Genomic DNA, 44,716 nt, shown 5'->3' with positions numbered 1-44,716 from the left:
AAATACATCGAGAAGGATGCGGCGCTGGCCCGCCGCTTCCAGCCGGTGACGGTGGACGAACCGTCGGCAGACGACGCGGTGTCGATCCTGCGCGGCATCAAGAGCAAATACGAGGTCCATCACGGCGTGCGCATCGCCGACGCGGCGGTGGTCGCGGCGGTGAGCCTGTCGGCGCGCTACATCGGCGACCGCCGGCTGCCCGACAAGGCCATCGNCGAGCCGCCTGCGCATGGCGATCGACAGCAAGCCGGAGGCGCTCGACGCCGTCGACCGCCGCGTCGCCCAGCTGAAGATCGAGCGCGAGGCGCTGAAGGCCGAACCGGATGCCGCCTCGCAGGAGCGCCTGCATGTGCTTGAGGGCGAGCTGGCCGAGGCGGAAGCCCGTCAGTCCTCGATGGAGGAGGAGTGGCGGGCCTCGCAGTCCCGCCGCACCGAGGGCCGCCGCCTGAAGGAGGAGCTGGACCAGGCCCGCACCAGGCTGGAGCGCGCCCAGCGCGACGGCGACTGGGCCAAGGCCGGCGAGCTGGCCTATGGCGTGGTGCCCGACCTGGAGAAGCGTCTGGCCGAGGCCGAATCGCGCGCCAGTGCCGAGCGGGACGAGGTGACGGCCAAGGACATCGGCGCCGTCGTCACCCGCTGGACCGGCATCCCGGTCGAACGGATGCTGGAGGGCGAGCGCCAGCGGCTGAAGGGCATGGAGGACAAGCTGGCGGAGCGTGTCGTCGGCCAGAAGGAGGCGGTGCGCGCGGTGTCCAAGGCGGTGCGGCGCGCCCGCGCCGGGCTGAAGGATCCCAGCCGCCCGACCGGTTCCTTCCTGTTCCTCGGCCCCACCGGCGNGATGATGCGGCGCGCCGCTCCCTATCAGGTCGTGCTGCTGGACGAGGTGGAGAAGGCGCATCCCGACGTGCTGAACGTCCTCTTGCAGGCGCTCGACGACGGGCGGCTGACCGACGGGCAGGGCCGCACCGCCGACTTCCGCCACGCCATCCTCATCATGACCTCCAATCTGGGGGCGGAGGCGCTGAGCGCGCTTGGCGACGACGAGGACATGGCCGGCGTGACGGTGGAGGTGATGGACGCGGTGCGCAAGGCGTTCCGGCCGGAATTCCTCAACCGGCTGGACGATGTGCTGATCTTCCGCCGGCTGGGCAGGGACCAGATGGCGCGGATCGTCGACATCCAGCTGGCCCGTGTCAACGAGCGGCTGGCCGAGCGCGGCGTCACCCTGGCGGCGGACGCGGCGGCCAAGCGGCGGTTGGGCGATCTGGGCTGGGATCCGGCCTTCGGCGCCCGTCCGTTGAAGCGCGCCATCCAGGGCCTTGTCGAGGACCCCATCGCCGAGCGCCTGCTCGACGAGGAGGTGGAGGGCAAGACCACGATGACCCTGTCGCTGGTCGACGGACGGCTGGCGCTGGACGGCGTGGTGGTCGAGGAGGACCGGCCGCACGGCTTCAAGGCCCCGGAACGCCCGCCCTTGGGCTTCGCCCTGCCGCCGGTGGCGAGTTCCGCCAACGCACGCGAGGCGTCGGTTCACTGACCGGTGGGTCACTGATGGTTCCGCGATGATGGAGAAGGCTTCGGGCGCACGGCGTCCGAAGCCTTTTTCACCTCCGGGCCGCCGGTGGCCGCAGATGGTGGATCACCATTTGGTCTTCAGCTGTTTGTGGCCATCGCTCGACCAGATGTTGGCGACGGCATCCACCCCGAAACGACCGTATCGGCCGTGCCAATTGCCCGTGGGTCTGCTACATCTTTGCACCGCAACATGGGGGGCAGAGATGGCCGCGACGATCCCACCGTACCTGACGACCTTCTCGCTGACCGGACAGGTGGCCCTGGTCACCGGGGCAGGCCGCGGCCTGGGGCTGGAGATCGCGCGGGCACTGGCCGGGTCGGGTGCCCATGTGCTGCTGAACGGCCGCGACGCCGCCGTTCTGGAAGCCCGTGTCGCCGAGATCGAAGCCGTCGGCGGAGCGGCGTCGGCGTTGGCCTTCGACGTGTCGGACCGGGCGGCGGTGCGCGACGCCTTCGCGCGGATCGAGCGGGAGCATGGGCGGCTCGACGTGCTGGTCCAGAATGTCGGCCAGCGCAACCGCAAGCCGCTCGCCGACCTGACCGACGACGAGATCCTCACCCTTCTGGATGTCGATCTGGCCTCCAGCCTGATCCTGGCAAGAGAGGCGGCGCGGTTGATGCTGCCGCGCGGCCGGGGCCGGATGATCGCCGTCACCTCCGTCGCCGGCCAGATCTCGCGCGCCAACGACAGCGTCTATGCCGCGGCGAAGGCGGGGCTGAACGGCATGGTGCGGGCGCTGGCCGCCGAATACGGTCCGCATGGCCTGACCAGCAACGCCATCGCACCCGGCTTTTTCGCGACCGAAACGAATGCCGCCATCGTCGCCGATCCCGAACGCGGGGCCTATTTCGCCAACCGCACGCCGATGCGCCGCTGGGGCCGTCCGGAGGAGATCGCCGGGGCGGCGGTGTTCCTGGCGTCCGCCGCGGCGTCCTATGTCAACGGCCATGTCCTGGTCGTGGACGGCGGCGCCACCATCTTGATGTGAGCCGCCGGCCGATTGACACCGCGATGCTGACCATACCGATCTCCTGCGGCGACCCCGCCGCCCTGTTCCGCCCCTGGAGCGCCGAACCCTGGGCCATGCTGCTCGACAGCGCGGCGCCCCATCCACAGAATGGACGCCATTCCTATATCGTTGCAGAACCGTTCCAAACGGTCGAAGCGATTGACGGACTGACGCTGGTCGATGGGGCGCCGGTGCCCGGCAGTCCCTTCGACGCGCTGGAACGGGCGCTGACAGCATGTCCCCTGCCCTCCGCCGGCCCGGTTCCCTTCACCGGAGGGGCGGTGGGCTTTGTCGGTTACGAAGCCGGAATGGCTTTGGAAGGGCTGCGCTCCCGCCATGGCAATCCGGGCGGACAGCCCGACATGGCCTTCGGCCTCTACGATGTCGTCGCCGCTTTCGACCGGGAAACCCGGAGCGCCTGGGTCGTCGCCGCCCGGCCGGAGGCGGAGGACCGCGCCCGCCGCATGGCCGCGCGGCTGTCCGTACCGCCACCGGAACAATCGGCCGGACCGGCTCCGCTGCGCTGGCGGTCGGAACTGTCGCGTCCCGACTATCTCGACCGGGTCGGCCGTGTGCTGGAGTATATCCGGGCCGGCGACATCTATCAGGCGAACTTCACCCAGCGCTTCCTGGCCGATGTGGACCGGTCCATCGACGCCTATGCGCTGTACGAGCGTCTGCGCCGTCTCAGCCCGGCGCCCTTCGCCGCTTTTCTCAATTGCGGTCACCGGCTGCGGCTGGCCGGCGCCTCGCCCGAACGCTTCATCCGGCTCCGCGCCGACCGGACCACCGAGACGAGACCGATCAAGGGCACCCGCCCGCGCCATGCCGATCCCGAGGCCGACGCGGCGGCGGCGGCGGAACTGTCGGCCAGCATCAAGGACCGGGCGGAAAACCTGATGATCACCGACCTGCTGCGCAACGATCTGGCGCGCGTGTCGGAGGTCGGCAGCGTCAAGGTGCCGGTGCTGTTCGGGCTGGAGAGCTTCGCCAGCGTCCATCATCTGGTGTCGGTCGTCACTTCCCGGCTGGTGCCGGGGCTGGGGCCGGTCGATCTGCTGCGCGCCGCCTGCCCCGGCGGTTCGATCACCGGCGCGCCGAAGATCCGCGCCATGCAGATCATCGACGAGCTGGAGGTCGCCCGCCGCGGCGCCTATTGCGGGTCGGTCGCCTGGATCGGCTTCGACGGCGCCATGGACAGCAACATCGTCATCCGCACCCTGTCGGTGACGCAGAACCACGTCATCGCCCAGGCCGGCGGCGGCATCGTCGCCGATTCCGACCCGGCGGCGGAACATGAGGAGATGCTGGTCAAGGCCCGCGCCCAGCTGCGCGCCGCCGGCGATCCAGTGGTGGAGGGACTGCAATGACCATCTGGCTGAACGGCCGAATGCTGCCGGCCACAGAGGCGCGGATCGACCCGGCAGATCGCGGATTCACCCTGGGCGACGGCCTGTTCGAGACGATCCGCATCAAGGACGGCGCACCGCGCCACCTGCCCCGCCATCTCGCCCGGCTCACCGCCGGCGCCGACCTGCTGCGCCTGCCGCTGCCCTACGACATCGCGGCGCTGTCGGAGGCGATGGCGGCGCTGGTCGCGGCGACCGGCCTCAAGGATGGCGTGCTGCGCCTGACCCTGTCGCGCGGCACCGGCGCCCGCGGGGTTCTGCCGCCGGCCGATGCCCGCCCGACGGCGATGATGACGGTCGCTCCCGCCGCCCACATGACCGCACCGGTCGCCGCCGTGATCGCCCGCAGCACCCGCCGCAACGAGCATTCGCCGCTGTCGCGGCTGAAGTCGCTGAATTACCTGGATTCCATCCTGGCCCGGCAGGAGGCGGCGGAGCGCGGCGCCGACGAAGCGCTGCTGCTGAATTGCGCCGGACGGTTGGCCGAATCCAGCATCGCCAGCCTGTTCCTGTCGGTCGGCGGCCGGCTGCTGACGCCGCCCACCGCCGACGGCGCACTGCCCGGCATCCGCCGCGCCCTGATCCTGGAGCGCCATGGCGCGGAGGAAGCGCCGCTCACCCCCGACGATTTCGCCCGCGCCGACGAGGCGATCCTGACCAACAGCCTGGGCCTGCGCCCGCTGCTGTCGGTGGACGGCAATCCGGTCGGAAACGGCACCGCCGGCCCGGTCCTGGCCCGGCTGCTGGCCGACCCGGACCTTTAAGCAATCGAGGGACAGTCATGATCGAAACGGTGAACTATCCCGAACTGACCGCCATCGGCTTCATGGTCGAGGCGAGCCGGGAGGATCTGCCGGCGGCGGTATCGGCGGCATGGGAGCGCCTGTTCGCCGCCGACAGCGGGGCGACCTCCTTCGCGGCGGTGTCGCTGCCGGAGGAGAACGGGCTGCAGCGCGAACTGGTCGGATTCCTGGCAGCCAAGGCCACGGAGATTCCGCCGGGCATGGTCCGCGTCGATCTCGATGCCGGCCGCTATCTGCGCCTCATCCAGGACGGCCCGGTCTCCGCCATCCCGGACGGCTTTGCCCAACTGCATGCCCATGCGGCGGACAGCGGCCTGAAGCTGAGCGGCATCGCGCTCGACTTCGGCCACCGTCCGGGCCTGCCCGCCGGCCGCCACGAACTGCATCTGGCGCTGGCACCGCAGTTGCCGGCGCTGGGCTGACGGTGGATCCCCTCTCCCCGTGGGGGGAGAGAGGGAATCACGCCCCCCTTACTTCAAGAACGGCAGGTTCAGCCCCTGCTCCTTGGCGCAAGCAATGGCGATGTCATAGCCGGCGTCGGCATGGCGCATCACGCCGGTGGCCGGGTCGTTCCACAGCACGCGCTCGACCCGCTTGGCCGCCGCGTCGCTGCCGTCGCAGACGATGACCATGCCCGAATGCTGGGAGAAGCCCATGCCGACACCGCCGCCATGGTGCAGGCTGACCCAGGTCGCCCCGCTGGCGGTGTTCAGCAGCGCGTTCAGCAGCGGCCAGTCCGACACGGCGTCGGTACCGTCCTTCATCGCTTCGGTCTCGCGGTTCGGGCTGGCGACCGAGCCGCTGTCGAGGTGGTCGCGGCCGATGACGATGGGGGCCTTCAGCTCGCCCGACTTCACCATCTCGTTGAAGGCGAGGCCCAGCCGGTGGCGCTGCCCCAAGCCCACCCAGCAGATGCGCGCCGGCAGTCCCTGGAACTGGATGCGCTTGGCCGCCATGTCGAGCCAGTTGTGCAGGTGCGGATCGTCGGGGATCAGCTCCTTCACCTTGGCGTCGGTCTTGCGGATGTCCTCCGGATCACCGGACAGGGCGGCCCAACGGAACGGGCCGATGCCGCGGCAGAACAGCGGGCGGATGTAGGCGGGGACGAAGCCGGGGAAGTCGAAGGCGTTCTCCAGCCCCTCCTCCTTCGCCATCTGGCGGATGTTGTTGCCGTAATCGACGGTCGGAATGCCCATGCCGTGGAAGGCCAGCATGGCTTCCACCTGCACCCGCATCGACTTGCGCGATGCTGCGGCCACCGCGGCCGGCTGGCTTTCGCGGGCGCTCTCCCACTCCTCCAGCGTCCAGCCCTGCGGCAGATAGCCGTTCACCGGATCGTGGGCGGAGGTCTGGTCGGTGACGATGTGCGGCCGGGCCTTGATGTCGGTCTCGGCGCGGCGCGCCAGTTCCGGGAACACGTCGGCGGCGTTGCCGAGCAGGCCGACCGAGATCGCCTCGCCCTTGGCGCAGGCCTCGTCGATCCAGGCCAGCGCCTCGTCCAGATCGGCGGTGTGACGGTCGAGATAGCCGGTGCGGATGCGCATCTCGATGCTGCTGGGACGGCATTCCACCGCCAGCATGCAGGCGCCGGCCATGGTGGCGGCCAGCGGCTGCGCCCCGCCCATGCCGCCGAGGCCGCCGGTCAGGATCCACTTGCCCTTCAGGTCGCCGTTGTAGTGCTGGCGCCCGGCCTCGACGAAGGTCTCGTAGGTGCCCTGCACGATGCCCTGGCTACCGATGTAGATCCAGCTGCCGGCGGTCATCTGGCCGTACATCGCCAGACCCTTGCGGTCCAGCTCGTTGAAATGCTCCCAGGTCGCCCAGCGCGGCACGAGGTTGGAATTGGCGATCAGCACGCGCGGCGCGTCGGCATGGGTGCGGAAGACGCCGACCGGCTTGCCCGACTGGACCAGCAGGGTCTCGTCGTCGTTCAGCGTCTTCAGCGCCGAGACGATGCGGTCGAAGCTCTCCCAGTCGCGGGCGGCGCGGCCGATGCCGCCATAGACGACCAGCTCCTGCGGCCGTTCGGCGACATCGGGGTCGAGGTTGTTCATCAGCATGCGCAACGGCGCCTCGGCGAGCCAGCTCTTGCAGCTCAGTTCGGGGCCGTGCGGGGCACGGATGACGCGCTGGTTGTCGAGGCGGGATGACATCTGGTGATGACTCCTGGTGGGAGGGATGTGCGTTTCGGGGATCGGTTTTCGCTAATGGGGCGGCAACTGGAACCGCGCGCCCAACCGGTAGCGGCTGCCGGGATGCACCAGCATCGCGACCGTCACCACCCGCCCCTGGACCCAGGTGCGGCGGGTCACGCGCAGGCAGGGCTCGGTGACGGGGATGTCCAGCAGCCGCGCGATTTCCGGCGTCGGCGACACCGCTTCGATGACATGCTCGACCTGCGGCGAGGCCTCCAACCGGATCAGATACTCGCCCGGCGTCTGGCGGGTGAAGTCCTGATCCAGATAGTCGGGCGCGACCGACGGATTGACCCAGCGTTCCTCAAGCTGTACTGGCACGTCGCTTTCGCTGTGGACGACGATGGAATGGAACAACTTCGCCCCGACCGGCAGGTTGAAGCGGCGGGCCAGCCCGGCATCGGCGGCAACCGCGAGCAATTGCTCCACCCGGCAGGAATGGACGTTGCCGCGCTCGGCGATCTCGTCGGCGATGCTGCGCAGTTCCACCACGTCGGTGCTGGGCGGCCGTTCGGCGACGAAGGTGCCCAGCCCCTGCACGCGGGTCAGCAGCCCCTCGTCGGTCAGGTCGCGCAAGGCGCGGTGGACGGTCATGCGGCTGACCGAGAATTCCTCCAGCAGCTTGTGCTCCGACGGGATCTGGAAGCCTTCCGGCCAGTCGCCGGAGCTGATCCGGCGGCGGATGGCCTCCTTGATCTGGGCGTAACGCGGCTGGGCGGTGGAGATGGTGTCGCTCATGCGGCCCCCGCTTCGACGCGCGGCTTGCGGACCACCCCGCCGTTCACCACCGCCATGCAGGGGTTGAGGCCGATGGCGTAGGCCAGTTCCGCCGGATGCTCGATGCGCCAGACCGCCAGATCGGCGCGTTTGCCCGGCGCGATCACCCCACGGTCGTCCAGCCCCAGCGCCTTCGCCGCATGGCGGGTGATGCCGGCCAGCGCCTCCGCCGGCGTCAGGCGGAAGAAGGTGCAGCCCATCGACAGCATCAGCAGCAGCGATGTCACCGGCGAGGTGCCGGGGTTGTTGTCGGTGGACAGCGCCATCGGCACGCCATGGCGGCGCAGCAGCTCGATGGGGGGCAGCTTGGTCTCGCGCAGGGCATAGAAGGCGCCGGGCAGCAGCACCGCCACCGTGCCGGCCTTGGCCATGGCGACGACACCCTCCTCGTCCAGATGCTCGATATGGTCGGCCGACAGGCCGCCGAACTCCGCCACCAGCCGGGCGCCGCCGAGATTGCTCAGCTGCTCCGCATGCAGCTTCACCGGCAGGCCGAGCCGCTTCGCCACCTCGAACACCCGGCGGGTCTGGGCGACTGAGAAGCCGATCCCCTCGCAGAAGGCGTCCACCGCATCGGCCAGCCCGGCTTCGGCGATGGCCGGCAGCGTCTCGGCACAGATGCGGTCGATGTAGCCGTCCGGGTCGCCCTTGAACTCCGGCGGCAGGGCGTGGGCGCCGAGGTAGGTGGTGCGCACCTCCACCGGGCGGACCTGGGCCAACCGGCGGGCGACGCACAGCATCCGCGTCTCGGTCTCGCTGTCGAGGCCGTAGCCGGACTTCACCTCCACCGTCGTCACGCCCTCGGCCAGCAGGCTGTCCAGCCGGGGCAGCGTGGCGGCCAGAAGCTGGTCCTCGCTGGCGGCACGGGTGGCGGTGACGGTCGACAGGATGCCGCCGCCGGCCCGCGCGATCTCCTCATAGCTGGCGCCGTTCAGCCGCATCTCGAACTCGCGGGCGCGGTTGCCGCCATAAACGAGATGGGTGTGGCAGTCGATGAGGCCGGGGGTCATCCAGCCGCCCTGCCCCGAATGCACTTCGGTCGCCAGATCCTCCGGTGCGCCGGTCAGCTCGGTGCGCGGCCCGACATAAGCGATGCGGCCGTCCTTGATGCCCACCGCCGCGTCGGCGATGGCGCCGTAGCCGTCGGCATCACCCATCGTGGCCCCGTCCATCGTGGCAACAGACAGGTCGATCCACAGGGAATCCCACGGCGCGCTGGTCGGCATCGGTTCGGCTCCTTCCTACAAGTTCGTGCAGCAACCCTCTTGGCATCAGGTTGCCTATACTTGTATAGTGTTGTCTATAATAACGAGGGCGCCCTCATGAGCAACCTGTTTTTTGCCTCGGCGCTGCTGCCGGACGGCTGGGCGGAAGATGTGCTGGTCACGGTGGACGGCCGGGGCCGGATCGTCTCGGCAACGCCCGGCGCCGCCTGCCCGGCCGATGCGGAGCGCTTTGCCGGGGCGGCGGTCGCCGGCATCGCCAATTTGCACTCCCACGCCCACCAGCGCGCCATCGCCGGGATGGGTGAGTCCTCCGGCGAGGGGTCGGACAGCTTCTGGAGCTGGCGCGATGTGATGTACCGGGCGCTCGACCGCATGGACCCGGAGGATTTCGAGGCGGTCGCCGCCCAGCTCTATGTCGAAACGCTGAAGGCCGGCTTCACCGCCATCGCCGAATTCCATTACCTGCACCATGACCGCGACGGCGGCGCCTATGCCGACCCGGCGGAGATGAGCCACCGCGCCATCGCCGCCGCGCGGACTGCCGGTCTGCCGATCGCGCTGCTGCCGGTGCTCTACAACGCGTCGGGCTTCGGCGGCACGCCGCCGACCGCCGGGCAGCGCCGCTTCATCCATGACGGGGCAGGGTTCGCGCGGCTGACCGGTGCCCTGCGCGATGCCTATGGCAAGGCCGACGACGTGCGGCTCGGCATCGCCCCGCATTCCCTGCGCGCCGTTCCCGATGCCTTGCTTACTGAGATCGTCGCCGCCAACCCGCAAGGCCCGATCCACATCCACATCGCCGAGCAGCGCAAGGAGGTCGAGGACTGCCTCGCCTTCCGCAACCGTCGCCCGGTGGAACATCTGCTGGAGACCCAACCGGTCGATGACCGCTGGTGCCTGATCCACGCCACCCACATGACCGAGACCGAAGTGATGGGCGTCGCTGCCAGTGGCGCCGTTGCCGGCCTGTGCCCGACCACCGAGGCCAATCTCGGCGACGGCTTCTTCGCCGCCGAGTCCTACATGGGCCAGGGCGGGCGCTGGGGCATCGGCTCCGACAGCCACATCTCCGTCAGCCCGGTGGAGGAACTGCGCTGGCTGGAATACGGCGCGCGGCTGACCAGCGAACGGCGCACCGTGCTGGCCGGCGGCCCCCGCCGCTCCACCGCCCGCCGGCTGGTGGAGGACGCCCAGGCTGGCGGGGCCCAGGCGACCGGGTTCGACTCTGGTCGCATCGCCGCCGGTCTCCGCGCCGACATCGTCGTGCTCGACACCGACCACCCGCTGCTGGCGGCACGCAAGGGCGACGCGCTGCTGGACGGCTGGATTTTCGCCGGAAACACCCCCCTCGTGCGCGACGTATTGATCGCCGGACGCGCCGTCGTCCGCGACCGCCGCCACCCGCGCGAGGACGAAATCGCCGACCGCTTCAAAAAGACACTTGGGAGACTTCTGGGATGAGCGAGACCATCACTCTGGTTCCGGGCGCGCTGTCGCTCGACACGCTGCGCAGCATCTACCGCGGCCGTCCGGCCCTGACGCTCGACCCGGCGGCCTATCCGCGGATGGAGCGCTCGCGTGCCCTGATCGACAAGATCGCCGGCGGCGACGAGGCGGTCTATGGCGTCAACACCGGCTTCGGCAAGCTGGCGCACACCCACATCGCGGCGAGCGATCTGGAAAAGCTCCAGCGCAACCTGATCCTGTCGCACGCCACCGGCGTCGGCGCCCCGCTGGCCGACGGCGTGGTGCGGCTGATCCTTGTCATCAAGGCGGTCAGCCTCGCCGTCGGCGCCTCGGGCGTGCGGCCGGCGCTGGTCGATGCGCTGCTGAAGCTCTATGAGGCCGACGTGCTGCCGGTGGTGCCGGGCAAGGGCTCCGTCGGTGCATCGGGCGATCTGGCGCCGCTGGCCCATCTGTGCGGCGTGCTGCTTGGCATCGGCCATGTCCGGGTGCAGGGCAAGACGCTGCCGGCGGAAGAGGGGCTGCGCATCGCCGGCCTGCCGGTCTTCGACCTGAAGGCCAAGGAAGGTCTGGCGCTGATCAACGGCACCCAGGTCTCGACCGGTCTGGCGCTCGCCGGCCTGTTCGAGATCGAGCGCACCTTCAAGGCGGCGCTGGTCGCCGGTTCCCTGTCGGTGGAAGCGGTCATGGGCAGCCACCGCCCCTTCGACGCCCGCATCAGCGCTCTGCGCGGACAGCCCGGCCAGATCGCCGTCGCCGCCGCCTTCCGCGAGGTGCTTGCCGGCAGCGAACTGAACGCCAGCCACCAGGGCCCCGACTGCCACCGGGTGCAGGATCCCTACAGCCTGCGCTGCCAACCGCAGGTGATGGGCGCCGTGCTCGACCAGATGCGGCAGGCGGCGCGCACCCTGGTGATCGAGGCCAACGGCGTCACCGACAACCCGCTGGTTCTGGTCGACACCGGCGAGGTGCTGTCCGGCGGCAACTTCCATGCGGAGCCGGTGGCGATGGCCGCCGACCAGCTCGCCATCGCCGCGTCGGAAATCGGCGCGCTCGCCGAGCGCCGCATCGCCATGCTGATCGACACCACCATCAGCGGCCTGCCGCCCTTCCTGGTCGCCGAACCCGGCCTGAACTCCGGCTTCATGATCGCCCATGTCACCGCCGCCGCGCTCGCGTCGGAGAACAAGACGCTCGCCCACCCCGCCAGCGTCGACAGCCTGCCGACCTCCGCCAACCAGGAGGACCATGTCAGCATGGCGACCTTCGCGGCGCGCCGGCTGGGCGACATCGCCGGCAACGTCGCCGACATCGTCGGCATAGAGCTTTTGGCCGCGATTCAGGGTCTGGAGTTCCACCGCCCGCTGAAGACCACCGAGCGGCTGGAGCAGGCCATCGCCACCATCCGCGCCCAAGTGCCGCGCTACGAGGTCGACCGTTACTTCGCCCCGGATCTGGCCGCCATCGGTGCCCTGGTGCGCGACGGGTCGCTCGACCATCTGATGCCGGTATCCCTGGAGACCGCACAATGAGCGACAGCATCTTCGATCTGGTGCAAGGCGACGGGCCGCTGGTCATCAGCATGCCCCATTGCGGCACCGACCTCTCCCCCGGTCTGGCCGGGCGGCTGACGGAGGAGGCGCTCACCCTGCGCGACACCGACTGGCACATCCCCCGCCTGTACGGCTTCGCCACGGGCATGGGCGCCACGCTGCTCAGCGCCCGCTATTCCCGCTATGTCGTCGACCTCAACCGGGCCTCGACCGGCGAGAGCCTCTATCCCGGACAGGCGACCACCGGCCTGTGCCCGGACGTGATGTTCGACGGCACGCCGCTCTACCGCGACGGACAGGCGCCCGACGAAGCCGAAGTGGCGCAGCGGGTCGACGGCTATTGGCGGCCCTATCACGATGCGCTGGCAGCGGAGCTGGAGCGGGTGAAGGCGCGCCACGGCTTTGCCCTGCTCTATGACGCCCATTCGATCCGCAGCCATGTGCCGCGGCTGTTCGACGGCCGTCTGCCCGACCTCAATCTGGGAACGGCGCGCGGCACCAGCGTCGATGCCCAACTGGCCGCCCGCGTCGTCGCGGCGATGGAGAGCGCCGCGGCGGCGGAGGGCTTGACCTGCGTCGCCAACGGCCGCTTCGTCGGCGGCCACATCACCCGCGCCTACGGCCAGCCGGCGAACGGCGTCCACGCCATCCAGATGGAACTGGCGCAGGACCGCTATATGGACGAGGAGGCGCCGCCCTTCGCCTACCGTCCGGACCGGGCGGAAAAGCTCCAACGGGTGCTGACGGCGCTGCTCGACGCCTTCACCGGCTGGCGGCCGGCGCAAGGCTGACCCGCCACGGAGGCTGAACGGGGGCGCGGAACCGCCCCCGTACGATCCGCGTTCCTCTGCGGCGCCCATGCTGGGGCGTGGGAGGCAGGGGACCGGCGTTGAGCGACATCATCGGACAGAATAAGGGACAGCGGGGCATCGAGAATCCGGGCGGCGGCATCGGCTATGGCGGGCGCCCGGCCCCCGCCGTCCTGCAACCGGCCCTGACCGCCGTCGATACGCTGGATGCGCAGGTCCACGACATCGTCACCTGCGATCCCGGCCCGGTCAGCCGGGCGCTGGCAACCGCGGGCCATTACGCCATAAAACGCCATGTGCTGATTCCCGGCTTCGCCATCGCGGGCATCGTCGGGCTGCTGACCGGTCAGGCGGATCTGCGCCGCGCCGGCAGCGTCGGAGTGGCCGGGCTGGTGGCGACCGCCAGTGCCAGCCGCTCGATCAAACGCTACGTCAAACGCCGCCGTCCCGACGAATGCGAACCGCGGCAACGGCCGGGCAAGCGGATCAGCGCCCGTTCGCTGCCGTCCGGCCATGCGGCAAGCGCCTTTGCCGCCGCGACCGCGCTCGCCACGGTCAGCCGGTCGCCGGCGCAAAGCCTGCTGATTTACGGAGCCGCAGCCGCGATGGCCAGCGGCCGGGTGGTGAAGCACCGGCACTGGGCGTCGGACGTGGTGGCCGGCGCCTTGCTGGGGACCGCGATCACTCTGTTGGCGCGGCGCCTCCTGGCACGCTGAGCGGCTATTTCTTCGGCAGCGGCAGGCTGGCCTGTTCGGCCTTCGCCGGATCGGCCAGCCGCTTGGCGCGCTTGTTGCGCATCTCGGCCGCCTCCCCTGCCTTGAGCGGCACGAAGCCGTCAGGGCGCATGGCGTTGCCGACGATCTGCTTCAGCAGGTCGATGTTGGTGGTCTGCACCCGGCGGCCGCGGCGGACCTGATCGAGGAACTTCTGCGACGGGGTCAGCACATAGTCGATGGCGTCGATGCGCTTGCCGACCTTGGTGTATTCCTTGTCGGCGATGTCGAGGATCCCCTCGTCCACCAGGGCGTCGACGGCGGAGGTCACCACGCGCAGGGTGTCGCGGCGGCGCGACCACTCGTTCATGCCGCTGTTCTTGATGATCTCATCGGCACTGATCGACACCGGCTTCGCCTCGTCGTCGGCGGTGTCGTACTCGATGGACAGGCGGTTGTAGAGCCAGCGCGACACCGGCGACTTCAGTTTCATCAGCCAGGCGTAGGAGACCGGCTTGAACTCCAGGTCGCGGATGGCGGCGGAGACCAGCGGGTTGAACTCCAGATAGGTCTCCTCGACCCCGCCGTCCTCATCGACCAGATCGGGCCGCGAGCGGATGGCCAGCACCGGGAAGGCGGTGGATTCCAGCAGATTCTGTCCGCGGCTCTTCTTGCCCGGCTCGGCGCTGCCGCCGGTGGAAATGATGATGCGCGACCGCGCCAGGATGGTCAGGGATTCGCGGATGTCCTGGATCGACAGGGTGTGGTTGACCGCCCGCAGTTCCCGCTGGATTTCGTACAGGCTGAAACGCATCTGCACCTTGTCGCGGTTCTCGCCGGTCAGCGACAGGCGCGAGCGGTCCATGGCAAGACGGCGCACGACCTGCTCGACCACCTGCTCGCGCTCCGACGGGAAGATCTCGACTTCCACCAGATCCGGGCCGCTGCCGGGGGCGCGGTCTTCCTTCTTGGCGGTGCTGAGCCGGTCGATACGGGCGGGCTGGACGGTCAGGCGGTAGTTGCGGCCGCGGAAGGCGAACTCGCGCCGCACCGACTTGATGAAACTGTCCTTGGTGACCAGCTCGCCCTTGTCCTTGGCAGCCTTTTCCTTGTCGTTGTCGCGGGAGACGAAGACGAAGCGCGGCGCCAGATCGTAGAGCGCGATCAGGTGCGATTGCGAACGGTCTTCCAGCTCGAACAGGATCAGCTGTGCGGCGCTGGTCGGGGCCATCTTGGTCATGAACGTCTCCGAAGGTCGGGAGTTACCATGGCGCGCCGAGCCCCACGGCGCAACAGAACCGAAGGAAATTACCGCCTCCGGAGTGGAGCAACAGCCCGCGCACATGGTGCGACAGCCCGCGATGATGGAGCAACGGCCCGCGGCCATGGAGCCATAGCCCGCGATTGCCGCCTTCCTCCCTTCTTCCCAGGGCGCAGAAGCGCTGCTCCTTGAAGAATCGGGAAGAATCGGGCCCGGCGCAGCGCAAGGGAAACGCGGGCTACCGCTCCATGGTCGGGCAACGCGATCTCCAGCGCCGTCTCCGGACCGTCCATGGTGCTGTCGACCATCCGAGCTGACCCGGTATCGCGGGCTGTTGCTCCAGGAACAGCCGGGGAGACGCTGGAAAACGCCCTGCAAGCGGCCGGGAACCTGGCCGGCAATCGCGGGCAACGGCTCCATATGCGCGGCCAGAAGCGCCAGGATTCCGATTCGGGCGGGCATCGCGGGCTGTGGCTCCATGGTCGCGGGCAAGGGCTTCACGGTCGCGGGCTATCGCTGACCATCCGCGGGCAGCCGCTCTATGGAGTGCGAGCCCGCGATTCGACTCTGCCGCGGACCGCTTCGAATCCTCCCTGCCAATCATGCCATCCACACGCCACTGCCGCCGGTTCGGCCAGGGCGGCCATTGGCACGGAGGAGTGTCGCCACAGATGACCGACCATAGCGCAAACCCCAACCGCTGGGGCCGGATTCCGGCCTGGTGGCTGGATCACCCCGACCTCGACGCCGATGGCCTCGCCGTGCTGGCAGCCCTCAGCACCTATGCCGACGAGGCGGGAATCTGCTGGCCCTCGCAAGCGACGTTGGCGGGCAAGCTGAAACGCAGCCGCCCGACCGTCAACCGGATCCTGGGCAAGCTGGAGGCGCTCGGGCTGGTGGCCATCGAACACCGGCGGTCGGCCAGCGGCGGCCGCCTCAGCTGCCGCTACCGGCTGGCGCTGACCGTCACCGGCAGCATCGGGGAGGGTGCAGCGGTGGACAGCCCCGCTGACTCATCGACGGACTCCCCCTGTTCAGCAGCGAGTCACGAACAGCCTGAACCTGAACAGATTCCGGACACGCTCCACCGGCGGGCGGGCGAACGGCAGGCAATCGGCGAAAAGCCGGCCGCTGCGCACCCTGTCGCCCAACAGGTCGGTGAAGACTGGACCCCATCCGCCGCGGATCGCCAATGGGCGGCGGCGCGCTTTCCCGCCGTCGATCTCGACCGCCATGCCGAGCGCTTCGTCGAGCAATGCCGCGCCCATGGCTACCGCTACCGCGACATCGCCGCCGCGTGGCGCTCCTGGTTGCTGCAGGACATGGCCCATATGACGCAACAGCCCGCGGAACGCTCCCGCACTCCGAATGGCGGAGCAAACCGCACCCGGACCGGCCATTCCAAAGCCAATCGTCCTGTCACTCGTCCTGGCGCGGATGCCGAACAACGCCTGTCGGCCTGGGCCAGCGTCGCCGCACGGCTGAACGGCCAGCCCGCCGCCGCCACCAGCCCCACCAACCCCTGGGGAGTGGGGGCATGAGCAACCTTCACCCGTTCCCCGCCACGCCGGCCTCATCGCCCAGCCTGCCCCTTCCCTTCGATCCGGCGATGGCGCCGGTTTTGCGCAGCCGGATGCTGCGCGAGGCGCTGCCCGATCCACTGCGGCAACTGCTCGACCGTGGGCAGATCGGCCGCCACAGCCGCTTCACCGACGATGGCTTCGCCGATGTGGTGGAGGATTGGACGCCGCCGGCGGGAGTGACGCCGCGCCATGCCGCTCTTGCCCGCCGCGCCCTTGCGGAATTCGACACCGGCATTCTGGCGCCGGCGCCGGCCAATCACCTGCTGGGCCGCGTGCTGGCGCTGCTGAGCCATTTCCCCGCCAAGGCGACGACGCCCGAGGTGGAGCAATTGCTCGCGATGGATTGGGCCGACGATCTGGGGGAGTTTCCGGCCTGGGCGATCGATCAGGCGGCCAGGGTCTGGCGCCGCACCCGCAAATGGCGGCCGAGCATCGCCGAGATCCGCGCCCTGTGCGAGGAAGCCTGTGCCGCGGAACGGGCTTTGGCCGAGCGCCTGCGCGCCATCGCCATGGCCGGGGAACGGGCTGCGGACAATGGTGGAGGTGGAAGGAGCGCCGCGGTGCGGCCTGTGCTGGCCTCTACCCTGCGCCGCATGCGATGATAACCGGACCTCGGTCTTGTGATGCACCGGCCTGTGGCAGTGACGACACCCTGCCCCGGGGTTGCGAAGCTAAGACATGTCTTAGATTTGCGCCAGGTCCGCGCTTTGCTAAAAGGGGCCCACAGCCGATGGCGAAAAGGGACATGAGATGACCAACCACACGGGGCACGGGCCGGTGAAGCGCTTGCTGGTCAATGGCCCGAAGGGCGGGATCGGCAAGACGACGCTCAGCCGCAACATCGCGGTGGCGGCGGCGCTCGACGGCTGCACGGTCGCGACGCTCGATCTCGACCCCCAGCGCAGCCTGACCAAATGGTTCGCCAAGCGTCCGGACGGCATGGCAACCATCACCCATTTCGAAGCGGGCATGACCCCCGGCGACATCCGTGCCGCCCTGGACGGCATCGACGGCTACGACCTGCTGGTGATCGACACCCCGCCGTCGATCGAGGACCATCCGGAGGAGTTCAAGCTGCTGGCCCTGTCCTCGGACCTGATCGTGGTGCCGACCGGGCAGAGCGACGACGACCTCGATTCCGTCCGGCCCTGGATGCGCTTCGTCCGCCGCTATGGCAAGAACGCGGCCTTCGTGATGAACCGCGTCAAGCCGCGCACCCGCGGCTTCACCGAGGCGCAGCGCAAGCTGCTGGGGGATGGCCGGATCTGTCCGGTCGAGGTGCCGGACTACGAGGACATCCAGTTCACCGCCAGCCGCGGCATCGGCCTTCTGGAGCTGAAGGGCGGCAAGGGGGCCGAGCATGTCGCCGGTGTCTGGGCCTTCGTCCGTCATGAACTGGAGCTGGCGCAATGAGTGGGTTCAAACAGGTTTCCAAGGCCCAGGCCCGCCGCCACATCGCGGTGGACGAGCGGATCGAGCGCATGGCGGAGGCGACCGTCGATCTCGTCCGCCGTGAGGAGTTCGTGCAGGAGATCTCCACCCTGTGGCGCAGCGCCCAGGAGAAGTTCCTGCTGATCGGCCGCTATCTGGTCCAGGCCCGCATGCGCCTGCCCCATGGCGAGTTCCAGGCGATGGTCGAGAACGAGCTGCCCTTCGGTTATCAGGTCGCCTACCAGCTGCGCATGGTGGCGGAGGCGGTGGACAGCGGACGCCTCCCCGGCTCCAAGCTGCCGCCCAGCTATGCCACCGTCTATCAGCTTGCCACCCTGACCAGCGAGCAGCTGCGGCTGGCGGACCAGCGCAACCTGATCCGGCCCGACGTTACCCGGCCGGAGATCGTCCGCTTCAAGCGCGACCTGCGGAGCAAGGCCATCGATCATGTCAGCCGGCGCGAGGCGTTGGAGGCCGAACGTCAGCGGCTGCGCGAGCGCCTGATCGCCGTCGAGGCGGAGCTGGCGTCGCTGGACGACCAGGAGGACTGACGCCCCGGCGATCCGGCTGGCTGCGTCCTTTGCCCCGCCGGTCCGGAACGCTGTATTCTGTCCGCATCTCTGTCCTTGACGACTGACTTGCGGGAGACGCCATGCCGAGCATCGATCTGAACTGCGACATGGGCGAGGGCTATGGCGCCTGGGCGATGGGGGACGACCGCGCGATGCTGGACATCGTCACCTCGGCCAACATCGCCTGCGGCTTCCATGCCGGCGATCCGACCATCATGGCCGACACCGCCCGGCTGGCCGGGGAGAAGGGTGTGCGCATCGGCGCCCATCCCGGCTTCGAGGACCGTTCCGGCTTCGGCCGTCGCGTCATCCGCGGTATCACTGCGACGGAGGTGGAGCGATTGGTCGCCTATCAGGTCGGCGCGCTCCAGGCCTGCGCCGCCCTGTCGGGTCAGCGCGTCACCCATGTGAAGCCGCACGGCGCGCTCTACAACATGGCAGCGGTGGAGCCGGATCTGGCCGGCGCCATCGTCCGCGCCGTCAAGGCGGTCGACCCCGCCCTGCTGTTCGTCGTTCCGCCCTTGAGCGCGATGGACCGGGCCGGCCAGGACGCCGGCTTGCGCGTCGCCCGTGAGGCCTTTGCCGACCGCACCTATGAGGATGACGGCACCCTGACGCCGCGGACCGTTGCGGGATCGGTGATCCACGACCCCGGTCTCGCCGCGGCGCGCGTGGTGAGAATGGTGCTGGACGGCGCCGTGGAAAGCCGCCATGGCACGCGCCTGCCCATCGTTGCCGATACCATCTGTGTCCATGGCGATACCGCCACCGCCGTCGCCATGGCCGCCGCCGTACGCCGCGCACTGGAACAGGCCGGCGTTGCGGTGAAGGCCGTGGTCTGAACGCTGGAACGCGGCTGATCGGTGAACGGTCAGCCGCAGTGGCCGATCCATTTTTCAAGAACCCCAGTCCGGGGCCCACCGCTACGGGGATTGCGCGAATCCGTCGGCATTTCTGCCGCCGCAGCAATGCAAAGTCCAGGTCACAGTTTTGTCAGAATTTTAGACGAACATCCCTCAAACCGGAAAGGATACACAGGGCCACATCGACGAAATGGACAGTCGACCCCCGGCCAACCAGCGCAGGTCTTGCCCATGCAACGACGAATTTCCATGCCTATTCTGGCGGCGATGGCGATTTTATCGACCGGCGAGGCGTCTGCTGAAATTCTCTATCAAAAGGATAGTGTTGCAGACCGGCGTCATTTCTTGCAGGTCGATGTCTCCTGGGGCGCGCTGGAGATCGGTCAGGCCGATGGGGCCCGCAACCGTCTGGTCGGGAGCACGGCGATGCCTGCCACGGCGGGCGCCGGAAACGGCACGGCCAAGCTGACCTACTACACCCCGCCGCTGCGTGGGGTCGAGCTTGGCGCCAGCTACACCCCGCTGCCGCGCGGCAACGCCGACATGCCGGATCCGCGTGAGGCTCTGCATCTGGTGGAAGCGGCGGTGCGCAAGACCCTGCGGATCGGCGGACTCAATGCCCGGCTGACCGCCGGCACCAGCCGCGCGCGGGTGCGCGCCGACAGCCGCCGCCTGCCGCGCCAGTCCTGGATCATCGGCAGCCAATTCATGTGGCAGGGCCTGACACTCGACGGCGACCTGCGCCAGCAGGAGGAGGCGGACGGCGCGGCCTTCCGCAGACTGAATGCGCGGCTGGCCTATGGCCGGGGCGACATGACGCTGTCATTCCGGGTGCGCCGGTCGGCATCGGACGGGGCGGCTGCCAACGACCGCTATCTCGCCGACCTGACCTATCGCATCACGCCACGCTGGCAGGTGATGGCCGACACCAGGCTCGACGCCGGGCCGGAAACGATGGGCGCGGTGATGAAGGTCGGCGCCCGGCTGCAATTCTGATCCACTCAAGGCGTCAGCAGGCCGACCAGCCGCTCGGCCGCCGCGTCCACCTCCGCCGCCGTCGTGCCGCGGCCCAGGCCGAAGCGCAGGCTGGCATGGGCGTCGGCGGGGGAGAGGCCCAGCGCCAGCAGCACATGCGACGGCTCTCCCGCCCCGCTGTGGCAGGCGGAGCCGGTGGCGACCGCCAGATCCGGCAGATCCAGCAGCCGGTCGGCGGCGTCGATGCCGGGAACGGTGACGTTCAGGCAGCCGGCCAGCCCGTCTCCATCCTCTGCGGCCCCGTTCCGGCGGATGTCGGGCAATCCTTCGCGCAGCTGCCGCCACAGCCGCTCGCGCAGCGCCGCGATCCGGCGCGCATCCTCCTCCCGCCGCTCCCGTGCCAGCCGGCAGGCGGTCCCCAGCCCGACGCAGAGCGGTGTCGGCAGGGTTCCCGCCCGCATCCCGCGCTGCTGCCCGCCGCCGGCCGAGGCCGGAACCGGCCGGAATGGTTGGCGGACGATCAGCGCGCCGATCCCCATCGGCCCATACAGCTTGTGTCCCGACAGGCTCAGGGCATGCAGCCCCAGTGCGGCCATGTCGAGCGCCCGCGTGCCCAGCGTCTGCACTGCGTCGCTGTGCATGTGCGCGCCATGGCGGGCGGCGACCGCTGCCAGCTCCGCCAGCGGCTGGACCGTCCCCACCTCGTTGTTGGCGGCCATCACCGACACCAGCGCCGGCCCGGCCGTTTTCGCCAAGGCCCGCTCCAGCCCCGCCGGATCGACCCGTCCGGTGCCGTCCACCGCGAGAACCGCGACCGGATGGCCGCGCCGCCGCAGCTCCGGCAGGCAGCCCAGCACGCTGGCATGCTCAACCGCCGAGACGACGCAGCCTCCTCCCGGCGGTACCCCGCCGAGCAGAGCCAGCGCGTTCGCCTCGGTCGCGCCGGAGGTGAAGACCACCTCGCCCGGCTGCGCGCCGACCAGGGCGGCGACCTCCGCCTTCGCCTGCTCGATGGCGTCGGCGGCCCGCCAGCCGGCGGCATGGGCGGCATGCGGGTTGCCGGCGGCCTCAGGCCGCATCCAGGGCAGCATCGCCTCCAGCACCAGCGGGTCGAGCGGCGTCGAGGCCAGATGGTCGAGATAGATCATGGCGCAGTATCGCGCCATCCGCCGCGGAAGGGGAGGGGGTGCTACTGCGCCGGCTGCTCCGGCCGCTCCGCCGACTGGGCGGTTCCGCTGCCGCTGACGCGCCAGATGGCGTTTCCGACATCGTCGGCGACCAGCAGGGCGCCCTTGTTGTCCAGGATGACGCCGACCGGGCGGCCCTGCGCCTTGCCGTCCTTGTCGAGGAAGCCGGCCAGCACATCGACCGGCTCGCCTGCCGGCTTGCCGTCGCGGAAGGGCACGAAGATCACTTTGTAGCCGCTGGGCGGGTTGCGGTTCCAGGAACCGTGCTGGCCGATGAAGACGCCCTGCTGCAGGGATTGCGGCAACTCGCCCGGCCGCGAGAAGGCCAGCCCCAGCGAGGCGGTGTGCGGCCCCAGCGCATAGTCCGGCGGGATCGCCTTGGCGACCAGATCGGGGCGCTGCGGCTCCACCCGCCGGTCGACATGCTGGCCGTAATAGCTGTAGGGCCAGCCGTAGAAGCCGCCGTCCTTCACCGAGGTCATGTAGTCGGGAACGAGGTCGCTGCCGATCTCGTCGCGCTCGTTGACGGCGGTCCACAGGGCGCCGCTCGTCGGCTCCCAGTCCAGCCCGTTGGGATTGCGCAGGCCCGACGCGAAGATGCGGTGCGAGCGCGTCTTCAGGTCGATCTCCCAGATGGCGGCGCGGCCTTCCTCCGCCTCCATCCCATTCTCGGCCACATTGCTGTTTGAACCTGTGGTTGCATACAGCTTGGTGCCGTCGCGGCTGGCGACGATGTTCTTGGTCCAATGGTGGTTGATCGGCCCGCCCGGCAGATCGACGATCTTCTCCGGCTGGACCGCGATGCGTGTGTCGCCCGGCTTGTAGGGCACCTTCACCACCGCGTCGGTGTTGGCGATGTAGAGGTCGCCGCCGACCAGCGCCATGCCGAAGGGGGAGTTCAGCCCCTCCAGGAAGGTCTCGCGGACATCGGCCTTGCCGTCGCCGTCGCTGTCGCGCAGCAGGGTGATGCGGTTGGCGCTGGGCGTCTTGGCGCCGGCCTTGCCCATCACCAGCCCCATCACCCAGCCCTTGATGCCCGTGCCGTCCTCCGGCTTGGGCGGGGCGTTGGTCTCGGCCACCAGCACGTCGCCGTTGGGCAGCGCCAGCATCCAGCGCGGATGGTCCAGCCCGCTGGCGAAGGCGGTGACGTTCAGCCCTTGCTGCGCCGCCGCCGGCTGCGCCCCCTGCGGCCAGCCGATGGCGTCGGCGATGTTCACCGTCGGGATCAGCGTGGATTTCGGCTCCGGCAGGGTTGGGTTGGGGCCGGTGCCGGCCGACACCGGCAAGGTCGCCTGCTCGCCGCAGCCGCCGAGCGGCAGGACCGCGACCGTGGCCAAAAGCATGAGGGCAAGCCGAGAGGAGCTGTGCATGCGCCGGAATCCCGCGTCTGTGGGCGTGGAGGGAGTACCCACGCTCAACCTCCGGGCGGGCGGATTGGTTCCGGCCAGATATCGGCTGCGGGCCGTCAGCCCCGACCGGTCAGTTCCCGCAACGCCGCGGCCAGGGCGGCCGCCAGCTTTGCGCCGTCGCACAGCGGCCCACCGGCCATGCGGGCGCGGACACTGCTGCGCAGCTCCGCCAGCCGCTGCGGGTCGGAGGCCAGGGCGACGGCACGCTCCACGTAATCGTCCGGGTCGGCGGCGATGCAGCCCTCCACCCCCGCCACCGTCAGGAAGGCCAGCGAATGGCGGCTGGAGAAGGTCTCCCCCGGCAGGGTGATGACCGGCACGCCCATCCACAGCGTCTCCAGCGTCGTGGTGCTGCCGGCGAAGGGGAAGGGGTCGAGCGCCACGTCCACCGAGGCGCACCAGCGCATATGGTCGAGGCTGCTGCTGGCGCCGACCATCGTCACCCGGTCCGGGTCGATGCCGGCGGCGGCCAGCCGGTCGCGCCACAGCGCCGCGGTGGCGGGGCAGGACAGCGCCTTGGTCTTCATCAGCAGGCGCGAGTCCGGCATCCGGTCCAGGATCGCCGCCCAGGCCGCCAGCACCTCGCCGTTCAGCTTGGTCAGGATGTTGAAGCTGCCGAAGGTGACCGGCCCGCCGGACAGGCTGGGCGGCGGCATCAGCGGCAGGATCTCCTCGCCGGCCGGCGGGTCGTAGGCGATGAAGGCGTCGGGCATGCGCAGCACCCGCTCCGCATAGAAGCGGTCCATGCCGTCGGGCACATGGTGGCGGTCGGCGACCAGCGCATCCATCGCCGCCAGCCCGGTCGTCGCCATATAGCCCGACCATGCGACCTGCACCGGCGCCGGCTTGCGTGCGAACACGCCGGGCCGGCCGCGGGCATTGTGCCCGGCAAGGTCGATCAGCACGTCGGGCCGGTCATGGCGGATCTGGGTCGCGATCTCGGCATCGGTCAGGCCGGCAACCGGGATCCAGCGCGCCGCCGCCTTGCGGAAGCGTTCGGTGACGTCGTCGGCTTCCGTCTGGTTGGCGTAGAGCAGCAGCCGGACGTCCTGCGCCGGCAGCGCCTCCACCGTGCGCAGGGCGAACAGGCCGGCGGGGTGGCGGCGGAAGTCGCCGGACAGGATGGCGACGGTCAGCGGTCCCTTTCCCGCAGCAGCCCCCGCCCCCGCCCGCGAGGACCCGCGGCCGGGCTTGGCCCAGCGCCCGCGGTGCGGTGCGCCATGGACCGCATCCCAGTCCCGATGCGCCTCCAGCACCGCCGCCGCCGTCACCCCCGGCCGGAACAGCTGGAGATAGGCGAGGTTGGAGCGCACGTCGGCCAGGCCGGGATCGAGCGCCAGCGCCCGCCGGTTCCCGGCCTCCGCCGCGTCGAGCAGCCCCTGGCCCTGCCGCACCAGCGCCAGATTGGCATGCGCCTCCGCCAGCGCCGGGTTCCAGGCCAGCGCCGCGGCATAGGCGTCGGCCGCGGCGCCCAGCCGGTCGGCGCGCTGGCGCACCTCCCCCAGCCGCAGCAGGGTGTCGGACAGCTCTGGCCGGGACGCCACGGCATGGCGGGCCGCCCGCTCCGCCCCCTCCCGGTCCCCCAGCGCCAGCTTCGCCGCCGCGAGGTTGGCGAGTGCGGCCGCATGGTCGGGGCGCAGCGCCAGCGCGCGGGCCAGTTCAGCCGCCGCCTCCTGCGGCCGGCCCAGCGCCAGCAGCAGCACGCCGCGGTTGGCATGCGCCTCGACGAAGCCGGGATCGTCGGCGGTGGCCGCGCGGTAGGCGTCGTCGGCCTCCGCCCGGCGCCCCAGCGCCGCCAGCACATTGCCCAGGTTGAAGCGGGCGCGGGCATAGCCGGGGCGCCGCGCCGCCGCCTGCCGGAAGGCGGTTGCCGCCTCCTCCAGCCGTCCCAGCGCCTCCAGCGCGTTGCCCATGTTGTAGAGTGCCTGGGCGAAGTCGGGCCGCAGCCGGATCGCCAGCCGGTGGGCGGCCACCGCCTCCTCCAGCCGGCCGAGCGCCTTCAGCGCGCTGCCGAGATTGTCGTGATAGTCGGCGACCCGGTGGTTGTGCTGGATGGCGCCGCGGATCAGCGGGACCGCACGCTCCGGCTGGCCCGACTGCAGATGGACCACGCCCAGCAGATGGGCGGCGTCGGCATGGCCGGGCATGGCGTCCAGCACGGCATGGTACATGGCCGCCGCCTCGTTCAGCCGGCCTGCCTGATGATGCGCCACCGCGGCAGCCATCGCGTCCTGGATCGTCGCCATGCCGACCGTCATACCGGTTGCAGGAGGCCTGCGCCAGCGGATTCCCAGCCACCGGCGCCGGGGCGACGGCTTTCAACACTTGACCCGGCGGGCTGGGGCGGTCAGCTTGCCGGCCGTATACAGCTCCGGCCGAACTCCATGAACCGACTGCAACGGTACCTGTTCCGCAACCTGCTGATCGCCACCCTCTATTCGACGGCGGGCCTGACTCTGACCATCTGGCTCAGCCAGTCGCTGCGCCTGATCGAGATCGTGGTCAGCGCCGGCGCGCCGATGGGCATGTTCCTATGGCTGCTGCTGCTGACGGTGCCGACCTTCCTCGGCATCGTCCTGCCGCTGGCGCTGGTCGGCGCGATCCTGTTCACCTACAACAAGATGGCGACCGACAGCGAACTGGTGGTGATGCGCGCGGCCGGCGTCGGCCCGCTGTCGCTGTCGCAGCCGGCGCTGGTGCTGGCGGTCGGGGTGATGGCCGTCGTCTTCACCCTGAATGTCTGGATCACCCCCGCCGCCCACCGCGAGCTGGTGCGGATGGAATACACGGTGCGCAGCGACTATTCGCAGCTGTTCCTGCGCGAAGGCGTGTTCAACGAGGTCGGCGACCATTTCAGCGTCTTCCTGCGCGACCGCGACGCCGACGGCAACCTGCACAAGGTGCTGATCCATGACGGGCGCCAGCCGGACAAGCCGGTGACGATCATGGGCGACCGCGCAGTGATGCAGACCGGGCCGGAGGGCACGCGCTTCGTCGTCTATGACGGCAACCGGCAGGAGCTGGACCGCAAGACCAACCGGTTGTCGCAGCTGTTCTTCGACCGCTACGCCGTGGACCTGAAGGCGGTTGCGCCGCAGGCGGCGGAACGCTGGCCCGACGCGCGCGAGCGCAGCACGGCGGAGCTGATGTCGGGCGACGTGCCGGCGCAGGACGACCGCATGCGCCGCGGCCTGATCGCGGAACTGCACCACCGCTTCTCCTCGCCGCTGCTTGCCCTGACCTATGCCCTGGTGGCGCTGTCGGCGCTGCTGTCCGGCGAGTTCAACCGGCGCGGCCAATCCTCCCGCGTGACCATCGCCGTCCTGCTGGTGATGGGGCTGCAGGCGGGGGCGCTGGGCCTGACCAGCCTCGCCGGCAAGGCGACCGTCTTCGTGCCGCTGATGTACGTCATGCCGCTGGTCATGCTGCTGCCGGCGCTGTGGGTGATGTCCCGCGGGCTGACGTTGCGGTCGGGGCGCCGGCATTCCGCCGGGGAAGCCTCCGCGGACGCCGCCGGCCGCGCGTCATGAGCCGCATCCTGTTCATCACCTCCAACCGGCTGGGCGACGCCGTGCTGTCCACCGGGCTGCTCGACCACCTGACCCGTGCCTATCCGGATGCGCGGCTGACCATCGCCTGTGGACCGCTGCCGGCGCCGCTGTTCCGCTCCGTGCCGGGGCTGGAGCGGCTGATTCCGCTGGCGAAGCGCTCCTACGCCCGGCATTGGCTGCGGCTGTGGCTGGAGTGCGTCGGCACCCGCTGGGATCTGGTGCTGGACCTGCGCAACTCGGCGGTCGGGCGGCTGGTGCCGGCCCGCCGGCGGGTCTTCCACGCCAAGCCGCCCCGCCCGATGCACAAGGTGGAGGAGAATGCCGCCCTCCTCGGCCTGTCGCCGCCGCCGGCCCCGCGCCTGTGGATCGACGACGCGGCGCGGCGGCAGGCCGACGCCCTGATCCCCGCCGGGACCGGGCCGTTCCTGGCGATCGGGCCGACCGCCAACTGGCTGGGCAAGGAATGGCCGGCCGACCGCTTCGCCCGGCTGGCGCTCAGGCTGACGGGGGAAGGGGGCGCGCTGGCGGGCGCCCGCGTGGCCGTGCTGGCCGCCGGGCCGGAGCGGGAGCGGGCAAAGCCCGTTCTCGACGCGCTGGGCGACCGCGCCATCGACCTGACCGGCCGCACCGATCCGATGGCGGCGGCGGCCTGCCTGGAGCGCGCCTCCCTCTATGTCGGCAACGACAGCGGGCTGATGCACATCGCGGCGGCGGCCGGGGTGCCGACGGTCGGCCTGTTCGGTCCCGGCTATCCCGCCGTCTACGGCCCGTGGGGGCCGCAGGGGCGGGTGGTGGTCAGCGAGGTTCCCCAGGCGGATCTGCTGGCCCGCGTCGCCGCCGATCCCAAGGACTACGGACTGATGGACGGCATCGCCGAGGAGCGGGTGGCGCAGGTCGCCGCTTCGCTCCTGGCTGAATCGAAAGGACCCTGTGACCAGTTTGCGGTGAACCCTGACAGCGTGGCCGAACTACCCCCGTTGCGTTGACAAATCCAGCCGGATAACCGACACTTCGGCGACTATGCATAGGGGCAACTCCGCCCCAACAGGATGGGCTTACCCCCGAGGGTTTGGAATGAAGCCGACTCCCACCTACGCCAACAAGCCGACCTCGGACAATCCGCGCGACGTCGAGGCTTGGGCCCTGGCGGAAGCGGCGCGCCGCATCATCGCCGCCAGCCATGCCAAGGACGAGAAGGCCTTCCGCGAGGCTCTTCAGCTGAACCAGCGTCTGTGGACCATCTTCCAGGCGGCGATCACCGAGGAGGATTGCGGCCATCCGCCGGAGGTCCGCACGAACATCGCGGCCCTGTCGCTGCTGGTCGACCGCGAAACCACCAACCGTCTGATCGACCTGGATTTCGGCAAGATCGACACGCTGGTCAACATCAACCGCAACGTCGCCAGCGGCCTGACCGCCCAGGGCCAGTTCATCGCCGCCCAGCAGGCGACCCAGCCCCATGCCGGGACGCCTCAGGCCGCCGCTCCGCAGGCTCCGGCCGCTCCCCCGGCCGGCGCTCCGGCACCGGGTCAGCCGCCCGCCGGCCTGCGTCCCGCCGCGCCGCCGCGCCCGATGACCACGCCCGACGCCGCCCCGGTCAACCGGGAATCCCTGCGCATCTCGATCTGACCGGCATCCGGACGACATGGAAAAGGCCGGCGCTCCCATGGGGCGCCGGCCTTTTTGTTGTGTTCAGTCCGCGTTCATGCAATTTCGGAACTCTCCTCGTCCGTCATCCCCGCTTTCGCGGGGATGACGGCTGGTAAAATCGCAGCCCGATACTGCCCTCACTCCGCCGGAATCTCGCGTTCCAGCTCCTCCAGCCAGATGCGGGCGTTGCCGTCGGACGGGGCGCGCCAGTCGCCGCGCGGGGAGAGGGAGCCGCCGGCCGTCACCTTCGGCCCGTTCGGCATGGCCGAGCGCTTGAACTGGCTGAGGCCGAAGAAGCGGCGCAGGAACACGCGCAGCCAGTCGCGGATCTCCGCCGGGCTGTAGGCGCGGCGCTTCTCCAGCGGATAACCCGCCGGCCAGTCGCCCTTTTCGACGTCGGCCCAGGCATGGCGGGCCAAAAAGGCGATCTTCGACGGGCGGAAGCCGTAGCGCAGCACGTAGAACAGGTTGAAGTCCTGCAAATCATACGGCCCGACCACGGATTCGGAGCTCTGCAGCGCCTTGTCCGACCCTGCCGGCACCAGCTCCGGCGAGATCTCCGTCTTCAGGATGGCATCCAACGTCTCCGACACCTCCTGCTGGAACTGGCCGGTGCGGCCGACCCAGCGGATCAGGTGCTGGATCAGCGTCTTCGGCACCCCGGCATTGACGTTGTAGTGGGACATCTGGTCGCCGACGCCGTAGGTGCACCAGCCCAGCGCCAGTTCCGACAGGTCGCCGGTGCCCAGCACGATGCCGTTGTGGTGGTTGGCGAGCCGGAACAGGTAATCGGTGCGCAGGCCGGCCTGCACATTCTCGAAGGTGATGTCATACACCGCCTCGCCGTTGGCGAAGGGGTGGTCCATGTCCTTGAGCATCTGGTTGGCGGCGGGCCGGATGTCGAGTTCCTTGGCGGTCACTCCCAGCGCCGTCATCAGCCGCCAGGCATTGGACCTGGTGCCCTCGCTGGTGCCGAATCCGGGCATGGTGTAGGCGAGGATGCCCGTGCGCGGCAGGCCCAGCCGGTCCATGGCGCGGGCGGCGACGATCAGCGCATGGGTGCTGTCCAGCCCGCCCGACACGCCGATCACCAGCTTCCCGATGCCGGCCGCGCGCAGCCGCTGCACCAGCCCGGCGACCTGGATGTTGTAGGCTTCGTAGCAGTCCTGCTCCAGCCGTTCGCTGCTGGCCGGGACGAAGGGCAGGCGCGGCACCACGCGCAGCAGCCCGACATCCTCCTCCGGCGCGTCCAGCCGGAAGGCGACGGTGCGGAAGCCGCCGGCGGCGGAGCCGTGCAGGCGCCGGTTGTCGTCGAAGGTGCCCTGGCGCAGCCGTTCCTGCCGCAGCAGGTCCAGATCCACGTCGGCGACCGCCATCTGGGCGCCGTCGGGGAAGCGGTCGGTCTCCGCCAGCATCTCGCCATTCTCGAAGATCGAGGTCTGGCCGTCCCAGGCGAGGTCGGTGGTCGATTCCCCCGTCCCGGCCGACGAATAGAGATAGGCCGCCAGACAGCGCGCCGACTGCGATTTCGCCAGCAGCCGGCGGGTGTCGGCCTTGCCGATGGTGATGTTGCTGGCCGACAGGTTGGCCAGAACGGTGGCACCGGCCAGCGCCGCCATGGTGCTGGGCGGGGCCGGCACCCACAGATCCTCGCAGATCTCGGCATGCACGACCAGCCCTGGCTGATCCTCGGCCGAGAACAGCAGGTCGGGGCCGAAGGGGGCGGTCAGGTCGCCGATGCGGATTGTCCCGCCGTCGGTGCCGGTGCCAGACGCGAACTGCCGCCGTTCGTAGAATTCCCGGTAGTTCGGCAGATGCTGCTTCGGCACCACGCCCAGCAGCTCGCCGCGGTGGATCGCCACCGCGGTGTTGTAGAGCCGCCCGTCATACGGCAGCGGTGCGCCGACCAGCAGCAGCGGCATCAGCCCGACCGAGGCCTGCACCAGATCCAGGATCGCCTGCTCCACCGCGTCGATCAGCGGGTCCTGCATCAGCAGATCGTCGATGGCATAGCCGGACAGCGCCAGTTCCGGGAACAGCGCCACCGCCACCGACTTGTCGTGGCAGGCGCGCGCCGCCTCCAGGATGGCCGCGGCGTTGGCCGCGGGGTCCGCCGGGGTGCAGCGCGTCGTGCAGGCGGCCACCCGCGCGAACCCGTGCCGATAGATCGAGGTGAAGCTCATGACCCGTCCCTGCTGCCCTGCCTGTCCCTGCTGCACCACGATAGGGTGCCGGGGAAGGAACCATAGCAGGAAATTCGCCCGCGTCAGTCCTGACGGAACCCGGTGAAACGCGTGAAGGCTTCCGCCGGCTCGCGTTCGGTCGGGAAATTGTTCTCCGGCGCCGACCAGTCGGCATGGCCCAGCGCCATGCCGCTGGCGATGATCTCGCTATCGGGCAGCCCCAGATGGCGGGCGGTGATGGCGTGGCGGTAGCAGAAGGCCGCCTGCGGGCAGGTCTCCAGCCCGAAGCCGCGGGCGACGATCATGACATTCTGCATGAACATGCCGAGGTCGAGCCAGGCGCCCTTACCCATGTCGCGGTCGATGGTGAAGAACAGCCCGACCGGCGCCCCGAAGAACAGCCAGTTGCGGCCATGTTGCCGCGCCATCCGTTCGCGGTCGCCCTTGCCGATGCCGAGCGAGCCGTACAGCGCCCAGCCCACCGCCCGCCGCCGGCCCACATAGGGCTCGCGCCAGCTTTCCGGGTAATAGGGATATTCCGGCACCTCCGGCTCGCCCGCCTCATGGGCGGCCAGCAGCTCGGCCGACAGGGCGGCGCGCGCCTCCCCGGCGATGGCATGCACCTTCCAGGGCTGCATGTTGGAACCGCTCGGCGCCCGCGCGGCAAGGTCGAGGATGCGCAGCACCGTCTCCCGCTCCACCGGCGTGGCCAAAAAGGCGCGGACGCTGCGCCGGCCGGCGACGGCGTCCAGCGCGGAGAGAGGGGGGGGGAGGGGAGGGGTGTCGCTCATATCGCCTCCTCGATCCCCGCCTCCACCACCGGCTCGTGGTGGATCGGGAAGTTGACGGAGCGGGCGATGAAGCATTTGTCTGCCACGTCATGGTGCAGGGCCAGCGCCTTCTCGGCATCCGAACCCGGCGCCAGCGTCACCCGCGGCCGCAGCACGATGGCGGCGAACTGGCCGGCCCCATCGGGTTCCTCGACCATCACCCCTTCCGCCTCGTCGCTGTAGGCGGTTACGGTGATGCCGGCTGCCGAACAGAGATGCAGGTACCAGAGCTGGTGGCAGGCGGACACCGACGCGACCAGCATCTCCTCCGGATTCCAGCGCGCGGGATCGCCACGGAAGGCCGGGTCGGAGGAGCCGGGGATCGTCGGCTTGGTTCCGGTGTTGAGGATGTGGTCGCGGCTGTAGGACCGGTAACTCGACGTGCCGGTGCCGAGATTGCCGGTCCAGTCGAGACGGACCGTGTAACGGTGTTCCTTGTTCGCCATGGTCCTCTCCTCTTCTATTGCATCACCACCATCAGAAGCGCCGGCAGCGCCAGGAAGGCCATGGCGGTGGAGCCCAGCACCATGCCCGCCACATCCTCCGGCGCATTGCCGTAACGCAGTGCCCAGAGATAGTTGAAGACCGCCACCGGCATGGAGCTCTGCACCAGAACCACGCCGCGTGCCGCCCCGGTCAGCCCCATCGCCCAGGCCACCAGCAGCCCCATGGCGAAGCCGGCGGACAGCCGGAAGGCCGACATCGACAGCGCCCGCACCGCCCCCGACAGTTGCAGGGTCGACAGCGCCACCCCCAGCGAGAACAGCATCAGCGGCACCGCGCAGTTGCCCAGCAGCGTGGTGGTGTTGCCGATCCAGGCAGGCAGGGGAAGCCCGGCCAGCTGGATCGCCACCGCCAGCGCCACCGCATAGATCGTCGGCGTGCGCACCATCTGCCCCAGGTCGAAGCGCCCGGCCGCCAGCGCCGGCCCCAGCGTGAACTGCCCCACCGACATCACCGCGTAGAACAGCACGGCAAGGCTGAGCCCGGCCTCGCCGAAGGCGAAGAGGCACAGAGGCAGCCCCAGATTTCCCGCATTGGGAAAGGCCATCGCCGGCACATAGACCCGGAGCGGCAGCCGCGCCGCCAGCAGCACCGGCACCGACGCCAGCGCGGTCAGCGCCATGCAGGCCGCCGCCGCCGCCGCAATCTCCGCCATCACATCGGCCGACAGGTGCAGCCGGGTCAGCGCCGAGAAGACCAGGCAGGGCGACGATACGTTGACCGCAAAGGCGGTGATGAAGGCGCTGTCGTAGGGGAGCCGGGCGCGCGTCCAGCCATAACCCAGCGCCGCCACCGCGAAGACGGGGGCCAGCACGGCGAAGGCTTCGGACAGAAGGGAGAGGGTGGGCATGCGACCGCTGGCCAAGTGGACGGCCCGCCACGATGACGGCATTCCGATCCTGCGTCATCCCCCCAGGCCCACGCTTCGGCGCAGACCAGCCGCGCGCCGGTGGCAATCGCCGGAGATTCCCTCCGATTCGCCGGTCCGTCCGATGGCGCATTGCGCGTCCACGGCGCCATACGCCCGTAGGGTGACGGCAATGCCATGGTGTGGACTGCATTTTCGCAATCTTTATCGAAAGCAGGTAACGATTTGTAACGATGCTTGAGCCATAAGGGGGCACCCACTATGGTGCAATGGCCTCAATCTGCGGACCAGTATGACGAATTTGTCCGGCGCCAAGACTGTTGTTCGTCCTTTGAACAACAAGGCGCAGCAATCCTCGCGACAGCCGAACCTGAACAGCCGCCGGTTATCGCTGCGTTCTGTCCTGCTTTGGATTCTCTTGTTGCTGTCGGCAGGTTTGTTTCTTGCGCTCGCGGCTTTGCCCGTCGGACGATTTGCCAGTGCAGCGATTTCGGCCGGCGTCGTGGCGGCGGCCTTCGTGTTGGGACGCTTCGCCCAGCGCTTCTGGCATGCCCGCACGCTGACCGTGCTGCTCCTGGCCTTCGTCACCTTCCGCTACTTCTTCTGGCGCCTCACCGGCACCTTGCCCCCGGTGGACGATCTGGTGAACTTCATTCCCGGCGTCACCCTGTTCGCGGCCGAAGCACTGTCCTTCGTACTGTTCCTGACTTCGCTGTTCGTCATCATCGATCCCATCGCCCGCGAACCGTCGGAGCCGACGGGCGATCCGGCCTCCTGGCCCAGCGTCGACGTCTACATCCCCTCCTACAACGAGGAGCCGGAGCTGCTGGAGACGACGCTGGCCGCCGCCGTCTGCATCGACTACCCGCGCGACAAGCTGACCGTCTATCTGCTGGACGACGGCGGCACCGACCAGAAGCTGGCCCAGGCCAACCCCGAACTGGCCGCTGCGGCTTCGGCCCGGCGCGAGACGCTGATGGCGTTGTGCGAGCGGTTGCATGTCACCTACATGACCCGGCCGCGCAACGAGCATGCGAAGGCCGGCAACATCAACCACGCCTTCCAGAAGACGTCGGGCGATCTCGTGCTGATCCTGGACGCCGACCATGTCCCGACGGTGGGCATCCTCAAGGCGACGGTCGGCTTCTTCCAGCAGGACGCCGGGCTGTTCCTGGTCCAGACGCCGCATTTCTTCGTCAATCCCGACCCGGTCGAATACAACCTCGGCACCTTCGAGCGGATGCCGAGCGAGAACGAGATGTTCTACTACTCGATCCAGCCGGGGCTCGACCGTTGGAACGGTTCCTTCTTCTGCGGGTCCGCCGCCATCCTGCGCCGCGCGGCGCTGGAGGAGGTCGGCGGCTTCAGCGGCGATACGGTGACGGAGGATTGCGAGACCGCGCTGGAGCTGCATGCGCGCGGCTGGCGCAGCGTCTATCTGCCGCGCCCGCTGATCGCCGGGCTGCAGCCGGAGACCTTCGACAGCTTCATCGCCCAGCGGTCGCGCTGGACCCAGGGCATGATCCAGCTGTTCCTCTTGAAGAATCCACTGTTCAAGCGGGGTCTGACCATCGCCCAGCGGCTCTGCTACACCAGCACGATGCTGTACTGGTTCTTCTGGTTCTGGCGGCCGATCTTCCTGCTGTCGCCCTTGTGCTATGCCCTGTTCGGGCTGGAGATCTACCGCATCAACCTGCCGGACTTCGCCTGCTTCGTCATCCCGCACGTCTTCGCCGCCGCCTTCCTGTCGCAGTTCCTGCACGGGCGGATGCGCTGGCCGCTGTTCTCGGAGCTCTACGAGTATCTGCAGTCCTTCCACGTCTCGCGCGCGGCGCTGGCCACCCTGATCCGTCCGCGCGACCCGGTGTTCAAGGTCACCGCCAAGGGCCAGTCGGTGGAGGAGGACGGCTTCTCGCCCCTGGCCACGCCCTTCATCGTCACCACGCTGCTGCTGGCCGCCGGTCTGGCCGCCTGCGCGTGGCGCTATTCCATCTTTCCGGAACACCGGGCCGCCATCGTCCCGGTGGCTGTGTGGTGTTCGCTGAGCTTCCTGCTGGCGCTCGGCGGTCTCGCCGTCGTCTATGAACGCAAGCGTGTCCGCCGGCAGGAGCGCTTCACCGTCGACCGTCCCGCCGTGCTGAAGCTCGCGGACGGGACCGGCATCGACGTGACCGTCGCCGACGTGTCGGCCGGCGGCGTCGGCCTGCTGGTCGATCCGAAATGGCGCGACGACATCGCCCGGCCGGACCAGACGCCGGTCCTGACCATCACGGCGACGGAGACGGAGGCGGCGACCACCACCGGCGTGCGCATTTTCCGCATCGAGATGCGCAACGGCGATCTGGCGGTCGGCGCCGGCTTCGCCCCGCGCAACCGCCAGGACATCGTCGAGATGGCACGTTTCGTCTTCGGCAACAGCGTCGGCTGGGACGTCTTCCTCGACCGCAAGCGGGTGGCCGCCCCGACCTTCTTCGGCGGGCTGCTGTTCTTCGCCACGCGGGTTGTGCCGCGGCTGGGGCATGTCCTGCTGGCATTGCCGGGCGCCTTGCGGCGCATCCTGAGCTTCCAGGCGCCGTAACGGCCATGGCGCGTGTTTCCACCCATACCGGCGGCCCTCTGGCCGTCGATCGCCGCACCGTCCGGGGCCTTCTCGCCCTGCTGACCCTCTGCCTTGCGCTCTTGACCGGCTGGGCGGCGCCGGCCCAGGCCGTGGACCGGCGGGTGATCCCGCTGTCCAACCTGCGCGACGGCCAGCCGGAGGTCACCCTGCATGGCGAGACGGAGACGGTGGCCCTGCGCGCCGTGCTGCCGCCGGTGGTCGGCCTGACCTCCGCCGTGCTGGCGCTGACCTACGAGAACGGCATCGACATCCTGCCCGAAAAGGGGGCGATGTCGGTCTACATCAACGGGTCTCCGGTGGCCGACCTGCCGCTGTCCGCCTTCCGCGGGCCGGTCAACGCCTCGATCACCCTGCCGGCCAGCCTGCTGCGGCCGGGCGAGAACCAGATCGTCTTCCAGACCAATGCGCAGCACCGCGCCATCTGCACGGTCCGCGGCACCTATGATCTGTGGGCGCGGGTGAACCTCGCCGCCTCGTCGCTGACGCTGGTGTCGGACGGCGGCGTTCCCGCCCCCGATCTCGCCATGGTCAGGCAATTGCTGGTCGCCGCCGACCGGGCGCGCGAACCGCTGGCCATCCTCCATCCCGGCAGCGAGATCGACGCCGACCATCTCGGCTGGGGTGCCATGGTGGCGCAGTCCTACGGCCTGCTGCTGGGCGACCAGACGCCGCGGGTGACGGCGGTCCCGGCGGTCAGGCCCGGCGCCTCCGGCCCGGCGCCGCTGGAATCCCTGCCCCTGCCCGGTGGCAAGAACCTGCTGATCGGCACCCGCGACCGCATCGCTCCCTTGCTGGGCGAGGCGCGGGCCGCCGCCATCACCGGCCCGTTCCTGGCCGTCTATCCGCTCCCCGGCCCCGGCGGCGGGGCCTTCGTCGCCGTTGCCTCCGGCCGCACGCAGCAGGAGGTGGACCAGGCGGTGATGCGGCTGTCCGACCTGTCCCGGCCGCTGCCGACCCAGACGGCCATGATCGTCACCGACGCGGCCCCGCCGGTCCCCCTGCAACAGCCGGCGGTGCAGGCGGAGGGGCGCTACCGCCTGTCGGAGCTGGGCTTCCAGACCGTCCAGCACAGCGGTTACCGCTATGCCGGGCGCGTCACCCTGACCCTGCCGACCGGCTTCGCCCCGGTCAGCGACCGCTCCATCCTGTTCCACGTCAACGGTGCGTTCGAGGGCAATCTCGGTCCGGGCGCGGTGCTGAACGTCCGGGTCAACGGCAAGTCGGCGGGCGCCATCGAGGTCGACAAGCGGTCCAGCGGCGTGATCGACAATGGCGAGATGCCGCTGCCGATGGCGATGTTCCGCCCCGGCCCCAACCTGATCGAGATGGAGGCGGAACTGCCGCCGGCCGGCGGCGCCGACTGCGTCTTTGCGGTGCGGCGCCCGACCTTCACCCTGCTCGACAGCTCCAGCATCGAGATTCCCGGCTTCGCCCGCCTCGTCACCTTGCCCAGCCTGGGCGGCTTCGCCAACACCGCCTATCCCTATGGCGGCATTGCCGGCGGGGAGCCGGCGCCCCCCTTCGACCTCGTCGTCGTCGGGCGGGAGCCCGCCTGGTTCGGCGCGGCCTGGAGCCTGACCGCCCGGCTGGCGCAGCGCGCGGGCGACCTGATGGCGGTGGTGCCCTACACCGGCTGGGACGCCGCGCCGGACCGCAACGCGCTGATCGTCGGCCCGGTCGCGGCCCTGCCGCAGGCCGCCTTCGCCTCCGCTCCCCTGCCCGCCGACCGTCTCGCCGGCCTGCTGGAGGCCGGATCCCTGATCGCCCAGGCCAGCGCGCGGGGCGAGCCGATGGCGGCCGCCGACCGCCGTGCCCTGGCCGACCGGCTGCGGCTGGGCTGGTCCGGCAGTGCCGTCCGTCCGGGCGCAGCCCGTCCCGGCACCGTGCCCTCCTCCTTCGGCATCGCCGGGACGGCGCAGGCGGCCGATGGCGGCGCCCAGAACCGCTGGCAGCGGATGGCCGGCGAGGCCAAGGACGGCTCCTCCGCCTCCGGCGGCTGGGTTCCCGACTGGGCGCGGCGCGTGATGGCAGCGGCGGGCCGCTACATCAACCATTGGACGGTGGAGAATGCGCCGGTCGACGTCGTCGCCCTGACCGAGAATGCCGACCAGCTGCCGGAGGCCGCCCTGCTGCAGTACCGGGCGCCGGGCGCCGATCCGCTGACCTGGACCCTGCTGACCGCGTCGGATCCGCGCTCCATCGACCGTGCCATGCGCAGCCTGGCGGAGGCCGGCCAGTGGGACAAGCTGCGCGGCGGCGGGGCGCTGTGGAGCAGCGCGGCCCCGGCCGTCACCACGCTGGAGGCGTCGAACCCCTACCAGATCATTCTCAATCCCTTTGACATCGGCAACCTGATCCTGATCCTTGCCCGCAACCTGTCCCAGCGGATCGAACTTCTGTTCGCCATGCTGCTGGGGACGGCGGTGGTGCTGACGGTCAGCATGCGTCTTCTGCTGAAGCATGGACATCGGGAACGGAGCGGGCCATGACCCCATCGCGGCGTGACATGCTGATCGGGACGGCATCCCTTGCATTGGCGGCCGCGGGTCTGGCGGCATCGCCGGCCGGCGCCCTGGCCGCCGCGCCCTTCGATGCGGCGGCATGGCGGCGCTATGCCGACCGCTTCCTGCAGCCGGACGGGCGGATCGTCGACACCGGCAACAAGGGCGTCAGCCACTCCGAAGGTCAGGGCTACGGCATGCTGCTGGCCGTGGCGGGCGGCGACCGCGCCGCCTTCGACCGGATGTGGAGTTGGACCCAGCGCACGCTGATGGTGCGCGGCGACGGGCTGGTGGCATGGCGCTGGACCCCCGACGGCGGCGTCACCGACCGCAACAACGCCTCCGACGGCGACATGCTGATCGCCTGGGCCCTGCTGCGCGCCGCCGAGCTGTGGAAGACGGAGGGCTACCGCACCGCCGCCCTCGCCATCGTCAAGGCGCTGGAGACCGGGCTGCTGGCGGAGCATGGCGGGCTGACCGTGCTGCTGCCGGGGCGCGACGGTTTCCGCAAGGGCGAAACGCTGGTCCTCAACCCCAGCTACTGGATCTTTCCGGCCATCCGTGCCTTTGCCGCCCTGCCCGGCGGAGAGCGCTGGGGCAAGGTGACCGATTCCGGGCTGGTCCTGCTGTCGAAGGCGCGTTTCGGCGGGTTCCAGCTGCCGCCGGACTGGATGGCGCTGGACGCCGCCGGCACCGTCACGGTCGCCGAGGGCTTCAGGAAGCAGTATGGCTACGATGCCGTGCGCGTGCCGCTCTATCTGGCTTGGGACGGCTACCGCGATCCCTATTATTTCCGTCCCTATGCCGATCTGGTGGCGAAGTTCGGCGGATCGGCGGTCCCCGCCACCGTCTCGTTGCCGGGGGGCACCACCACCCAGGTGGCGGCATCGGTCGGCATGCTCGCGGTCTATCGGCTGGCCTGCCGGCTTGCGGGCGCCGGCGACATGGTGACAGTGCCGCCGCTGGCGCCGGACGAGGACTATTACTCCACCACCCTGTTCCACCTCTCCGCGCTGGCGGCCCAGAGCCTGGGGATCGACCCGTGACCCGTCCCGTCCTGCTTCCGACCCTTCTTCTTGCCGGCATCGCCGCGCTCGGCGGCGGGAGCGATGCCTGGGCGCAGTCGCCCGGCGGCGGCCGTGCACTCGCCCCCGGCGTGAAGGTGGAGGTGGCGCCCGCCCCCGGCAGCGGCTCCGCCCCCGCCGCCGGCAAGGTGGACGAGACGGCGCTGCGCTATTACGCCCGCATCGGTGACGGCGAAAGGCTGGAGGCGGAGATCGCCCGCCTGCGCGCTCTCGATCCGACCTGGGAGCCGCCCAAGGACCTGTTCGCGCCGCAGCCTGCCACTCCCGGCGTGGACGAAAGCCCGTTCTGGACCCTGGTATCGGCAGGCAAGGTGGCGGAGGCGCGGGCCGCCATCGCCGAGCAGCGGCGCAAGTCTCCCTCCTGGCAGCCGTCGGACAAGCTGCTGCAGGAACTCGACCTTGCCGAGAGCGCCGGGCGCATCCGGTCCGCCAGCGACACCAAGCGCTGGCAGGATGTGGTGGACGCCGCCGCCGCCAACCCGGAGGCGGTGGCCTGCAACCGTCTGGACAATGCCTGGCGCCTTGCCGAGGCCTATGCCGAACTGAAGCAGGCCGACCGCGCCTTCGACACCTACAAGACCATCGTCACCAGCTGCCCCAAGGCCAAGGAACGGCGCGACACCATCTTCAAGGCATCGCGCTACCTCAGCCCCGAGCGGCTGCGCGAGCTGACGGCGCTGGGCGCCACCGCCAACCCGGCGACGGGGGAGGATTACTCCACCGTCCGCTCCGCCGAAGCCGAACTGGAGACCGGCCGCCTGCTGGAACGGCTGGGCGACCCCAAGGCCGGCGCCCTGTCCGCCGCCGACCTGTCGCGCGTCCAGGGCATCGTCCGCGACAAGCAGGACGCTGACGGCGCCATCGCGCTCGGCTGGTATTTCCAGAAGCGGAAGAACTTCGCGGAGGCGCAGAGCTGGTTCTCGCAGGCCAATGGCTGGGCACCGTCCGACCGCGCGGCGGAAGGGCTGGTGCTGGCCTACAACGGTTTGGGCGAGAAGGCGCAGGCACGCGCCGCCGCCGCGCCGTGGAAAGGCAAGTCGAACCGCGTCGACCAGGCATTGAAGGCGGTGGACCCGCCGCGCGGACCCGCCGGCGGCGGGCGGGGCGGTCCGCAGGGGCCGAGCGAGCTGGACCGGGCGCTGGCCCGCCAGGACTATGCCGCCTGCCTCGCCATCATCCGGGCCTCGATCGCCAGGAGCGGCCCGACCGCCGCCCTTCTGCAGCAGCGCGGCTGGTGCCTGCTGGAGCTGAAGCGCCCGTCGGAGGCCGAGGCCGCCTTCGTCGAGGCGCAGGCGCTGGCCGCGCGCGAGCCGGCGAAAGGAGGGGCATCGGCCGGCGCTGCGGCACCGCGCACCCCGTCCGCCGGCAGCCTGCCGCAGACGGCGACCCCGGCGCAGGAGAACGCCTATGGGCAGGCCATCGCCCGTCTGGCCACCGGCGACGTTGCCGGGCTGACCCGCGAGCTGCCGCGGGCCAACATGACCGCGGTCCAGAAGGCTGAAATCCGTGCCGCGCTGATGGCGACGGAGGCGAACCGGGCGCTGGAGGACAAGCGCTACAACGATGTGCTGCGCCTGCTCGATGCCCGCAAGGAGCTGGAACCGGAGCCGCGCAATCTCGGCATCCTGCGCGGCTGGGCGCTCTACAACCTGATGCGCTACGACGAGGCCTATGCCCAGTTCAAGGCGATCGACGACCGGCTGAGCACCGAGGAATCGCGCGAAGGCGTCACCACCACCTGGAAGACGATCTATCATGACTGGTAAGGCCATGACTGGTAAGGGAGCCCCCATGCGCGAGACTCCGATCTCCAGGACCGGCCGCAGGCGCACAATTGTGCTGGCGGCGCTGGCGGCGGCGACCCTGCTGACGTCCGGTTGCGCCGGCTGGGTGCGCGACAACCTGACCCAGGCGCCGACGCCATGGCGCCGCATCCAGCCCGCCGCATTGCCGGTGACCCTGCCGGACAGCCGCGATTTCCCCGTCGTCGCCGCCCGCATGCGCGACACCGGCACGGTCTACAAGAGCTACGTCGTGGCGCTGGGCAACCCCACGGTGCTGCCGGGCGAGAACCGCCTGACGGTGGACGTGCAGACCCTGCCCGACAGCCTGTTCGGCGCCCTGGTCCAGCCGCCGCGCGTCTTCCCGGTCCCGCTCTACACCATGGAGACGCTGACCGAGACGACGAAGCGCGAGTTCCCGGAGATGCGCATCAAGGTCGCCGACGGCGCCCGCCGCAACCGCTACGGCGATTACGACTACGTCACCGCCCAGGATGGCGAGAACAGCTGTGTCCTGGCCTGGCAGCTCATCACCGACCGCAAGCGCATTCTGCCGGAACGGATCGAGGCGGTGCGGCTCGATTACCGGGTCTGCGGCGTCGGCTCCAACATCCGCGCCCTGCTGGCCCCGTTCGAGGCGATGACGTTGACGTTGCCGGAAACCGTGCTTGAAGTGCAGGATTTGGGCGGACTGTAACCGGAGGTCGCGGGCGGGAGACAAGGTCTCGATTTTGCGATAATCATGGGCCGCCACTCACCGCCCCTGATTTCAGAGCCTGTCGCCGATGACCACCGTTACCGAAGCCCTTCGCCTTGCCGTCGGTCTGCACCAGGGCGGCCGTCTGGCCGAAGCGGCGGACATTTACCGGAAGATCATCCAGGCCGCGCCCGCGGTGGCCGATGCCTGGCATCTGCTGGGTGTGCTGCGTCACCAGTCCGGCGACTCCGGCGAAGCGGTGCGGCTGATCCGGCAGGCGATCGGACGGGACAGTCTCTGCGCCGCCTATCACGACAATCTCGGTTCGGCGCTGCGCGCCGCGGGAAAGCCCGGTCAGGCCGCCGGCCGTCACCGGGCCGCGCTGGCGATCGATCCGGGCTGGGTCAAGCCTTTCGGCAATCTGGCCGGCGCCTTGACCGATCTGGGCGACGGCGCTGCGGCGGCCGATGCCCTGCGCCGGGCTCTGCGCCTTTCCCCCGACACCGAATCCTATCTGCTTCGGCTCGGCGACTGTCTCTATTCCCAGGACCGGATCGGCGCGGCCGAGGAGGCATACCGGCGGCTGGACGCGCTTTATCCCGACCGTCCGGACTATCTGTACCGGCTGGGCCTCTGCCGGCTGGCGGAAAGCAGGCTGATGGCGTCCACCCTGGCCACCTCCGGCCGTCTGGTCGACCGCAAGGCGATGGGAGAGGCCGTCGCCGCCTTTGCCCGTGCCGCCGGCGGCGGTCATGCCGATGCCGGCAGGAACCTGTTCGGCACGGCGGTCGTCGCCCTTCAGAACGGGGTGATGGATGGCGGGATGCTGGGCCGGGTGGCGGAGGCCGGCCGGCGGCGGCTGTCGTCCGAACCGGGCGACAGCGTCGCGCTGTCCGTGGTCTGCTACGATCTGTACCGCCAGGGGCGTCTCGACGTCGCCCGCCGCTTTTTCCGGAAATTCGCGCGCCATTGGCCGGCACAGGCGGTCGCGGCCGATTTCGAGATGCTGCTGTGGACGATGGTGCGCAGCGAACCGGCCTTTTTCGAGCGGCTGCTCGCCGACCCGCCCACCCTGTTCGGCGATGCCGGCCGCCGCATGCCGGTTGCGCCGAGGACCGATGGCCGGCCGGTCCTGCTGGTAGGGTGCGACGACCTCTATTGGCGCAGATTCGGCTTCGCCTTCCTGCGGTCGGCGCGTGAGCGGGCGCCGTCCTGCGCCTTGCATGTCCATATCGTCAACCCGTCGGCGGAGACCGAAGCCGCGCTGTTGGAACCGGCTGGCACCGGCGGCGGCCCGCTGTCCGTCTCCTTCGAGTCCGCCGACCTCGGCGGGTTGCCCGACCCCGTGCGGCTGACCTATTACGCCTCCGCCCGCTTCGCGGTGACGCAGAGTCTTCTGCGGCGGCAGGTCGGGCCGGTGATCCAGGTCGATGTCGATGCGCTGCTGCTCGCCGATCCGGGCGCGGCGATGGCCGGCTGGCCGGGCTGGGATGTCGCGGTGATGCAGGACCGGCGCGGACGCGGCCCGACCCGCGATTTCCTTGCCGGCTTCCTGGCCTTCAACCGGACGCCGGCCGCGCAGCGCTACCTCGACCTCGTCGTCGCCTATATCGGCCGGCATTTCGACGAGGGGCGGGCCTTCTGGGGCCTGGATCAGGCGGCCCCCTTCTGCACCCACGACCATCTGGTCCGCAGCGGCGGCGCGCCGACCCTGATCCGCTTCGACTTCGAAGCCTTTCCCTTCCTGCACTTCCTGGAGAAGTGATCCGGCCTCACGCCGCCCGCGCCGTCTCCCGCAGCCGCAGCCGCTCCTCCAGCGCCCGCCAGCGCGGCTCGACCGCCTCGACCGCCCGCTGCTTGACCGGCCCGAAGCCGCGGATCTCCTGCGGCAGCGCGGCCAGTTCCACTGCGGTGGCGAGCCGGTCCGCCGACAGCCGGTCCGCGATCTCCGCCACCGTCGCCTCATAGCGGGCGACCAGCGCGCGCTCCATCCTGCGCTCCGCCGTATAGCCGAACGGGTCGAGGGCCGTCCCGCGCAGCCGTTTGCAAGCCGCCAGCCCGCGGAACACCGGCAGGATCCAGGCGCCGAGCGCCATCTTGCGCGGCTCGCCATGGCCGTTGGTGTCGCGCGCCAGCAGGGGAGGGGCGAGGTGGAAGACCGGCTTCCAATCCCCCTCGAACCGCTCCTCCAGGCTTTTGCGGAAAGCCGGATCGCTGTGCAGCCGGGCGACCTCATACTCGTCCTTGTAGGCCATCAGTTTGAAGGCGCTGCGCGCCACCGCCTCCGCCAGCGCGGTGGACCCCGGAGCCACGCGGCCCTCCGCCTGCCGCGCCCGCTCCACCAGCGCGCGGTAGCGCCCGGCATAGGCGCGGTCCTGATACGCCGCCAGGAAAGCCGCCCGCCGCTCCACGATGCCGGTGAGGTCAGTAGCCGGCGCCTCCTCCTCCGCCCCCAGCCCGGCCAGAACCTCCGGCCGGTGCGCGGCGAGGCGGCCGAAGGCGAAGGCGCGCAGGTTGGCGGCGACGCCGGTGCCGTTCAGCTCGATGGCGCGGGTCAGCGCCTCCAGCCCGACCGGCAGCAGCCCCTTCTGGAAGGCGACGCCCATCAGGAAGACGTTGGCGAGGATGCTGTCGCCGAACAGCGCCGTGACCACCCGGTTGGCGTCCACCACCTCGACCTGCTCGGCCCCCGCCGCCCGGCGCAGGCTGCGCAGCAGCGCCCCCGCATCCGGCAGCTTGGCGCCGTCGCGGGTGAAGGCCCCGGTCGGCGCCACATGGGCGTTGGCCACCACCCGCGTCCGCCCCAGCCGCACCGTCTTCAGCGCGTCGGGCGAGGCCGCGACCACCGTGTCGCAGGCCAGCACCAGCTGCGCCCGTTTCGGGTCGATCCGCGCCTGATGGAGCAGCGCCGCATCCCCCGCCACCCGCAGATAGCTGTAGACCGCGCCGCCCTTCTGCGCGAAGCCCATGAAATCCAGCACCGAGGACGCCTTGCCCTCCAGATGCGCCGCCATCGCCAGCACCGCGCCGATGGTGACGACCCCGGTGCCGCCGACCCCGACGATCAGGATCTCCGCCAGATCATCGACGGCGCCATAGCGCGGCAGCGGCAACGCCGCCAGATCGTCGGCGAAGCGCGCGGCGACCTTGTCCGGCTCCGGCTTGCGCAAGCGCCCGCCCACCACCGAGACGAAGCTGGGGCAGAAGCCGTCGGCGNCGATCTGCCGCTTCACCCCGAATTCGGTCTGTTTCGGCTGCACCGACAGGCAGTTCGACTTCTTGCCGCAGTCGCCGCAGCCTTCGCAGACCAGATCGTTGATGACCATCCGCCGCGCCGGGTCGGCCATGGTGCCGCGCTTGCGCCGCCGCCGCTTCTCCGCCGCGCAGGTCTGCTCATAGACGATGGCGGTGACGCCGGGAATGTCGCGCATCTCGCGCTGCACGGCGTCGAGGTCCTCGCGGTGATGCACCGTGGTGAAGGCCGCCAGCCCGGACCGGCTGTCATACTTCTCCGGCGCGTCGCTGACCACGGCGATGCGGGTGATGCCCTCCGCCGCCAGCTGGCGGGTGATGGCATCGACCGAGATCGGGCCGTCCACCGGCTGGCCGCCGGTCATGGCGACGGCGTCGT

35 protein-coding genes and 4 pseudogenes are annotated in these 44,716 nt (G+C 70.1%); 26 read left to right on the top strand and 13 right to left on the bottom strand.

All coding sequences use genetic code 11. The features are described 5' to 3' along the window. From A6A40_RS32025 to A6A40_RS28010, 7 genes and pseudogenes are all read left to right on the top strand, one after another. Nucleotides 1-214 (top strand): annotated as a pseudogene (locus A6A40_RS32025) (hypothetical protein); the annotation flags it as partial. Between the two features lies 1 nt (nucleotide 215). Further along, nucleotides 216-836, top strand: a pseudogene (locus A6A40_RS32020) (ATP-dependent chaperone ClpB); the annotation flags it as partial. Between the two features lies 1 nt (nucleotide 837). Continuing rightward, on the top strand, nucleotides 838-1,537 hold a 700-nt coding region (locus A6A40_RS32015), incomplete at its 5' end, for an AAA family ATPase (RefSeq protein ID WP_236784109.1). Between the two features lie 241 nt (nucleotides 1,538-1,778). Then, a complete protein-coding gene (locus A6A40_RS28025; RefSeq protein WP_108549124.1) occupies nucleotides 1,779-2,564 on the top strand; it encodes an SDR family oxidoreductase in 786 nt (261 codons plus the stop codon). A gap of 23 nt (nucleotides 2,565-2,587) precedes the next feature. Next, a complete protein-coding gene (pabB, locus tag A6A40_RS28020; RefSeq protein WP_108549123.1) occupies nucleotides 2,588-3,955 on the top strand; it encodes an aminodeoxychorismate synthase component I in 1,368 nt (455 codons plus the stop codon). Beyond that, the gene (locus tag A6A40_RS28015; RefSeq protein WP_108549122.1) at nucleotides 3,952-4,758 is read left to right on the top strand and encodes an aminotransferase class IV; all 807 of its coding nucleotides are present in this window, start codon (nucleotides 3,952-3,954) and stop codon (nucleotides 4,756-4,758) included. The genes pabB and A6A40_RS28015 overlap by 4 nt, the downstream gene beginning before the upstream one ends. 17 nt (nucleotides 4,759-4,775) lie before the next feature. Further along, on the top strand, nucleotides 4,776-5,219 hold the full coding sequence (locus A6A40_RS28010) for a GyrI-like domain-containing protein (RefSeq protein ID WP_108549121.1): 444 nt from the start codon (nucleotides 4,776-4,778) through the stop codon (nucleotides 5,217-5,219). Between the two features lie 48 nt (nucleotides 5,220-5,267). Here A6A40_RS28010 and hutU read toward each other — a convergent pair whose 3' ends face one another. From hutU to hutI, 3 genes are read right to left on the bottom strand one after another with little or no spacing between them, the layout of a single operon-like run. Further along, complete coding sequence (gene hutU / locus A6A40_RS28005; protein WP_108549120.1) at nucleotides 5,268-6,950, bottom strand: urocanate hydratase; 1,683 nt, start codon at nucleotides 6,948-6,950, stop codon at nucleotides 5,268-5,270. Nucleotides 6,951-7,001: 51 nt separating this feature from the next. After that, nucleotides 7,002-7,730 carry a histidine utilization repressor gene (hutC, locus tag A6A40_RS28000; protein WP_108549119.1) on the bottom strand — a complete coding sequence of 243 codons (729 nt, stop codon included), beginning with the start codon at nucleotides 7,728-7,730 and terminating at the stop codon, nucleotides 7,002-7,004. Next, nucleotides 7,727-8,995, bottom strand: a complete 1,269-nt coding sequence (hutI, locus tag A6A40_RS27995; protein ID WP_108549118.1) for an imidazolonepropionase — start codon at nucleotides 8,993-8,995, stop codon at nucleotides 7,727-7,729. The genes hutC and hutI overlap by 4 nt, the downstream gene beginning before the upstream one ends. 96 nt (nucleotides 8,996-9,091) lie before the next feature. Between hutI and A6A40_RS27990 the strand changes: the two genes are divergently transcribed. The 4 genes from A6A40_RS27990 (at nucleotide 9,092) to A6A40_RS27975 (ending at nucleotide 13,537) form a co-directional block, all read left to right on the top strand. Continuing rightward, nucleotides 9,092-10,456 (top strand): formimidoylglutamate deiminase, encoded by a 1,365-nt coding sequence (locus tag A6A40_RS27990; RefSeq protein WP_108549117.1) that lies wholly within the window; start codon nucleotides 9,092-9,094, stop codon nucleotides 10,454-10,456. Beyond that, the gene (gene hutH, locus A6A40_RS27985; RefSeq protein WP_108549116.1) at nucleotides 10,453-11,991 is read left to right on the top strand and encodes a histidine ammonia-lyase; all 1,539 of its coding nucleotides are present in this window, start codon (nucleotides 10,453-10,455) and stop codon (nucleotides 11,989-11,991) included. The genes A6A40_RS27990 and hutH overlap by 4 nt, the downstream gene beginning before the upstream one ends. Then, on the top strand, nucleotides 11,988-12,803 hold the full coding sequence (hutG, locus tag A6A40_RS27980) for an N-formylglutamate deformylase (protein ID WP_108549115.1): 816 nt from the start codon (nucleotides 11,988-11,990) through the stop codon (nucleotides 12,801-12,803). The genes hutH and hutG overlap by 4 nt, the downstream gene beginning before the upstream one ends. Before the next feature lie 98 nt (nucleotides 12,804-12,901). Next, nucleotides 12,902-13,537 carry a phosphatase PAP2 family protein gene (locus tag A6A40_RS27975; protein WP_236784108.1) on the top strand — a complete coding sequence of 212 codons (636 nt, stop codon included), beginning with the start codon at nucleotides 12,902-12,904 and terminating at the stop codon, nucleotides 13,535-13,537. A 4-nt stretch (nucleotides 13,538-13,541) separates the two neighbouring features. On the opposite strand, the gene A6A40_RS27970 is transcribed toward A6A40_RS27975, so the two are convergent. Beyond that, the gene (locus A6A40_RS27970) at nucleotides 13,542-14,774 is read right to left on the bottom strand and encodes a plasmid replication protein (RefSeq protein ID WP_108549113.1); all 1,233 of its coding nucleotides are present in this window, start codon (nucleotides 14,772-14,774) and stop codon (nucleotides 13,542-13,544) included. Between the two features lie 692 nt (nucleotides 14,775-15,466). Between A6A40_RS27970 and A6A40_RS27965 the strand changes: the two genes are divergently transcribed. From A6A40_RS27965 to A6A40_RS27940, 6 genes are all read left to right on the top strand, one after another. Further along, complete coding sequence (locus tag A6A40_RS27965; RefSeq protein ID WP_108549112.1) at nucleotides 15,467-16,336, top strand: helix-turn-helix domain-containing protein; 870 nt, start codon at nucleotides 15,467-15,469, stop codon at nucleotides 16,334-16,336. Continuing rightward, nucleotides 16,333-16,980: a hypothetical protein gene (locus tag A6A40_RS27960; RefSeq protein ID WP_108549111.1), complete on the top strand. Its 648-nt coding sequence runs from the start codon at nucleotides 16,333-16,335 to the stop codon at nucleotides 16,978-16,980. Before A6A40_RS27965 ends, A6A40_RS27960 begins: the two co-directional genes overlap by 4 nt. A 148-nt stretch (nucleotides 16,981-17,128) precedes the next feature. Further along, nucleotides 17,129-17,791: a ParA family protein gene (locus tag A6A40_RS27955; RefSeq protein WP_108549110.1), complete on the top strand. Its 663-nt coding sequence runs from the start codon at nucleotides 17,129-17,131 to the stop codon at nucleotides 17,789-17,791. After that, on the top strand, nucleotides 17,788-18,360 hold the full coding sequence (locus A6A40_RS27950; RefSeq protein ID WP_108549109.1) for a hypothetical protein: 573 nt from the start codon (nucleotides 17,788-17,790) through the stop codon (nucleotides 18,358-18,360). Before A6A40_RS27955 ends, A6A40_RS27950 begins: the two co-directional genes overlap by 4 nt. A gap of 101 nt (nucleotides 18,361-18,461) precedes the next feature. Beyond that, on the top strand, nucleotides 18,462-19,223 hold the full coding sequence (locus A6A40_RS27945) for a LamB/YcsF family protein (protein ID WP_108549108.1): 762 nt from the start codon (nucleotides 18,462-18,464) through the stop codon (nucleotides 19,221-19,223). Nucleotides 19,224-19,349: 126 nt separating this feature from the next. Next, on the top strand, nucleotides 19,350-20,240 hold the full coding sequence (locus tag A6A40_RS27940) for a porin (protein ID WP_335645216.1): 891 nt from the start codon (nucleotides 19,350-19,352) through the stop codon (nucleotides 20,238-20,240). Nucleotides 20,241-20,245: 5 nt separating this feature from the next. Here A6A40_RS27940 and A6A40_RS27935 read toward each other — a convergent pair whose 3' ends face one another. From A6A40_RS27935 to A6A40_RS27925, 3 genes are all read right to left on the bottom strand, one after another. Then, nucleotides 20,246-21,367 carry a cysteine desulfurase family protein gene (locus tag A6A40_RS27935; protein WP_108549106.1) on the bottom strand — a complete coding sequence of 374 codons (1,122 nt, stop codon included), beginning with the start codon at nucleotides 21,365-21,367 and terminating at the stop codon, nucleotides 20,246-20,248. Nucleotides 21,368-21,408: 41 nt separating this feature from the next. Then, entirely contained in the window at nucleotides 21,409-22,749 is a 1,341-nt protein-coding gene (locus A6A40_RS27930) for a PQQ-dependent sugar dehydrogenase (protein ID WP_108549105.1), read from the bottom strand. Nucleotides 22,750-22,871: 122 nt separating this feature from the next. Next, entirely contained in the window at nucleotides 22,872-25,061 is a 2,190-nt protein-coding gene (locus A6A40_RS27925) for an O-linked N-acetylglucosamine transferase, SPINDLY family protein (RefSeq protein WP_236784106.1), read from the bottom strand. Between the two features lie 138 nt (nucleotides 25,062-25,199). On the opposite strand from A6A40_RS27925, the gene lptF reads away from it, so the two are divergent. From lptF to A6A40_RS27910, 3 genes are all read left to right on the top strand, one after another. Next, a complete protein-coding gene (gene lptF / locus A6A40_RS27920) occupies nucleotides 25,200-26,345 on the top strand; it encodes an LPS export ABC transporter permease LptF (protein ID WP_108549103.1) in 1,146 nt (381 codons plus the stop codon). Further along, nucleotides 26,342-27,352 (top strand): glycosyltransferase family 9 protein, encoded by a 1,011-nt coding sequence (locus A6A40_RS27915; protein WP_108549102.1) that lies wholly within the window; start codon nucleotides 26,342-26,344, stop codon nucleotides 27,350-27,352. The genes lptF and A6A40_RS27915 overlap by 4 nt, the downstream gene beginning before the upstream one ends. Before the next feature lie 88 nt (nucleotides 27,353-27,440). Continuing rightward, nucleotides 27,441-27,995, top strand: coding sequence for a flagellar biosynthesis regulator FlaF (locus A6A40_RS27910; RefSeq protein WP_108549101.1), 555 nt, complete (start codon nucleotides 27,441-27,443; stop codon nucleotides 27,993-27,995). 158 nt (nucleotides 27,996-28,153) lie between these two features. On the opposite strand, the gene A6A40_RS27905 is transcribed toward A6A40_RS27910, so the two are convergent. The 4 genes from A6A40_RS27905 to A6A40_RS27890 form a co-directional block, all read right to left on the bottom strand. Next, entirely contained in the window at nucleotides 28,154-30,199 is a 2,046-nt protein-coding gene (locus A6A40_RS27905; protein ID WP_108549100.1) for an NAD(+) synthase, read from the bottom strand. A gap of 83 nt (nucleotides 30,200-30,282) precedes the next feature. Continuing rightward, the gene (locus tag A6A40_RS27900; RefSeq protein WP_108549099.1) at nucleotides 30,283-30,990 is read right to left on the bottom strand and encodes a nitroreductase; all 708 of its coding nucleotides are present in this window, start codon (nucleotides 30,988-30,990) and stop codon (nucleotides 30,283-30,285) included. After that, nucleotides 30,987-31,475, bottom strand: a complete 489-nt coding sequence (locus tag A6A40_RS27895; RefSeq protein ID WP_108549098.1) for an OsmC family protein — start codon at nucleotides 31,473-31,475, stop codon at nucleotides 30,987-30,989. Before A6A40_RS27895 ends, A6A40_RS27900 begins: the two co-directional genes overlap by 4 nt. A 14-nt stretch (nucleotides 31,476-31,489) precedes the next feature. After that, nucleotides 31,490-32,383, bottom strand: a complete 894-nt coding sequence (locus tag A6A40_RS27890) for an AEC family transporter (RefSeq protein ID WP_108549097.1) — start codon at nucleotides 32,381-32,383, stop codon at nucleotides 31,490-31,492. A 310-nt stretch (nucleotides 32,384-32,693) separates the two neighbouring features. Between A6A40_RS27890 and bcsA the strand changes: the two genes are divergently transcribed. The 6 genes from bcsA to A6A40_RS27860 all read left to right on the top strand — a co-directional run bounded on the left by bcsA (nucleotide 32,694) and on the right by A6A40_RS27860 (nucleotide 42,850). After that, the gene (bcsA, locus tag A6A40_RS27885) at nucleotides 32,694-34,979 is read left to right on the top strand and encodes a UDP-forming cellulose synthase catalytic subunit (protein ID WP_108549096.1); all 2,286 of its coding nucleotides are present in this window, start codon (nucleotides 32,694-32,696) and stop codon (nucleotides 34,977-34,979) included. A 5-nt stretch (nucleotides 34,980-34,984) separates the two neighbouring features. Then, entirely contained in the window at nucleotides 34,985-37,510 is a 2,526-nt protein-coding gene (locus A6A40_RS27880; RefSeq protein WP_108549095.1) for a cellulose biosynthesis cyclic di-GMP-binding regulatory protein BcsB, read from the top strand. Beyond that, nucleotides 37,507-38,568, top strand: coding sequence for a family 8 glycosyl hydrolase (locus A6A40_RS27875; RefSeq protein WP_108549094.1), 1,062 nt, complete (start codon nucleotides 37,507-37,509; stop codon nucleotides 38,566-38,568). Before A6A40_RS27880 ends, A6A40_RS27875 begins: the two co-directional genes overlap by 4 nt. Next, entirely contained in the window at nucleotides 38,565-40,373 is a 1,809-nt protein-coding gene (locus A6A40_RS27870; protein ID WP_108549093.1) for a hypothetical protein, read from the top strand. Before A6A40_RS27875 ends, A6A40_RS27870 begins: the two co-directional genes overlap by 4 nt. 25 nt (nucleotides 40,374-40,398) lie before the next feature. After that, on the top strand, nucleotides 40,399-41,085 hold the full coding sequence (gene bcsN, locus A6A40_RS27865) for a cellulose biosynthesis protein BcsN (RefSeq protein WP_108549092.1): 687 nt from the start codon (nucleotides 40,399-40,401) through the stop codon (nucleotides 41,083-41,085). 88 nt (nucleotides 41,086-41,173) lie between these two features. Then, the gene (locus A6A40_RS27860; RefSeq protein WP_108549091.1) at nucleotides 41,174-42,850 is read left to right on the top strand and encodes a tetratricopeptide repeat protein; all 1,677 of its coding nucleotides are present in this window, start codon (nucleotides 41,174-41,176) and stop codon (nucleotides 42,848-42,850) included. Between the two features lie 7 nt (nucleotides 42,851-42,857). Here the strand turns inward: A6A40_RS27860 and A6A40_RS32010 are convergent. Together A6A40_RS32010 and A6A40_RS32005 are read right to left on the bottom strand one after the other, a co-directional pair. Continuing rightward, a pseudogene (locus tag A6A40_RS32010) lies at nucleotides 42,858-44,301 on the bottom strand (DUF6537 domain-containing protein); the annotation flags it as partial. A 1-nt stretch (nucleotide 44,302) separates the two neighbouring features. Next, nucleotides 44,303-44,716: pseudogene (locus A6A40_RS32005) on the bottom strand (indolepyruvate ferredoxin oxidoreductase family protein); the annotation flags it as partial.

It is taken from the genome of Azospirillum humicireducens, from assembly GCF_001639105.2.
Classification (GTDB): domain Bacteria; phylum Pseudomonadota; class Alphaproteobacteria; order Azospirillales; family Azospirillaceae; genus Azospirillum; species Azospirillum humicireducens.
The sequence above is the reverse complement of the archived record's forward strand: the minus strand, read 5'-3'. Positions and strand labels throughout refer to the sequence as shown.

Excerpts from the sequence above, each read along its gene's own strand:
- A6A40_RS28025 (WP_108549124.1), top strand. The coding sequence starts at position 1,779 with ATGGCCGCGACGATCCCACCGTACCTGACGACCTTCTCGCTGACCGGA.
- pabB (WP_108549123.1), top strand. The coding sequence starts at position 2,588 with ATGCTGACCATACCGATCTCCTGCGGCGACCCCGCCGCCCTGTTCCGC.
- A6A40_RS28015 (WP_108549122.1), top strand. The coding sequence starts at position 3,952 with ATGACCATCTGGCTGAACGGCCGAATGCTGCCGGCCACAGAGGCGCGG.
- A6A40_RS28010 (WP_108549121.1), top strand. The coding sequence starts at position 4,776 with ATGATCGAAACGGTGAACTATCCCGAACTGACCGCCATCGGCTTCATG.
- hutU (WP_108549120.1), bottom strand. The coding sequence starts at position 6,950 with ATGTCATCCCGCCTCGACAACCAGCGCGTCATCCGTGCCCCGCACGGC.
- hutC (WP_108549119.1), bottom strand. The coding sequence starts at position 7,730 with ATGAGCGACACCATCTCCACCGCCCAGCCGCGTTACGCCCAGATCAAG.
- hutI (WP_108549118.1), bottom strand. The coding sequence starts at position 8,995 with ATGCCGACCAGCGCGCCGTGGGATTCCCTGTGGATCGACCTGTCTGTT.
- A6A40_RS27990 (WP_108549117.1), top strand. The coding sequence starts at position 9,092 with ATGAGCAACCTGTTTTTTGCCTCGGCGCTGCTGCCGGACGGCTGGGCG.
- hutH (WP_108549116.1), top strand. The coding sequence starts at position 10,453 with ATGAGCGAGACCATCACTCTGGTTCCGGGCGCGCTGTCGCTCGACACG.
- hutG (WP_108549115.1), top strand. The coding sequence starts at position 11,988 with ATGAGCGACAGCATCTTCGATCTGGTGCAAGGCGACGGGCCGCTGGTC.
- A6A40_RS27970 (WP_108549113.1), bottom strand. The coding sequence starts at position 14,774 with ATGACCAAGATGGCCCCGACCAGCGCCGCACAGCTGATCCTGTTCGAG.
- A6A40_RS27965 (WP_108549112.1), top strand. The coding sequence starts at position 15,467 with ATGACCGACCATAGCGCAAACCCCAACCGCTGGGGCCGGATTCCGGCC.
- A6A40_RS27960 (WP_108549111.1), top strand. The coding sequence starts at position 16,333 with ATGAGCAACCTTCACCCGTTCCCCGCCACGCCGGCCTCATCGCCCAGC.
- A6A40_RS27955 (WP_108549110.1), top strand. The coding sequence starts at position 17,129 with ATGACCAACCACACGGGGCACGGGCCGGTGAAGCGCTTGCTGGTCAAT.
- A6A40_RS27950 (WP_108549109.1), top strand. The coding sequence starts at position 17,788 with ATGAGTGGGTTCAAACAGGTTTCCAAGGCCCAGGCCCGCCGCCACATC.
- A6A40_RS27945 (WP_108549108.1), top strand. The coding sequence starts at position 18,462 with ATGCCGAGCATCGATCTGAACTGCGACATGGGCGAGGGCTATGGCGCC.
- A6A40_RS27940 (WP_335645216.1), top strand. The coding sequence starts at position 19,350 with ATGCAAAGTCCAGGTCACAGTTTTGTCAGAATTTTAGACGAACATCCC.
- A6A40_RS27935 (WP_108549106.1), bottom strand. The coding sequence starts at position 21,367 with ATGATCTATCTCGACCATCTGGCCTCGACGCCGCTCGACCCGCTGGTG.
- A6A40_RS27930 (WP_108549105.1), bottom strand. The coding sequence starts at position 22,749 with ATGCTTTTGGCCACGGTCGCGGTCCTGCCGCTCGGCGGCTGCGGCGAG.
- A6A40_RS27925 (WP_236784106.1), bottom strand. The coding sequence starts at position 25,061 with ATGGCGACGATCCAGGACGCGATGGCTGCCGCGGTGGCGCATCATCAG.
- lptF (WP_108549103.1), top strand. The coding sequence starts at position 25,200 with ATGAACCGACTGCAACGGTACCTGTTCCGCAACCTGCTGATCGCCACC.
- A6A40_RS27915 (WP_108549102.1), top strand. The coding sequence starts at position 26,342 with ATGAGCCGCATCCTGTTCATCACCTCCAACCGGCTGGGCGACGCCGTG.
- A6A40_RS27910 (WP_108549101.1), top strand. The coding sequence starts at position 27,441 with ATGAAGCCGACTCCCACCTACGCCAACAAGCCGACCTCGGACAATCCG.
- A6A40_RS27905 (WP_108549100.1), bottom strand. The coding sequence starts at position 30,199 with ATGAGCTTCACCTCGATCTATCGGCACGGGTTCGCGCGGGTGGCCGCC.
- A6A40_RS27900 (WP_108549099.1), bottom strand. The coding sequence starts at position 30,990 with ATGAGCGACACCCCTCCCCTCCCCCCCCCTCTCTCCGCGCTGGACGCC.
- A6A40_RS27895 (WP_108549098.1), bottom strand. The coding sequence starts at position 31,475 with ATGGCGAACAAGGAACACCGTTACACGGTCCGTCTCGACTGGACCGGC.
- A6A40_RS27890 (WP_108549097.1), bottom strand. The coding sequence starts at position 32,383 with ATGCCCACCCTCTCCCTTCTGTCCGAAGCCTTCGCCGTGCTGGCCCCC.
- bcsA (WP_108549096.1), top strand. The coding sequence starts at position 32,694 with ATGACGAATTTGTCCGGCGCCAAGACTGTTGTTCGTCCTTTGAACAAC.
- A6A40_RS27880 (WP_108549095.1), top strand. The coding sequence starts at position 34,985 with ATGGCGCGTGTTTCCACCCATACCGGCGGCCCTCTGGCCGTCGATCGC.
- A6A40_RS27875 (WP_108549094.1), top strand. The coding sequence starts at position 37,507 with ATGACCCCATCGCGGCGTGACATGCTGATCGGGACGGCATCCCTTGCA.
- bcsN (WP_108549092.1), top strand. The coding sequence starts at position 40,399 with ATGCGCGAGACTCCGATCTCCAGGACCGGCCGCAGGCGCACAATTGTG.
- A6A40_RS27860 (WP_108549091.1), top strand. The coding sequence starts at position 41,174 with ATGACCACCGTTACCGAAGCCCTTCGCCTTGCCGTCGGTCTGCACCAG.